Raw genomic sequence first — 56201 nt, forward strand, 5'->3', positions numbered from 1 at the left:
GGGCCTTGTCGAGGCCGGTGTGGTCGCCGTCGGTGAGGTCGGAGTCGGATGCGGTGTAGGTGACCTGGGCGTAGGCGGTGGTGCCGTCCGCGCTGACCGCCTTCGCGGCGAAGGGGTCGCTGACCTGCCCGACACGGGCCGAGGAGTCCTTGATCCCGGCCAGGGTCGCTTCGAGGGCCGCCTTGTTCCCCGAGGCGGTTATCTTCTCGCCGTCGGGTGCGCGCAGCACGACGCGGGCGGTGGCTCCTTCGGCGTTGGCCGCCGGGAACTTCTCCCCCAGCAGGTCGAAGGCGCGCTGGGCCTCCGTGCCGGGCAGGGTGATGCTCGAACTGGCGGGACCCGAGCCGGCGGAGGCGCCGATGCCCACGGCGCCCAGGACGAGCGCCCAGAGAAGGACGACCAGCCAGCGCCGCTCGAACGCGGCCCCGCCGATCTTGTGGAGGAAGGTGGCCATGAGGGAGACGCTCCGGATCGATGGTGTTTTCGGACGTGCGGTGCCCTGAGCCCGGCCGATGGCGGACCGGGCCCGAAGAGGGCGTACGGGAAGGGAACGAGCGGCGTCGGGCCGTCGTCAGGACGTGCGGGGTCGCCGGACGCGCCGGTGGGCGCGGCCGGAAGGCGGTAGGGGCCGGGGTCGTCGGGTCAGGCGGTGGCGGGCCGCGCGGTGAGAGCCGGCAGGAGCACCAACTCGACCACGGTCTCCATCAGTTCCTGGGTCGCCGGGGTCCCGTGGAGGATGTTCTGCGCGAGCCAGGGGCCGAGGAGGATCTGGTCCGCCAGGTCGATGACCGGGTTTCCGGCTTCGATCTCTCCCCTGGCCACCGCGCGTTCGCACAGCTGGGCCAGATCGCGCAGGATCGGGTGGATCAGCATCTCGCGGACGACCTCCATGAGGCCCTCGTCCTGGACGATGGCGGCCGGCATCGAGGTGAAGGTGCCCCTGGCCGGATCGTCGGCCACCAGGTACCGCGCGGCCTCCATCAGGTCGCCGCGCAGCGTCCCGGTGTCGATGCTGGACAGGTCCTTCCTGGTATCCGTGGTGAGGGCCTTCCACGCCGAGATCACCAGGCGCGGCTTGCTCTCCCACTGCCGGTAGAGCGTCGCCGTGCTGCACTTCGCCCGCTGCGCGACCGCGGCCATGGTCACCTGCTCGTACCCGACCTCACCGACGAGCTGAGCCGTCACCAGCAGCAGCTCCCGCTCCCGCTCCGCGGTGAGCTTGCGGCGGCGCGACGCCACAGGTGCCTCGGTCATGGCTGCTCCCCGGTCAGGTCCGTAGTCGACACCAGAACTGTAGCCACCCACTGAAGCGAAAATCAAGTTTTCGAAACTGGCGTTTTCGAAACGAGGGTTTTCGATCGCAGGAGCCTGTCTCCGGCCCTGCGGCCCCGCCCCGGCCGTGGGCCGCCCGACCGGCCGGTCGCACGGCCCCGGCTAACCTGGCCCCATGATCGTGTGGCTCAACGGAACGCATGGCGTCGGCAAGACGACGACCAGCGCGCTGGTACGGGAGTTGATCCCCGGGTCCCGGGTCCTCGACGCCGAGAAGGTCGGCGAGACGCTCATGGACATCGCGCCGTCGCTGCCCTGGACGGGCAACTTCCAGGACTGGCCGCCGTGGCGGCCGCTCGTCGTCGAGACCGCGCGGCACGTCCTCGACTACACCGGCGGCACCCTGGTGATGCCGATGACCGTGCTGGTCGAGCCGCACTGGCGGGAGATCAGCGCGGGCCTCGCCCACCATGGCATCCCGGTACGGCACTTCGTCCTGCACGCCGACCAGGACACCCTGCGCGGACGCATCGACGGGGACCTGGTCATGGGCCCGTCCGACTTCCGGCTGCGGTATCTGGAGCCCTACGCGGAGGCGGCCCGCACCTGGCTGCACACAGCGGCCGAGGTCGTCGACACCACCCGCCTGACGCCCGCCGAGGCCGCCCGGCGGATCGCGGAGTCCGTCGCCGTCACGCCGTGACCATGATCCGGCGGGAGACCAGGAACGTCACCGGGATCGCCGCCAGAGACGCGATCAGCGGGGCGTACCCGCTGCCGACGTGCGCGAGGTCGACGAGGACGTACACGCCCGCCGTCGTGACCACGAGATTCGCCGCGTTCGACAGCGGGAACAGCAGGAATTTCCGCCAGGTGGGACGGATCCGATAGGTGAACCGCGCGTTCAGGAAAAAGGATCCCGTCATGCTCAGCAGAGTGGCCAGAATATGCGCGACGAGATACGGGAACCAGGCCAGGAGCACCAGGTAGGGCCCGTAATAGGTCGCCGTGTTCAATACGCCGATCAGGGCGAAGACAAACATTTGCCGGGACATCAGGGAATGAGGTCCTTCGCCCGGTCGGCGCGGTGCACATTGCTCGCCTTCACCAGGAAGTGCGGGCGCCCCTTCACCTCGTAGTAGATGCGCCCGGTGTACTCCCCGATCACCCCGAGCATCACCATCTGCACCCCGGCGAGGCCCGTGACGGCGGTGACGATCGTGACGTAGCCGGGCGTCTGGACGCCGTTGACGAGCGCGGCGACCACGATCCACCCGGTGTAGACGCCCGCGCACAGCAGCAGCCCCATCCCGAGGTAGAGGGCGGCGCGCAGCGGCCGGTTGTTGAAGGACAGCACGCCGTCCAGGCCGTAGTTGAGCAGGCCGCGGAAGGTCCAGGAGCTGCGGCCGCCCTCGCGGGCCGCGTTCTCGTAGGTGAAGGTGGTGGCGGGGAAACCGACCCAGGCGAACAGGCCCTTGGAGAAGCGGTTGTACTCGGTGAGGGCCAGCACCGCGTCCACCACCCGCCGGGACATCATCCGGAAGTCGCCGACGCCGTCGACGAGTTCGACGTCGGTGAGCCGGTTGACCAGCCGGTAGTAGAGGCGGGCCGCCAGCGTGCGGGCCATGCCGTCGCCGGTCCTGGTGCGTCGCGCGATCACCTGGTCGTAGCCCTGGCCGCGCAGCTCGACCATGCGTTTCACCAGGTCCGGCGGGTGCTGGAGGTCCGCGTCCATGACGACGACGGAGTCCCCCGAGGCGTGTCGCAGGCCGGCGAGCAGGGCGGCCTCCTTGCCGAAGTTGCGGCTGAAGGAGAGGTAGCGCACCCGTGCGTCGAGGGCGGCGAGGCGTTCCAGCACGGCGAGCGTCCGGTCGCGGCTGCCGTCGTCGACGTAGACGAACTCCAGGTCGTGGCCGAGCGGAAGGAGTTCCTCCGCGAGCCTCTGGAGCCGTTCGTGGAAGCGGTCGAGGACGTCTTCCTCGTTGAAGCAGGGTGCGACGATCGAGAGGAGCATGGTTTCCCCCAGGGGCGGGTTCGCGGAGCGCCGGTCATGCGCCCACGCGGTCGGGCGCGGTGGTGGTGGTCGACGGGAGGGGCGTGCGGGCCGCGCGCCGACCCCGTAGGACGGTGAACGCGCAGGTCAGGAGCGTGACGAGGAGCGCGGTCGCGCCGATGGCTGAGCCCAGCCGCAGTCCTGGCGGCCGGAACACGCAGCGGACGGTGGTCGCGGAGCCGTCGAGCGGGACGGCGATCAGGCCGTGGAATCCCCCGGCCGCCACGACGGGCCCGGCGCCGGCCGCGCACCGCCACCCCGCGATGCGCGGCGCCGCGACGACGGCGGTCCCGGCGCTGCCGGGCGGCAGACTGGCCTCGACGGTGGCGCCGGAGACGTGGACGCGGGTGGCGCCGGTGGCCGTCAGCCGCTGGACGGCGCCGCGCAGGCGTGCGGTGTCGAGGCAGCCGACGGCGCCGTCCGGGATCCGGCCGCGCAGGTCGGGGGTGAGGACGATGCGGACGCGCCCGGAGGCGGGGACCGTGCCCAGCGGCCGCATCGCGGCGATCTTGGTGACCCGGGCGTCCGTCCTGAACCATGCCTCGGGGCCGCCGTCCAGGCGCGCGGTGCCCGAGTAGTGCGGGGCCCAGAGGTAGACCTCGGTGCCGGCCCGGCAGCGGGCGGTGACCCTCACTCCGCTCGCGGTGCCCTCGGCGGGCACGCCGACGAACCGGCGGACGGGCGTGCCGTCGGCGGCGCGGACGGTGACGCGGGGCACGGTGTAGACGCGGGTGCCGAGCAGGAGTTCCTGGTTGCGGTACGGGGAGGGGCCGAAGCCCGACCGGGTGTCGGTGCCTGGCGGGCGGACCGTCACCAACGGCGGTACCTGGGCGCGGGTCACGGTCGGGGCGCCGCCCGGCGGGGCGGACCGGCTCTGGTGCGGGTCGGGCGGTGAGTGCACGCGGGCGCCGACGGAGAACAGCGCGTCGGTGACGTCGTTGTCCAGGCTCTGGACGCTGCGGCCCCGGGAGGTCCAGCCGTCGCCGAGGGCGGTGAGGGTGCGGCTGAGGACGTCCGAGGTGAGGCTGCTGTAGTACTGGGCGCCCTGGCCGCCGACGAGCAACGGGTCGTTGCCGACGGTCTGTTCACGCCCGGGTTCGGTGCGGTGGGCGGGCCAGTCGTCCACGCGGGCGATGGCGTCGGCCTGGGCCCGCTGCCTGGCGCCCCAGGGCGCGTAGTCGTCCATGTTCCCGAGCCTGAGCCGGGACGCGACGGCGGAGGTGGCCACCGTCTCCCCGAACTGCCCGCCGAACAGCAGGACGACGGCGAGCGGGACGAGCGGCGCGCGACGCGGACGGCGGGCCACCCGCACGGGCCGGCCGGAGGGGCGGCCGGGGCGACTGAGGCGGCTGAGGCGGCTGAACCTTCGTGTGGCGTCGCCGAGTTCGGCTCGCTCGGATCGTCCGGCTGCTTCGGATCGTCCGGCGGGTCCGGCTCGTCCGGCTGGTTCGGCTGGTTCGGATCGCTCGGCGGGTCCAGCTCGTTCGGCTCGTTCGGCTGGTTCAAATCGCTCGGCGGGCCCGGCTCGTTCGGCTCGGCCGAGGAGGATCAGGCCCCCGAGTGCGCCGGTCACGGCCAGCGGCAGGACCAGCCACATCACCGGGTGCACGACGACGCTGCGGCTCGCCACCGCGGTGATCACGGCGAGCAGTCCGGTCGCCGCGGCCAGCGCCCGCGCGTCGGGCGGTCCGTGGGAGAGCGTCTGCCAGGCGGCCATGACGAGGAGCGCGCAGAGCACGAACGCCTGCCGGTAGGCGCTGCCCTGCGGGGTGGCGAAGGCGTGCCAGAGCAGATGGGTCGGCCCCCACTGGAGGGAGAGCGCGACGGCGACGGCGAGCGCCGTCCAGCCGGTTCTGATCCGGCGCGGGACGCGGCGGTCGAAGGGCAGGGCGAGGGCGAGCAGGAGCGCGGCGGTGCCGACGTACAGGGCGGGGCTCGCGAAGGTGTACGTCGTCGGCAGCAGCCGCGCGAGCAGGTCCCGCGCGGGCACCGGGGCGAAGTCGACGACGCGGCCGGGGTAGGCGTGCCGGGTGCCGGCCCAGACGACGGTCACCAGGGGCGCGGCGAGTCCGACGCCCAGGGCGACGGTCCCGGCCGCGCGCCCCGCGACGGCCACCCGGCGCCTCGGGGCAAGGTCGCCGAGGGCGAGCCGCAGCAGCAGGAGGAGTCCGGCGGCGAGGGTGGCCATGTAGGCGGTGTAGAAGTTGGCGATCCAGCCGAGCGCGACGACGAGCACGCCGAGGAGCGGGCGCCGCCCGGCCAGGGTCCACTCGCCGACCAGGCAGAACAGCGGCAGCGCGAGGAGTCCGTCGAGCCACATCGGGTTGTAGGAGGCGACGGCGACGCTCCAGCCGCACAGCGCGTACGAGGTGCCGAGCAGCCCGGCGGCCCACCAGCGTCCGGGGCGCAGGGCGAGCAGCAGCCACGCCATGGCCGCGCCCGCGCAGGCGGTCTTGAGCCCGGTGATCACGTACACGGCGAGGTCGATCTCGTCGCGCGGGAAGAGGGCGACGAGGAGCGCGAACGGGCTGGAGAGGTAGGTGCCGAGGTCGGGCAGGAAGCTGGAGCCGTAGCCGGACCGCCAGTTGATGAGCAGGTTGCCGTCGGCGCGGCCGTGCAGCAGGTCCCAGAGGTGGGCGTGGAACGGCACGTACTGGTTGCCGAGGTCGTTGACGCTGCGGGTGCGCGGTCCGAACGGATAGCAGCGGGCGACGGCGTCGGCGGCGCAGAACAGAGCGGCGGTGAGCAGCGAGGCGAGGAGCGCCGCGGCCTGGCCCGGCCGTGAAGGGCCGCGCGAAACGGCTTTGCGCAGGGTCGGGCGTTCCATTCCTTATTACTCCCCGAAGATCATTGATTCGCGGAGTTAGACGGTCCGACTTTCCAAAGGGTTGCCCTTCCGCAGGTAATCATCAATACGGATGGCGGGGGCTTTGATCTCAAGGGAAAGTGCGGGTGAACAATCAGGAAACAGGGAATTCCCTGGGTGTTGTCGAGAAGTGAATTCCGTCGGTGTCTGATCCGCGGGAAGGCGACCGGGTCGGCGGGGAAGGCGTACGTGAACCGGTCGGTGACGCCCTTGGCGGTGGAGTGACCGGGGCGACGGCGGTGGCCGTCTCGCTGTGGACGGCGTCCGGCGCGGCGGCCAGGGACCGGTCATGCGCGCGTCAATGGGCTGGGGGTCGGGGACGACGTAGGGTCGGGGCATGGGCGAGTTCTGGCCGGTGGCCGACGTGTTGGGGTTTCTGCGCGGGAGTTGGCGCGTCCGGCGGGAGGTGCGGGACCTCACCAACGGCACGGACGGCCGGTTCGAGGGCGTCACCGTCTTCGGCGACCTGCCGGACGGCGGCGCTCGGGACGGCGGTCCACGGGACAGCGGGCCGCAGGGCGCCGGATCACCTGGCCACGGCCTGCTGCACGAGGAGCGGGGCACGTTCACCTGGCTCGGGGTGGCCCGGCCCGCCGAGCGGACCCTGCGCTTCCTGCCCGGCGCCGATCCCGGCACCGCCGACGTGCGCTTCGCCGACGGACGCCCCTTCCACGACCTGGATCTGCGCACCGGCCGGCACACGGCGGGCCACCCGTGCGCGGCGGACCTCTACCGGGGCGAGTTCACCGTGCCGGACGCGGACCACTGGCGCACCGTGTGGCGGGTCGGCGGCCCCGCCAAGGACCTGCTGCTGACCACGGACTACACCCGCGAGAGCTGAACACGGGCCAGCCCCACGGACCATCCCCGCGGGTCATCCCCACGGGCCATCCTCATGGGCCGGGCGACGGCCGCACCCGCGGGGGCCGCGCACCTTGCCCGCGCCCGCGCCCGCGCCCGCCTGGGCCGCACCCCGCCCGCCCCCGCGCCCCGCGAGAGCCGCGCCCCCGCCCCCGCTAAACCCCCGACGGCTGCGCCCGCACCCCTTCGAAGCGCAGGTTCCAGCGTCCGCCGCTGCCGATGAGCGCGACCGCCGACAGCGGGCGCACGTCGAGGCTCCAGTACGTCGACAGGGGCACCCTGAGGGCGTACACCAGGGCCGCGCGGATCACCGCCGGTTCGGCGACGGCGACGATCAGGCCGCTGTCGTCGACCGGGCGGGTGTCGAGCCAGCCGCCGACCCGGGCGATGAACGCGAGCAGCGACTCCCCGCCGTGCGGGGCGCCCCGCGGGTCGGCGAGCCAGGCGTCCACCGCCGACGGCTCGCGGGCCATCGCCTCGCCCAGAGTCAGCCCCCGCCAGCGGCCCATGTCGCAGTCGCGGAGGGCGAGTTGGACCAGGGGTGCGTAGCCGAGGGCGTCGCCGGTGGCGCGGCTGCGCGGGGTGGGCGCGCAGTAGCGCAGTTCGGCCGCGGCGAGCGGCAGCAGCGCGGGGGACGCGCCCAGCACCTCGTTCCATCCCGCCTGGTCCAGCGGACGGTCGTCCTCGAAGCGCTCCGCGCGCAGCGAGGAACTGCGCGCCGCGGCGACGAACGTGACCCGAAGAGGCATGCGGCGATGGTGAGCCGGGAGGGAGGGCGGGTCAAGAGGGGCAGCCGGGGGGTGACCGAGGGTGGCGGCGGGCTCACGTCGCGGTCAGGGACCGGCTCAGGGTTCCGGCTGGAACAGCAGCGCCATCCACCGCTCGGGCGCGTTGAGCCCGGCGAATCCGGCCTTCTCGTAGACGCCGTGGGCGTCGGCGGTGGCGAGCACCAGCCGCCGTGGCCCGTAGGGGCGCAGGTGTTCGCGCACGGCGACGACGAGCGCGGTGCCGAGGCCCTTGCCGCGGACGGCGCGGTCCACGTAGACGTCGCAGAGCCAGGCGAACGTCGCGAAGTCGGTGACGACCCGCGCGTACGCCACCTGCTGTCCCGAACTCTCCTCGTACACGCTGAAGTTGAGGGAGGACTCGATCGCCTTGTCCTGCTTCTCGCGGGGGCGGCCGAGCGCCCAGTAGGCGTCGGTGGACAGCCACTGGTGGACGCGTTCCGCGTCGACGCGGGCGGGGTCGGTGGAGAGCAGGTAGCCGTCGGGCAGGCTCGGGGTGTCGTTCATGCCGGGAGGCTGCCATCCCGGCCGGTGGACGTCGAACGGTTTTCGCCGCGCACCTCCGCCCAGGCGGCGCCCAGCCGCCGTACGCCTTCGGTGATCTCCGCGGGTCCCGCGACCCCGGCGAAGCTCAACCTCAGGTGCGGGGCGGGGGGTTCGGCGCTGAAGTAGGGGCGGCCCGGGGTGAGGGCGACGCCCGCGCGCAGCGCCGCCGAGGCGAGGGCCGTCTCGTCGGTGCCGTCGGGCAGCCGCAGCCACAGGTGGTAGCCGCCCGAGGGGACGTGCGGCAGGGCGAGTTCGGGCAGGTGCAGCCGCAGGGCTGCGGTCAGGGTGTCGCGGCGGGTCTTCAACTCGGCGGCGATGGACCGCAGATGGCGGGGCCAGGCGGGCGATCCGACGAGTTCGAGCGCGGCCTCCTGGAGCGGCCGGGGGACGAAGAAGGTGTCGACGACCTGGATGGCGCGCAGCCGTTCGAGGACCGGGCCCCTGGCGGTGAGCGCGCACACCCGGAAGCTGGCCGAGGTGGCCTTGGTGAGGGAGCCGACGTGGACGACGACGCCGTCCGGGTCGTCGGCGGCGAGCGGGCTCGGCAGCGGCCCCGCGTCCTCGTGGACGAGGCGTCGCACGACGTCGTCCTCGATGACGAAGGCGCCGGCCGCGCGGGCGATCCGCAGCACCTCGGGGCGGCGCCCGGGGGCGAGGACGGCGCCGGTCGGGTTCTGGAAGAGGGGCTGGCAGACCAGGACCCGGGCGCCGGTGGCGCGGAAGGCGTCGGCGAGCAGGGCGGGGCGGACGCCGTCCGTGTCGACCGGGACGGGCACCGGGCGCAGTCCGGCGGAGCGGGCGATGGCCAGCATGCCGGGGTAGGTGGGCGATTCGACCAGGACCGGGGCGCCGGGCGGGGCGAGGGCGCGCAGCGCGGTGGTGAGCGCGGACTGGCCGCCCGCGGTGACCAGCACCTCGGCCGCGGTGACGGCGCCGCCGATGTCCCGCGCGAACCACTCCCGCAGCTCGGGCAGCCCCTCGACCGGCGGGCGCCCCCAGGCGCCCGGCCTGCGGCCCGCCCTGGCCAGGGCCGCGGCCATCGCCCGCTCCGGCTGCAACGACGGGTGCAGATAGCCGCCGTTGAACTCGACGACGCCCGGCGGTGGCGCGGCCAGGGAGGCCAGCACCCCGGAGGCGTCCACGGTGCGCGGGACGAGGTCGGCGCCGTCGGCACTGAGGGCGACCTCCTGCCATGAGGTGTCGCCGTTGGCGGCGCGGGCGGCGGGCGGCTCGGCGCGGAACGCCCCGGCGCCCGGCCGGGTGACGACGAGCCCCTCGGCGGCGAGCTGGGCGAGGGCCCGGGAGACGGTGACCGGGCTGACCCTGAACCGCTCGACGAGAGCGCGACTCGACGGCAGCTTTCCACCCGGCGAGTAGCGGTCCAGCTCCTTTCGCAGCTGATTCGCCAGTTCACCCACACTGCTACTCTCGTACATGAGTACAGAGAGTAGCGCTACTGCGCCGACCGCGATAGCGGTGACCAGCCCGCTCCCGACACCCGCGACGGGCACCGCGCTGGCCGCCCTGGGCGTCGTCACCTTCTCCCTCACCTTCCCCGCCACCGCCTGGGGTCTGGAGAGCTTCGGCCCCTGGACGCTGGTCGCGCTGCGCTGTGTGCTGGCCGCGCTGATCGCGGGCGGCTGCCTGCTGGCGCTGCGGGTGCCGCTCCCGGCGCGGGCGCACCGGCCGGGGCTGCTGGTGGTGGCCGCCGGCGTCGTCGTCGGTTTCCCGCTGCTCACCACACTCGCCCTCGGCACTTCGACCACCGCCCACGCGGCCGTCGTGGTGGGGCTGCTGCCGCTGACCACCGCCGTCTGCTCCGCCCTGCGGGTGGGCACCCGGCCGTCCCGCGCCTTCTGGGCGGCGGCCGTCACCGGCGCCGCCGCGGTGATCGCCTTCACCGTGCAGCAGAGCGGCGGCGCGGTGACCGGCGCCGACCTCTACCTCTTCGGGGCGCTGCTGGTCTGCGCGGCCGGATACACCGAGGGCGGCCGGCTGGCCCGGGTGATGCCGGGCTGGCACGTCATCGGGTGGGCGCTGGTGCTGTGCCTGCCGCTCGCGGTGGCCGGCGGGGCCGTCGCGCTGGCGTACGAGCCGGTGCGGGTGACCGCGCACGGGGTGGTCGGTCTGGTGTGGGTGGCGGCCGTCTCGCAGTTCCTCGGCCTGGTCGTCTGGTACCGGGGCATGGCCACGATCGGCATCCCCAGGGCGAGCCAGCTCCAACTGGCCCAGCCGCTGCTGACCCTGGTGTGGTCGGTGCTGCTGCTCGGCGAGCACCTGCCGGTGGCGGCCCCGCTGACCGCCGTGGCGGTCCTGGTCTGCATCGCCGTCACCCAGCGGGCGCGGAGCTGACCCGCGGGCCGGGCCGCCGTAGACTGGGGGTGCTCCCGCACTCGTGAGGAGGCCCCGAGATGCATGCGATCGTGGGCGACCGGCTCGTCCAGCACGGCCGGGTGGTCGGCCAGGCGGACCGGGTCGGCGAGATCATCGAGGTGCTGGGCCCGCGCGGCGACCCGCCGTACCGGGTCCGTTTCGCGGACGGCCACGAACACCTCTGTTCCCCCGGGCCCGACACCGAGGTCCGCCACCCCGACTAGCCGTCAGCGCGGTGCCCGCGCCGGTCGTCGGTAGTGGTCGGCGACCACGCGGGCCATCGCGCCCGTCGGGTCCGCCGCGACGTCCTTCGCGGCGAAGTAGACGTGCCCGCGTGCCTGCGGGTACTTCTTCGCCAGGGTGAGGTGGCGGGAGAGTTCCGCCGGGTCCTGCCAGGCGTCGGGCTGGGCGGGGTCGCCCGCCTTGTAGAGCGCCTCGCCGATGTAGAGGCGGGTCGTCGAACCCGACGCGACCTCGGCCCACCAGTCGAGGAGCTTGGCGTAGTCCGCGGCCTGGAAGCCGATGTTCCAGTAGATCTGCGGGACGACGTAGCCGATCCAGCCCTTCTTGACCCAGGTGCGGGTGTCGGCGGCGAGGTCGTCGTAGGTCTGGACGCCCGCCGCGGTGTCCGAACCCCGCGGGTCCGTCGTCGCGTTGCGCCACACCGCGAACGGGCTGACGCCGAAGTCGGTGCCCGGCCGGGTCCGTTCGATCCTGGCCGCCGTCTCGCGCACCAGCCGGTCGATGTTGTCCCGCCGCCAGGCCGCCCGGTTGGGGAAGCCGGCGCCGTGGCGGTCGTAGGCGGCGTCGTCGTCGAAGGTCTGTCCCGCCACCGGGTACGGGTAGAAGTAGTCGTCGAAGTGGACGGCGTCGACCGGGTAGCGGCGCACCGCGTCCATCATGGCGTCCTGCACGAACGCGCGGACCTTCGGCAGCCCGGGGTTGTAGTAGAGCTTGCCGCCGTAGGCGACCACCCAGTCGGGGTGCTTGCGCGCGGGGTGCGAGGCGACCAGCCGGCCCGGGTCGGTGTGGTTGGCGATCCGGTACGGGTTGAACCAGGCGTGCAGTTCCAGGCCACGCGCGTGCGCCTCCCTCACCGCCGTCCCCAGCGGGTCCCAGCCCGGGTCCTTGCCCTGGGTGCCGGTGAGGTACTGCGACCAGGGCTCGTACGGCGAGGGCCAGAGCGCGTCGGCCGTCGGACGCACCTGGAAGATCACGGTGTTGAGCCGGTCACGGACCGCCCTGTCGAGCAGCGCGAGCAGTTCCGAGCGCTGCTGGGCCGCCGTGAGACCGGCCCTGGAGGGCCAGTCCCGGTTGGCCACGGTCGCCACCCACATCCCGCGCATCTCGCCGGTGGCGCGCCGGTGGCCGCGCGGGCCGCTGCCGCCCGCCGTCGCGTCCGGCGTGAACGCGAGCGTCGACAGCGCGGCCGCGGTGAACGCCCTACGGGTCACTCGCCCCATCTGCACACCCCCAGGAACCGTGCGGTTCCGCCCGTCACGGACCGCTTCCGGGCCCAGCATGCCCGACCCAGGCGATCGATCATCGATACTTGGGAGTAACGTGCACGATCGGAGCAGGTGTCGCGCGAGCGGCCCTGCCGCACCGGTGGAATCAGCGAAAGGGACGATGTGACGGACATCCCGGCGGGAGACATCGGGCGCGTCGGCGTGGTCGGCTGCGGCCAGATGGGAGCGGGCATCGCCGAGGTGTGCGCCCGGTCAGGGCTGCATGTGCGGGTCGCCGAGACGACCGGCGAGGCCCTGGAGATCGGCCGCACCCGGCTGCTCAACTCGCTGGCCAAGGCGGCCGAGCGGGGCAAGATCAGCGCGGCGGAGCGGGACGAGACCCTGGCCAGGCTCAGCTTCACCACCGACCTCGGCGAGTTCGCCGACCGGGACCTGGTGATCGAGGCGGTCGTCGAGAACGAGCAGGTGAAGACGGAGATCTTCCAGGTCCTCGACCAGGTGGTGACCCGCCCGGACGCGATCCTCGCCTCCAACACGTCGTCGATCCCGCTGGTGAAGCTCGCGGTCGCCACCTCGCGCCCCGACCAGGTCATCGGCATCCACTTCTTCAACCCGGCGCCCGTGCAGAAGCTCGTCGAGCTGATCCCGGCGCTCACCACCTCCGAGGGCACGATCGGCCGGGCGCAGCTGTTCGCCGAGAAGCTGCTCGGCAAACACGCGATCCGCGCCCAGGACCGCTCGGGGTTCGTGGTCAACGCGCTGCTCGTGCCGTACCTGCTCTCCGCGATCCGGATGTTCGAGTCGGGCATCGCCGGGCGCGACGACATCGACAACGGCATGGAGCTGGGCTGCGCGCACCCGATGGGCCCGCTCAAGCTCGCCGACCTGATCGGTCTCGACACCATCGTGTCGATCGCGCACTCGATGTACGAGGAGTACAAGGAGCCGCTGTACGCCGCTCCCCCGCTGCTGCAGCGGATGGTGGACGCGGGCCGGCTCGGGCGGAAGACCAACTCGGGCTTCTACAGCTACGGCTGACGGTTTCCGGCCACCCTGCGTCACCCCACGGGCCCGGCACCTGGTTCAGGTGCCGGGCCCGTCGTATTCACACGCCGTGTGCGCGCCGGGCTCGCATATGCCCGTCACACACGCTCCCCACGCGCCCACCAGGCGAGTTGACTCATCATGCGCATGCAAGGGATGTGTGACGACTACGGAAAGGAGTGGACCCGTGACCGCCGAACCCGAGCATCCCGTGGTCCATGGAGAACTCGCAGAGTTACGGCGCCGCCTCGATGTCGCGTACGCGCGCGTCGAGGGCGGACTGGCGTTGCTCAACCACCGTACGGAGGAGAGCGACAAGGAGATCGACGATCTGACGGCCAGGATCGGCGCACTGGAGCACGCCCGCTGGCCGCTGCCCGCGGTCGCGGCGCTGACGTCGTTGGGCGCGCTCGTCGTGACGGTCTGGCAGGCCCTGGGCCGCTGAGGCGCCAGGACCCGGTGGGAGGGCTGCGGGGGGTCAGGACACGGTGTCCTGTCCGAGCCTGAGATGGTGCAGGAGCAACAGTGCCGCCGCCATGTTGGCGGCCGGGACCTCGCCGCGGACGATCATGTCGGGGACCAGCTTGAGCGGGACCCACTCCCGACGGTCCGATTCGAAGTCGTCCACCGGGTGCCCGATGTACTCGCCCTCGTCGGCCCAGTAGATGTGGTGCCGGGCGTCGGTGAGCCCGTTGGACGGCTCCACGCTCATCAGGTGGCGCAGGGGTCCCGGCCGCCAGCCGGTCTCCTCCTCCAGTTCCCTGGCCGCCGCGTACGCGATGTCCTCGCCGTCCTCGACGACGCCTGCCGCGAGTTCCCACCCCCAGCTGTCGGTGATGAATCGGTGGCGCCAGAGGAGGAGGACCTCGTTGGCCTGGTTGACCACCGTGGCCACGGCGACGGGCCGCAGCCGGATGACGAAGTGGTCCAGGTGCCGGCCGTCAGGGAGTGCGACGTCCGCGAGATTGACCCTGAACCAGCGGTTTGAGTACACAGTTTGTTCGTTCTCTTTCGTCCACTGCACGGTTCTGCCACCTTCCGCCGAGTAAGTGGCAATATCGCAGCAGGAACGAGAACGCAGCAGGCGCACGAGGAGCCGCGCCCGGCGCAGCGGCGGGCGCAGCCGACCCCTCGGCCGCGCCCGCTACAGCGGCACGCGCAACGCCCCGTCGATCAGCTCGGCGGCCTCGGCGGAGCCCGTGCCACCACTGCGCACCAGATGCTCGCGCACCGCCCGCAGCCGGTCGCGCAGCCGCTGCGACTCCATCCCCCTGGCCTGCTCGGCCATCCGCACCGCCGTCGCCACCGCCTTGTCGGCATGGCCCTGGCGCAGCTCGATGGTGCTGAGCATCGCCAGCCGGTGCACCCGGCCCCGGTCGTGCGCCGGAGTGTCCACGGCGGCCGCCGCGTGCTCCCCGGCCGCCGCCAGCTCCCCCAGGCTCAACAGGGCCTCCGCCACCTGGACGTTGACCAGACCCGGCTGCACATAACCGGTCTCGTCGGGCTCGTACCCGCGCCTGATGCGCTCGGCGGCGACCTCCGCGCGCCTGATGCAGGACAGGGCGCTGGTGCCGTCGCCCAGATGCGCGTACGCCTTCGCCTGCATCGCGTACAGGTCGGAGGCGAGCGCCGGGGTGATGTGCTTGCCCGCGGCCCGCAGCGCGGCCTCCGCGAACGCGACGGACTGCCGGTACTCCCGCATGAACAGCGACTGGTTGACGAGCAGCGCTATCACATAGGCGCCAAGTCCCCTGTCCCCGCTGGCCTTCGCGAGCCGCAGCGCCTGGTGGAAGTAGCGCTGGGCCAGCCCGTGGGCGTCCGAGTCGTAGGCGCAGATCCCGGCGACGGCGACCAACCCGCCGGTGGCGCGGTGGAGTTGGCGTCCGGGGGCGTCGGCGTAGCGGCCCCGCAGCAGCGGCGCCGCCTCGGCGTTGAGGAAGCCGACGATCCGGGTGCGGGTCGCGATGCCGCCGGCCTTGCGGTACATCTGCTCGTAGTGCGCGCGGGCCGCGCGCAGCATCTCCAGGTCGGCGACGGTGACCCGGTGCCGGCCGCCGCGTGAGACGTCCACGTCCTCGGGCGGGTTCTCCCACTCCCACACCGGCATCACCGCGGGCGTGCCGGTGACGGCCGGTGCGCCCAGGACGTGCGGGCGCTGCTGCTCGTCGGAGCGCCACAGCGCGGTGGCCCGTTCGACGAAGCCGGAGAGCGAGGTGCCGTGCGGGGCGGACGGCTCACCGGGCACGCCGAGGCCGATGTCGTCCAGGGTGACCGGCCGTTGCAGCCGGACGGCGAGCACCTCGCAGATCAGGTCGGGCACCTGGCCCCGGGGCCGTTGGCCCTTCAACCAGCGTGCGACGGCGGTGTGTTCGTAGCGGAGGGCGAGCCCGCGCGCGCGGCCCGCCTGGTTCACATGGGCGGCGAGTCCCGCGTGCGAGACGCCCGCCTCGTCGAGGATCGCGTCGAGAAGAGAATTGGGCTGCATGGGTGCCCCCCGGTGCATCGATGCGGTCAGCGTAGTGCGAACGGGTTCACACGGGGTGTGAACGGAGTGCCCGCATCCGCAGGGTGTGCGCGCTGTCGCGGAGAGTTCCCCGCCGGTTGACTTGGCTTCCTCGCAAGAGGCCGGCCGGGCCGCCTGCTCCCCCTCGAACAGCGCGGCGGCCCGATCGCGCGCCGTCCGTCCGGTCGCCTGCCCGGCACTCCGAGGCCGGACGGACGGCCCGCCGGCGGCACCGCTACTTCCCGGACGCGGGCTGCGGGCGCTGACTGCCGGGCCTGGCCGCGGATGAGAGCGGCCGCTGCCGGTCGTTGCGCAGCACCAGCAGCGCCACGTCGTCGGCGGGCGAACCCCCGGTGTGCCGCAGCAGCGCGGTGAAGACCGCCCCGAGGAGGGCCTGCGGCTGTTCCTCGATCGCACCGGCCAGCACCTCGGGCAGCGGGAAGAACCGCCCGTGGGTGTCGCGGGCGTCCTCGGCGCCGTCGGTGTGCAGGAACAGCGTCTCGCCCGGCAGCAGCCGCCCGCAGCCCTCGACGACGAGGTCGGCGGGGAGCGGGAAGAGGCCGAGCGGCGGCAGCGGATCCGCGCGGGCGAGAGCCGTGACGCTCTCGCCGCTGAGCAGATACGGCGACGGATGACCGCAGTTGAGCAGGCGCACCGCGCCGTCCTGACGGATCTCCAGGAGCAGCAGGGTGACGAACTCCTCGGTGACGGGGACATCGGGAGTGACGGGGGTGTCGGGGGCGCCGGGGCCCTCCACCGCCGTGCCGGCCGCCGGGGCCGGCCGCTCGGCGCGGGCCCGCTCCCGCAGCCGCCGGGCCAGGGCCCGCTCCAACCGGCGCATCACGGCGGCGAGTTCGGGTTCGTCGTGGGCGGCCTCGCGGAAACTGCCGAGGACGGCGGCGACCGTGTCGAGACCGCCGAGCCCGTGCCCGCGCACGTCCCCCATGACGACCCGGACGCCGTACTCGGTGCCCACGACGTCGTACAGGTCACCGCCGATGGCCGCGCCCGGCTCAGCGGAGAGCTGGGCGGCGGCGACGTTCAACCCGTCGAGCCGGGCGGGCAGCGGGCGCAGCAGCGCGCTCTGCGCGACCCCCGCGACCCGGCGCACATCCCGCAACTCCCGCAGCAGCGCCCGCCGGACGTGCACGACGAGACCGGTGCCGACGGCGAAGAAGACGGCGCTGGTGACGATGCGCGCGCCCAGGCCGTTCTGCTGGGAGAGCGGGCAGGCCAGCTTGTAGGTGATGGCCATGGCGCCCCACATGGTGGGCAGCCCGAGCGACCGCGCCCGGCGTATCCCGGCCTTGATGCGGACCACATGAACCCCCGTGTCAGGCCCTGACAACACGATCGGACCGGCCCCGAAAGGCCGGTCCGATTGTGTCCACGCCATGACCCGGAAGAACCAGATCATCCCGGGAAGTCACCCCATCGAGTGAGATCGGGAGGGGTCGGGGCTACCCCCGCAGCACCGCTCCCGCCCGCTCCCCCGCGAGGGCCACGGCCGCGTCGCGGGCGGCGGACGCCTCGTCCACGGTGAGGGTCCGGTCACCGGCCCTGAACCGCAGCGCGTACGCCAGCGACTTCTTGCCCTCGCCGAGCTGCGCGCCGTTGTCGTACACGTCGAACAGCCGGATGGACTCCAGGAGTTCACCCGCGCCCTCGCGCAGCGCGGCCTCCACCTCGGCGTGCGGCACGGCCACGTCCACGACCAGCGCCACATCCTGCGTGGCCATCGGGAACGTGGAGATCCGCGGCGCCTGCGGGGTGTCGTTCCCGGCCGCCTGGAGGGCGTCGAGGTCCAGCTCCATCGCGCTGGTGCGGTCCGGCAGCCCGAGCGACTTCAGCACCCGCGGGTGCAGTTCGCCCGCGTGCCCGACGACCCGCTCGGTGCCGTCGACGACGACCGCGAGTTCGGCGGTGCGCCCCGGGTGCCAGGGCCCGTACTGGCCGCCCCTGACGACGAGTTCGGCTCCGGCCTCGCGGGCGACCGCGCGGGCGGCCTCGACCGCGTCGGCCCACTCCGCGGGACGGCCCTTGCCCCACCAGCCGGCCTGCTCGCGGGCGCCCGCGAGGACGACGGCGACGTGCCGGGGCTGGTCGGGGAGGGTGGCGTCGAGCGCGGCGATCTCCTCGGCGGTGGGCCGCCGGTCGACGGGCGGCGCGGCGGCCACCGAGCGGTCCTCGCGCGGGTGGAAGACCAGGCCGGTCTCGAACAGCGCGAGGTCGTGGGTGCCCCGGCCGTCGTTGCGGCGCAGCGCCCCGAGCAGTCCGGGCAGCAGCGACGTGCGGAGCGCGGGCTCCTCGTCGTTGAGCGGGTTGACCAGCTTGACGACCTCGCGGTCGGGGTCGTCGGCGTCGAGGAGCAGTTGGTCGAAGACCTGCTCGCCGACGAACGGGTAGCTCAGCGCCTCGACGTACCCGGCGCCCGCCAGTGCCCGGCCGACCCGCCGGTGCAGCCGCTGGCGCGGGGTCAGGCCGTGGCCGGAGCGGGGGCGGGGCAGCGTGGAGGGCAGGTTCTCGTAGCCCTCCAGCCGGATGACCTCCTCGGCGAGGTCGTTGGCCGCCACCAGGTCGGGCCGCCAGGACGGGACGGTGACGATCAGCTCGTCCTGCCCGTACACGTCGCAGCCGATCTGCTGGAGCCTGCGCACGACGGTCTCGCGCCCGTAGGTGACACCCGCGACCTTGTCCGGGTGGTCGGCGGGCGCGGTGATGGTGTGCGGCGCGGACGGCGCGACGACCTCGGTGACGCCGGCCTCGGCGGTGCCGCCGGCGAGCAGCACCAGCAGGTCGACGGTGCGCTGCGCGGCGGCGGCCGCGGCCTGCGGGTCGACGCCGCGCTCGAAGCGCCGGGACGCCTCGGAGGAGAGCTTGTGGCGGCGGGCGGTGCGCGCGACGGAGACCGCGTCGAAGTGGGCGGCTTCGATGACGACGTCGGCGGTCGCCCGCCCGGCGTCGTCGGCGATCTCGGTGTCGGCGCCGCCCATCACCCCGGCGAGCCCGATGGGGCCGCGGTCGTCGGTGATCACCAGGTCCTCGGCGTGCAGGACGCGCTCGACGCCGTCGAGGGTGGTGAGCTTCTCGCCCTGCTGGGCGCGGCGCACCCCGACGGTGCCCTGGACCTGCGAGCGGTCGTAGGCGTGCAGCGGCTGGCCCAGCTCCATCATCACGTAGTTGGTGACGTCGACGGCGAGCGAGATCGGGCGCATGCCGACCTTCTGGAGCCGGCGCTGGAGCCAGATCGGGGAGCGGGCCTCGGGGCTCAGCCCGGTGACCGTGCGGGCGGTGAAGCGGTCGCAGCCGGCGGGGTCGGAGACCCGCACGGGGTAGCCGTAGGCGTTGGGGCCTGGGACGTCGAGGAGCGCCGGGTCGCGCAGCGGCAGGCCGTAGGCGATGGCGGTCTCGCGGGCGACCCCGCGCAGCGAGAGGCAGTCGCCGCGGTTGGCGGTGACGGCGATGTCGAGGACCTCGTCGACCAGTTCGAGCAGCTCGACGGCGTCCTTGCCGACCTCGGTCTCCGGCGGCAGCACGATGATGCCCTTGGTGCCGTCGTCGCCCATGCCCAGCTCGTCGCTCGAGCAGATCATGCCGTGCGAGGTCTTGCCGTAGGTCTTGCGGGCGGCGATCGCGAAGTCGCCGGGCAGCACGGCGCCCGGCAGCACGACGACGACCTTGTCACCGACGGCGAAGTTGCGGGCGCCGCAGACGATCTCCTGCGGCTCGCCGGTGCCGTTGGCGGCGCCGACGTCCACGGTGCAGAAGCGGATGGGCTTCTTGAAGCCCTCCAGCTCCTCGATGGTCAGCACCTGGCCGACGACCAGGGGGCCCTTGAGTCCGTCGCCGAGCTGCTCGACGGTCTCGACCTCCAGGCCCGCGGACACGAGCTTGGCCTGTACGTCACGGCCGGTTTCCGTCGCCGGCAGGTCGACGTACTCCCGCAGCCAAGAAAGCGGGATCCGCATCAGATCTCCATCCCGAACGGCCGGGTGAAGCGCACGTCACCCTCGACCATGTCTCGCATGTCTTCGACGTTGTGGCGGAACATCAGCATCCGCTCGATGCCGAACCCGAAGGCGAACCCGCTGTACTTCTCCGGGTCGACGCCGCAGGCGGCCAGCACCTTGGGGTTGACCATGCCGCAGCCGCCCAGCTCGATCCAGCCCTCGCTCGAACAGGTGCGGCAGGGCCGGTCGGGGTTGCCGACGGACTCGCCGCGGCAGACGTAGCACACCATGTCCATCTCGGCGGACGGCTCGGTGAACGGGAAGAAGTTGGGCCGCAGCCGCGTCTTCATGCCCACCCCGAACAGCGACTGGACCATGTGGTCGAGGGTGCCCTTGAGGTCGGCCATGGTCAGGCCCTCGTCGACGGCGAGCAGCTCGACCTGGTGGAAGACCGGGGTGTGGGTGGCGTCCAGCTCGTCGGTGCGGTAGACGCGCCCCGGGCAGATCACGTACACCGGCAGCTCCCGCTCCAGCAGGGAGCGGATCTGCACGGGCGAGGTGTGGGTGCGCAGCACGACCCCCGAGTCGGCGGTGCCGTCGGGGCCCTCGACGAAGAAGGTGTCGGCCTCGCCGCGGGCGGGGTGGTCGGGGCCGATGTTCAGGGCGTCGAAGTTGAACCACTCGGCCTCGACCTGCGGTCCCTCGGCGACCTCGTAGCCCATGGCGACGAAGACGTCCTCGATCCGGTCGGACAGGGTGGTCAGCGGGTGGCGGGCGCCGGCCGGGACCCGGTCGTAGGGCAGGGTGACGTCCACCGCCTCCTCGACCAGCACCCGGGCGTCGCGCTCCGCCTCCAGCTCGGCCTGCCGGCCGGCCAGCGCCTTGTTGACGGCGCCCCTGGCCTGCCCGACGAGCTTGCCCGCTGCGGCCTTGGCCTGCGGGGGCAGCGCGCCGATCTCGCGGTTGGCGAGGGCCAGCGGGGAGGTGCCGCCGGTGTGGGCGACCTTGGCCTCCTGGAGCGCGTCGAGGGAGGGCGCGGCGGCGAAGGCGGCGAGCGCCTCGTCCCGCATGCGCTCGATCTCTTGCGGTTTCAAGGCCTCGACCTCGACAGGGTCGTACGACTTATTCGGTGCCGACATCTCTTCCCGTGCTTCCGGTTGGCTGGCTGAGGGTCCCGCTGCGACTCGGGGGGACGCGTCGTCCCTGAACGGGGACGCAAAGGTGCCAAAGGCCGAGTCTAACGGGGTGGGGAGGTGCGTCCGCGCCCGCGGGCCGCTCAGACCAGATAGGCCGGCAGGCTCGCGGGCAACGTAAATCGGAACTGCGCGCCGCCCTCGGGGGCGCGGCCGACGGTGATGGTGCCGCCGTGGGCCTCGACGATGCCCTTGACGATGTACAGGCCGAGACCGGTGCCGCCGCGCTTGCTGCCCCGCCAGAAGCGGGTGAAGACGCGGTTCATGGACTCCTCCGGGATGCCGGCCCCTTCGTCGCTGACGGTCACCGAGGTGGCCGCGTGCGCGTCGGTCTCCCCCTCACGCGGGGACGCCGAGGGCGTGACATCGATGGTGACGGTTCCCTCGCCGTGGCGCACGGCATTTTCCAGCAGGTTGCTGAGCACCTGGTCGATCTTGTCGGGGTCGGCCCACAGGGCGGGCAGCGGCAGTTCGAGGCGGAGCAGGAACTTGTCGGCGGGCTGCCCCGCGGCGACGTACGCCTGGATGTGCCGGCCGACGGCCGCCCCGATGTCGACGGGCTGACGGCGCACCTCCAGGCGCCCCGAGTCGATGCGGGAGATGTCGAGCAGCTCGGCGATGAGCCGGGTGACGCGGTCGGCGTCGGCGTCGACGGTCTCCAGCATCAGCCGCTTCTGGTCGTCGGTGAACCGCTCCCACTTGGCGAGGAGGGTCGCGGTGAAGCCCTTGACGGAGGTGAGCGGGGAGCGCAGTTCGTGGGCGACGGTGGCGATCAGCTCGGCGTGGCTGCGCTCGGTGCGGCGGCGGGCCTCGGTGTCGCGCAGCGAGACCACCACCCGCCGGACCGCTCCGGTGGGTTCGGCGCGCAGGTAGCGGGCGCTGACCAGGACCTCGCGTCCGCCGGGCAGCAGCAGGTTGCGCTCGGGCTGCCTGACCCGGGTGGCGAGGCCGCCGTAGGGGTCGGTCAGCTGCCACCAGCGGCGGCCCTCCAGGTCCTCTAACGGCAGGGCCTTCTCCAGGCGTCTGCCGAGGGCGTCTTCGGCGCGCAGCGCGGTGATGCGTTCGGCGGCGGCGTTGAAGCAGATCACCCGGCCGTGCTCGTCGGCGACCACCAGGCCGTCGGGCAGGTCGTCCGGGTCGATGTCCGGGGTCGTGGCCGCGGTCATGTCCGGGCCCGCCGGGAGGGGCCGCTCCCCGCGTGCCCCCGGTACGCTGCCCGTGCCGACGCTCATCCCCGTACCCCACCCTTCAGACGACGCAGTGGGCCGCCCCCCGAGCTGGTCACCCTACTAGCTCTCGGTGACGGAGCGGCACCCTCCGGAGGCACGCTGTGCACGGGCGGAGGCATAGAGACATACGGCCGCGGCGGTGGCGAGGTTCAGACTTTCCGCCTTCCCGTGGATCGGGACGCGCACGACGGCGTCCGCGAGCGCCCTGGTCTCCTCCGGCAGCCCCCAGGCCTCGTTGCCGAAGACCCAGGCGGTGGGGCCGCCCATGGTGCCCTTGTCCAGCTCGTCGTCGAGGTCGTCGGTGCCGGCCCCGTCGGCGGCGAGGATGCGCACACCGGCGTCCCCCAGCCCGGCGACGGCCCGCTCCACGGGGACGCCGACGGCGACCGGGAGGTGGAAGAGGGAGCCGACGGAGGCGCGGACGGCCTTGGGGTTGTACAGGTCGACGGAGGCGTCGGTGAGGACGACGGCGTCGGCGCCCGCCGCGTCGGCGCAGCGCAGCACGGTGCCGGCGTTGCCGGGGTCGCGGACGTGGGCGAGGACGGCGACCAGCCGGGGCGCGGCGGCGAGGATGTCCTCGAAGGGGGTGTCGACGAACCGGCAGACCCCGACCAGGCCCTGCGGGGTGACGGTGGTGGAGATGTCGGCGATGACCTGCTCGTCGGCGAGGTGCACCCGGGCGCCCGCGTCCCGTGCCTCGGCCACCAGGTCGGCGTACCGCTCGGCGGCCTCGACGGTGGCGAACAGCTCGGTCAGGGTGCCCGCGCCGTGTGCCGCCGCTTCCCGCACGGCCTGCGGCCCCTCGGCGAGGAACAGCCGCTCCTTGCCGCGGACGTTCCGCCGGGCGAGGCGCCGGGCGGCCGCGACGCGGGGGGAACGGGCGGAGAGCAGCTCGGGCATGGCGGGGGGCATGGTCCTCTTTCACCTCGGGTCAGACACAGGAACGGACCCGCGGGCCGAAGTCCACGGGTCCGTACAGTCACGTCCGCCGGCCCTGGGCCGGCGCGGCGTCACGCAGCCTTGGGCGCGTTGACGTCCGACGGCAGCGCCTTCTGCGCGACCTCGACCAGCGCGGCGAACGCGTTGGCGTCGTTGACGGCGAGCTCGGCGAGGATCTTGCGGTCGACCTCGACGTTGGCGGCCTTCAGACCCTGGATGAAGCGGTTGTAGGTCATGCCGTTCGCGCGGGCAGCGGCGTTGATGCGCTGGATCCACAGCTGGCGGAAGTCACCCTTGCGCTTCTTGCGGTCGTTGTAGTTGTAGACCAGCGAGTGGGTGACCTGCTCCTTGGCCTTGCGGTACAGGCGCGAACGCTGACCGCGGTAGCCGGAGGCCTGCTCGAGGATCGCCCGGCGCTTCTTGTGGGCGTTGACTGCCCGCTTGACGCGTGCCACTTTTTAACTCCTTGTAGCGGGGCCGTGGTGGGACTCACACGACCCGGAAACGATTGGGTCCCGGTCGGGGATCAGGCGCGCGGCGCGCGCCCGACGTCACTTGCCGAGAAGCTTCTTGATCTTCTTGGCGTCGCCCGGGGCCATCTCGGCGTTGCCGGTGAGGCGACGCGTCAGACGGGACGACTTGTGCTCGAGCAGGTGGCGCTTGCCGGCGCGCTCGCGCAGCACCTTGCCGGAGCCGGTGATCTTGAAGCGCTTGCTGGCACCGCTGTGCGACTTGTTCTTCGGCATAGCGCCGTTCTCTCCTCGTCGGTGGCGTTCCGGTGCCCGGTCACGAGAACCGGGCACGACGGAACGTCTCTTGTGTCGGAAACTGGGTCCTGGGACTCGCGTCCCGGGATCACGCCTCGGCGGGCTCCTCGGCGGGCGCCTCGGCCTCGACGCCGGTCTCGACGTCGGCGTCCTCGTCGGACGCGTCGGTCTCGGCGGCGTTCTGCGAACGACCGGGGTTGGCCTTCGCGTCGGCCTTGCGGGCCTCCTGCGCCTGGCGGGCCTCGGCCATCGCTTCGGTCTTCTTCTTGTGCGGACCGAGAACCATGATCATGTTTCGGCCGTCCTGCTTCGGGTTCGACTCGATGAACCCGAGGTCCTGGACGTCCTCCGCGAGCCGCTGGAGCAGCCGGTAGCCCAGCTCGGGCCGGGACTGCTCGCGACCACGGAACATGATCGTGATCTTGACCTTGTCGCCCTGCTTGAGGAACCGAACGACGTGACCCTTCTTGGTGTCATAGTCGTGCGGGTCGATCTTCGGCCGGAGCTTCATCTCCTTGATGACCGTGTGCGCCTGGTTCTTGCGCGCCTCACGGGCCTTCATGGCCGACTCGTACTTGAACTTCCCGTAGTCCATGAGCTTGCACACGGGCGGACGGGCGTTCGCCGCCACCTCGACGAGATCGAGGTCGTACTCCTGCGCAAGCTCCAGTGCCTTGGCCAGGGGGACGATGCCCACCTGCTCGCCACTGGGACCGACAAGTCGCACCTCGGGAACGCGAATCCGGTCGTTGATGCGGGGCTCGGCGCTGATGGATCCTCCTCGGTTAGCACCACACGGCGGTCTGGCGGACAGCCGCGTATGTTCTCTTTCGCTGGACCTAACCGCGCCGAGGAACGAAAAATGCCCCGGACGGTCACCTGCGGGGCTCCAAAACAACCGGAGCACCGCCGCGATGCCGCGGGGCGCGCTTTCGGGCGACTCCATCGTCCGTACGGAACGATGGCTGCCGCCTGACCGGGTGACCTGCTGTCCCTGGGGACGGTCAGGTGGGAGATCGGAGCCTCCACTTGTTGGCCGGGCTCGCGTGTTGCTGGGCGTGTCCGGCCGGTCGTCACACAAGGTTAGCAGCTACCCGGGGGTGGTGCTAACCGGCCGCGGACGGGGCCTATCGTGTGGGACATGAGTGACACCCCTGCCGAGTCCGCCGAGGCCCCCGCGGCCCCCGACGCCCTCGATCACCTCGACGGTCCCGACTTCGACGAGATGACCCGCGACATCGCCGAGGTCCCCGCCGTCGAGGTGATCGTCACGGTCGCCGTCAACCTGATGAGCGCGGCCGCCGTGAAGCTCGGGCTGACCGAGGAGGGTGACGCCTACAAGGACCTCGACGAGGCCCGCAAGCTGGTCACCGCGCTGGCCGGGCTGCTGGACGCCAGCACCACCGAGATCAGCTCCTTCCACGCGGCCCCGCTGCGCGACGGTCTGAAGTCGCTCCAGCTGGCCTTCCGCGAGGCGTCGCTCGTCCCGGACGAGCCGGGCCAGGGCCCTGGCGAGAAGTACACGGGCCCGGTCTACGGCTGAGCGGCCCCTTTTCCTCCATCCTCCTTCACGTACAAGGGCTCGCCAGGAGGCGTCGCCCCGGCCGGCAGCAGTGCCAGGTCGAGGCCGCGCACCAGGCGGGCCCTCAGTGTGTCGTCGGCCGCGAGCCGCTCGGCGACGGCCCTGGCGGCCTCGGGCTCGGAGAGGACCAGGGCGAGGGTGCCGTCGGCCCGGCCGGGTCCGAGGTGGGCGCGGAGCACGGCGGGCTCGGCGGCCACGACCGCCCGCACCGCCTCCCGCACGGCGGGGTCGGCGAGCGGGTCGGTGCTGACCCGCCCCTCGGCGAGGGCCAGCAGCACGGGCCCGGTCAGCTCGAACGGCACGGGACCCGCCAGATCGAGGACGACGGTGTCGGCCTTCTCGTGCGCGGCGGCCCGCAGCGCCTGGTGCAGCGGGACGGCGACGGGCCTGGCCCCGGGGTCCCAGCGGGCCAGCGCGTCGGTGCTGGTGAAGGCGGGCAGCGCGGTGCGGGTGCCGGCCTTGAGGGTGGGGACGGCCATGTCGCTGGTCTTCTCGCGGCGCAGCCCGTTCGCGTCCTCCTCGACCTCGCCGAGCACCGCCACCACGGGCACGAGCAGCCGGGCGCCCCCCAGCGCCTCGAGGACGGGTCCGACGGCGTCGTGGTCGGCGGACCAGGCGGCGAGCGCGGCGCTCAGCCGGGGGTCGGCCGAGCCGTCGTCGTCGGAGAAGCCGGGGTCGGGAATGTTCTTGTTCGCCACGGTCACCGAGCCTATCGGGGGCATGCCGCCGGGCCTGTGCGGGTCCGGAAACCCCGCTGTCACCGTATTGACCGGATTCTCAGGAATCCCTGACGCACTTTTCACTTCCGTCTAACGAACCGCACAGTCACCGCGCCGACGATCGGCGGCATGGAGTCTCCCGGAGCCCGCCGACACCGCGCCCGCCCCTCGCGCGCCCGCCCGCTGCTGTACACCGCGCTGGCGGCGCTGACCATCGTGGGCGGGACGGCGGCGGGGACCGTGTACGTGAAGGCGCAGGCGCACTCCGGGGCGGCGCCCGTATCGTCGGCGGGGACGCCGTCGGCCGACGGCGCGGTGACCGCGGACGGGGACGAGTCGATGGAACCGGTGGCACAGCCGACGGTGGACCGTGACGCGCTGCTGGCGAAGGCCATGACGTCGGTGGCGGTGCCCGAGGACGCCGAGGTGTCGGTGGCGGTCCTGGACGTCGCCTCCGGCGCCCGCGCCGGGTACGGGGACGGCGCGTTCGACACGGCGAGCATCGTCAAGGTCGACATCCTGGCGGCGCTGCTGCTCCAGGCGCAGGACGCGGGACGGCAGCTGACGGCGGCGGAGAAGACGTACGCCACCGCGATGATCGAGAACAGCGACAACGCGTCGGCGACCGCGCTGTGGGACGTGATCGGCGAGGCCGACGGTCTCGACGCGGCGAACAAGCGGTTCGGGCTGACGGACACGGCGGGCGGCGACGGCGCCCTGTGGGGCCTGACCCAGACCACCGCGGCCGACCAACTCACCCTGCTCGGCCAGGTGTTCGGGGACGACTCGAAGCTGAGCGCGGCCTCCCGGGCGTATCTCCAGGGGCTGATGGGGCGGATAGCGGCCGATCAGCACTGGGGGGTGTCGGCGGCGGCCGACGGCTCCGCGTGGGCCCTGAAGAACGGCTGGCTGGCCCGGAGCGGCACGGGGCTGTGGGACATCAACAGCGTCGGCCGGGTGACGGCGGGCGGCAGGCAGTACCTGGTCGCGGTGGTGTCGCGGGGCAGCACCACGCAGGCGGAGGGCGTCACGCTGGTGGAGTCGGCGGCGAAGGCCGCGGTGCGGACCCTGACCGAGGAGACGACGTCCACGACGTCCACGGCAGGCACGACAGCCAAGGCATCGGCGAAGGCACCCTCGACCTCGACCTCGTCGGACTGACACCGGACCGACCCGCGACGCGCCCCGGGGGAAGGGCAGGAGGTCAGCCGCCGACCCGCGACGCACCCGGAGGGGTCCGCCGCCGGCCGGCCGCCCGTGCGGCGCCCTCCGCTCAGAAGTCGCCGTCGAGGACGTGCCGCCGGTGGTCGCTCCGGTCGCGCCGGCCGCGCCACAGCACGACGGCCGCCACCAGCAGCACCCCGCCCGCAGCGCCGGCGAGCGGGGCGGCCCAGCCGGCGGTGCCGTCGTCGGACGGCGCGGTGTCGGGTCCCGGTCCGAAGTACTTGTCGCCGTAGGACGCCGCCCGGAGGCCCTCCGGCGTGATCGACCCGGCCGCCGTGATGGCCTCCGCGGGGTCGATGAGGCCGAAGCCGCGGGAGTCGTCGCGCCCGCCGACCGGGGCGTCCCGCGCGGTGTCCTCCAGGAGCTTCTTGATCTGCGCCGGGGTGAGCCCGGGGTGCGCGGCCTTGACGAGGGCGACGGCCCCCGACACGAACGCGGAGGCGGCGCTCGTGCCCCAGCCCTCGTAGTAGCGGTGGTCGGGGTCGGCGATGACGATGTCGACGCCGGGCGCGCTGACGGTGGCGTACCAGCGGCGGGTGGAGAAGGCGGCGCGGGTGCCGTAGCGGTCGACGGCGGTCGCGGCGATCACCCCCGGGTAGGCGGCCGGGTAGGAGACGTGGTCGCCCTTCTCGCCGCCGTTGCCCGCCGAGGCGACGACGGCGACGCCCTTCTTCAGGGCGTACTGGACGGCCGCGTCCTCGGTGGGTTCGGGGTGGGCGGACGCGGAGTCGTCGCCGAGGGAGAGGTTGATGACGTCGGCGCCGTGGTCCGCGGCCCAGCGGATGCCTTCGGCGAGGGCGTTGCCCCGGGTGCTGCGGGCCTTGCCGCGGGCGGTGTCGCCGTCTTCGAGGATGACCCGCACCGGCAGGATCTTCGCCTCGGGCGCGATGCCGAGGACGCCGTCGGCGCGGCCCGGTCCATGGCCGTGCCCCGCGATGATGCCGGCCATGGCGGTGCCGTGCCTGGCCCAGGACCTGTCGCCCTGCCTGGCCCCGAAGCCGATCATGTCCTTGCCGGTGAGGACGTTCCCGGCGAGGTCGGGGTGGTCGGCCTCGACACCGGTGTCGAGGACCGCGACGGTGATGCCGGCGCCCTTGGTGGTCTGCCACGCCTGCTGGGTGTGGAGGGCGTCGAGGGCCCACTGCTGGGCGCGGATGCCGTCGGCGTGCGCGGTGGCGGCGGGCCCGATGACCAGGGCGGCGGCGAGGAGCGCGCCGAGGGCGCCGAGGGCGGGCCGCCTCACGAGGACGCCTCCGGGCCGGCGCTGACGTCCTTGCGCAGAGCGCGTTCGACGCGGTCGGCGAGGCCCTTCGCCTCGTTGCCGAGGCCGGCCTGGGCGGGGGGCGTGGTGGCGCCGGAACGCATGGCTTCCTCGGCGGGCTGCGGGGTGTCGACGCTGCGGCCGTCGGCCCAGCCGGAGACGGAGTAGACGACGACGGGGGCGTCGGTGAGCACCGACACCGTCCAGGAGGCGCGCTGCGGGTCGCCGAAGCGGGCGGCGGCGGTGTCCTTCGCGGCGTAGGGGCGGGGCATCAGGTCGGTGCGGAGCGCGAGCTTCTCGCCGTCGAAACGCTGGGCGAGTGCGCGCATGGCGGGGGCGTCGGCCTTGGTGAACATCAGACCGACGGTGGTGACGAAACTCTGGGTGGCGTCGGTGTAGGTGGCGCGCAGCAGCCGCTCGCAGCCGACGGGCGCGAGGGCCTCGCGCAGCAGCGGGTCGAAGGCGCCCTGGCAGCCGCTGTCGGGCGCGACGGCGACCCGGGTCCAGGTCCGGTCGGAGCCGCCGGGTCCCGCGCCCCGCCCTTCAACGCTCGGCGGGAAGAGTTCGTCGACGGGCACGCTGTGCCAGATCCCGCCGGCGGTCTCGAACGAGCTGCGGCTCTGGTCCGCGCCCGGTTCGCCGGCCAGCCAACTCCCGGTGACGGCACCGCCGATGAGACCGAGCCCCAGCACGAGACAGGCGGCGACGGCACCGAGCCGAGGCCGCAGCCGTCCCCCGAGGGGCCGGGGCCTGGCCAGCGCGTCGTACCCCTCGGGCTCCCCGAACGACACGACGGGCCTGCCCGGAGCGCTCCAGGAGAACGCGGGATCGGGAACCCCTGACCCGCTGTCGCCGCCGGGACGGTCCGGATGCTGCGGAAGGGGAGCCCCGACAGGCCGCGGCGGAACCCCGCGCGCGGGCGCGTAGGGACCGGCGGGAGCGGCCGGTGCGTGCGGGGGAACGGGGGTGCGGGGCGCACCGGGCCGCGGCGAGGACGGCCCGGGAGCGGCACCCCGGAAACCACCGGGGTGCCGGGGCGCGCGCCCGGGAACGGGAGCGTGCGGACCGTCGCCCCGGGAGCCCGGCCGCCCGGCGAGCGGGGTGCGGGAGGAACGGGAGCCACCGTCACGGGCGGGGGCGACGAGCCCACCATCAGGAGCCGGGACGGGGTCAGGGGCGGAGGCATACCCACGACCGGGATCGGGCGGGTAGGCGTCGGCGGAGCGGGCGGGCCTGTGGCCACCGGCGGAACGCTGCCCGGTGCCGGAAGCGGGATCACTGCCCAGGTCGGGGGCGCGCCCGGAACGCGGGTCGTCGCCGCGTCCGCTGTCCGGAATCCGCCGGGTGTCGGGGGCCTCGGCGGACGTGGCGGCCGGTGGGGCCGTGGGCGCCGGACCGGGTCCCCGGGGAGGTTCCGTCGGGGTAGTGGCATCCCAAGGTTCCGCCGGACCCGGGGCGGTCGGGCCGGGCCGGTGCGACGGACGCGGTGGAACGGGCGGACGCCCGGCGTCCGGCCCTGGGCTGCGAGTGGGGTGCGGCGGCGCGGGCGGACGCGGAACGTTTCCGTCACCGGAAGCACCTGCCTCCGCCGACCGCCCGTCGGCGGGGACAGGGCCCGGCTGTCGGACGCTGTCGGACGCCGGGGCCGGCCGTCGGGCACCGTCGGCGGCGGAGCCTGACCATCGGCCGGCATCGGCGGCGGAGCCCGGCTGTCTCACGCCGTCGGCGGCGGAGCCCGGCTGCCTCACACTGTCGGCGGCAGGGCCCGGCGGTCGGCCGGCATCGGCGCCAGAGCCTGACCATCGGCCAGCGTCGGCGGCGGAGCCCGGCTGTCTCACGCTGTCGGCGGCAGGGCCCGGCGGTCGGCCGGCATCGGCGCCAGAGCCTGACCATCGGCCAGCGTCGGCGGCGGAGCCCGGCTGTCTCACGCTGTCGGCGGCGGGGCCCGGCGGTCGGCCGGCATCGGCGCCGGAGCCTGACCATCGGCCAGCGTCGGCGGCGGAGCCCGGCTGTCTCACGCTGTCGGCGGCGGGGCCCGGCGGTCGGCCGGCGGCGTCGGTAGCGGGGAGGGTGGGGGCCGTCTGCGGGTTGCCCGCGGCGGGCGTCCGCTCGGTGGAGGCGGGACGCGGGAAACCGGCCGTCGCGCCGGTGGCCCCGCTCTGGTGGCCGGGGCGGCCGGTCGGGCGCGGGGGCACCGGGCTCGCGGACCGGCTCGGTTCGGGGGCGTCCGGGGTCACGCCCCCGGGATCCTGGTCGCCGGACGGCCGGTGCCCGGACCCGGGCGGGCCGGAGGCGGACAGGCCGGACACATCCTGGCCGGAAGCGTCGCGATGATCGGAGGCGTTTCGGCCGAAGGCGTTTGCGTCGAAGGCATCGAGGTCGGACACATCACGGCCGGAGGCAGCGCGATCGGAGGCGTCGCGTTCGGCGCGAGGCTCACTCAGACCGCCGGGCCGCCGGTCCGGCCGAGGCACACCCCGCCCACCGTCATCGGCCCGAGCCACACCCCGCCCGCCGTCACGCCCGTCCGCACCAGACCCGCGCGGGCCCTGCCCGTCGTCGCCCCCAGACGTGCCCCCTGTTGGCGCTCCCCCGCTCCCCCCGTCCGGCGACGGAGCGGCCCCCCGTGTCCACGTCCACGGCAGGTCCGTCCGGCGGACGCTCGGAGCGTCGCCCTCGGTCCGCCCCTCGGCGCCCGTCGCCCGGGGCACCGCGCCGCCCACGCGAGGGGGCGCGTCGGGGAAGCGGGCCGACGCCTGGGGCGGGGCGGGGTTGTCGAAGGGGCGGCGGAGGTAGGGGAAGTGGGGGCGGGTGGGCGGGCGTTCGGGCGGGACAGGGCGCGCGGCACCACCGTCGCCCGACGTCCGAGCCGACCCGTCGCCACCGCCATCGCCACCGGACACACCGCCGTCGAAGGCCCCGCCACCAGACGCCCCGCCACCGAAGGCCCCGCCACCGGCAATCCCGTCACCGGACGCCCCGCCACCAGACGCCCCGCCGTCAGCCATACCGCCCTCGACGCCCCCGCCCTCGGCACGCCCGCCCATGAGGCTCCCGTCGGTGACGGTCCCGTTCACGCCCTGGCCCTCGCCGCGCGCCTGTTCGCCGCGTACCCCCTCGCCGCGCGTCCCCGCCTCGGGGCGTCTCCCCTGTCGGGTTCCGAACGCGTCGAAGGGGTCGTTCGCCGCGGGCCAGGGGGACCAGACGCCGGTCGAGGGGGCCGGGGGCCGCGGCGGCTCCTCGGCGGGCGGGGTGGGGGGCGTCGGTGGGTGCGGTGGGCGTGGCGGTACCGGAGCGTGCCGCGCTTCCGTACCCATGCACCCCCCGTTTCCTCGCGCCCCCGGGCCCGTCCATCTGTACGCGGGCCGTCGTCCTGGCGCTCAACGCCGGTCCGGGCGATGCGGTCAGCGCCGTCCCGGGCACGCATACCCGTACGCGCGGTGCGCCATCCCGGCGCGGCTGGGCGACCGGATCGTTTCCGCCGTACGTTCGCGTCACTCTACGGGTTGCCCCCGGCCGAACGGGAACCAGTCGGCGCACCCCGGGGCATCTGCCCGGAACGTCCCCCTACCCTGCGGTAATCCTGTCTGGCAGGCTTCGTTCATGACTGCGCTCGCCGCCGACAGGGCCCGTTACGACCGGGCCACCGCCCACCTCGACGCCCCTGTGGCCATCGTGGATCTCGACGCGTTCGACGCGAACGCGGCTGATCTGCGGCGCCGGGCCGCCGGGAAACCGATCCGGGTCGCCAGCAAGTCGGTCCGCTGCCGTGCCCTGTTGGAACGGGTGCTGGCGATGGACGGCTTCGCGGGGATCATGTCGTTCACGCTGGCCGAGTCGCTGTGGCTGGCGCGCTCCGGGTTCGAGGACGTGCTGCTGGCCTATCCGTCCGCGGACCGCACGGGTTTCGCCGAGTTGACCGCCGATCCGAAGCTGGCCGCCGCGGTGACGGTGATGATCGACGACCCGGCGCAGTTGCGGCTGATCGACGAGGCGCGCGGCGGCGGCCGTGAAGTGGTGCGGGTCTGCCTGGAGTTGGACACCGCGCTGAAGCTGTTCGGTGGCCGGGTGCGGGTCGGCGCCCGGCGTTCCCCGCTGTACTCGCCCGCCCAACTCGCCGATCTGGCGCGGGTGGTGGCCCGCAGGCCGGGGTTCGAGGTGGTGGGCATCATGGGCTACGAGGGCCATGTGGCGGGTGTCGGTGACGCGGTGGCGGGTCGGCCGCTGCGGTCGCGTGCGGTGCGGTTGATGCAGGCGGCGGCGCGGCGGGAGTTGGCGCAGCGGCGCGCGGAGGCGGTGCGCGCGGTGCGGGCGGTGGTGCCGGGCCTTGAGTTCGTCAACGGCGGTGGCACGGGCAGTGTGCAGCACACGGCGGCGGAGGACGCGGTCACGGAGATCGCGGCCGGTTCGGGGCTGTATGTGCCGCGGTTGTTCGACAACTACACGTCGTTCAGGGGCCGTCCGGCCGCTCTGTTCGCGCAGCCGGTGGTGCGCAGGCCGGGGGTGGGGGTGGTGACGGTGCTGGGCGGTGGCTACCCGGCGTCCGGTGCGGCGGGTGCCGACCGGCTGCCGGTGCCGTATCTGCCCGCGGGGCTGCGCTACGACCCCCAGGAGGGTCCGGGCGAGGTGCAGACGCCGTTGCTCGGTGCTCCGGCCGATGACCTGCTGATCGGCGACAAGGTGTGGTTCCGGCACGCGAAGGCCGGTGAACTGTGCGAGCGGTTCGACGCGTTGCACCTCGTCGAGGGCGACCGGGTGACGGCGACGGTGCCGACGTACCGGGGCGAGGGGCACACGTTCCTCTGAGGCGCGGGGAGTTGGGGCGGTTGCCGCGCCCGGGGTCCGTCAGCGGGCGGTGTCGGGCTGGTCGGGGACGGTGGAGCCGTCCGGGCGCAGCAAGGAGGTCAGGCGGCCGTCGGGGGCGTTGTAGGCGGCCGTGGCGCACGGGTAGGGGTCGGTCCTGCGGGGCAGCGGGTCGATGAACATGGGCTGGATCAGCCACCGTCCGTCGGTGTCGTCGAGGGCCCGGCACATCAGCTCGGGCTTGTGGCGGTCGATGACGAGGTGGACGCCGGTCGCGTCGGCGACGAACGTGGCGTCGGTGTCGGCGTCGCCCGCGGCGAGGGCGGGCCGCAGCGGCCAGGGCGCCTGCCGCCAGGCGTCCTGGCCGTGGACGCCGTTGATCTCCTGGTTGATCCAGCAGCGTTTGCCGTCGAGGTAGGGGATCGCGGTGCCGGGTCCCGCGGGGACGCCGCCGCAGCCTTCCGTGCGGGGGGTGATGCGGCCGTGGCGGTCGAGGACGGAGCGGATGGCGAGGGTGTGGGCGGCGTCGAGGCCGAGGGAGCGGGACCAGACCTGGGTGATGGGTTCGGCGCCCGCGGAGACGACGTGGACGTCGAACCCGGCGCGGCGCAGGGTGCGGATCAGGTCGCGCTGCTGGTCGTAGTAGCGGACGTAGCCGGGGACGGTGCGGGTGCCGAGGGTGCGGACGGCGCCGACCGGGGCGGCGAGGGCCTCGCGGCGGGCGGCGCGGGCGTATCCGGAGAGTTCGGCGGGGGTGCGGCCGGCGAAGAGGGCGGGCACCCAGGCGTACTGCGGGACCGTGCGGCGGTGGTTCCAGGTGCCGGCGAAGGCGGCGGCGCCGCCGGTGGTGGTGCCGCTCTCGCGGATCTCGGCGATCTCGTCGGTGCAGCGGGCGTTGCGGGAGGTCGGCAGGGGGGTGCCCGCGGGTGTGCCGGTGCCGCAGGCGGCGGTGAGGGCGTGGTCGGCGGTGTCGGTGAGCCAGGCGCTGGTGTCCTTCCAGCGGGCGGGGCGCAGGATGCGGTCGTGGCGCAGGGCCCAGGAGAGGGTGGCGTCGGTGACGTCGTTCTTGGTGACGGTGTTGTCCCAGTCGAAGGCGGCGACCGGGCGGGGTCCGCCGGGGTGTGCGCAGGTGCCGCGTTCGTCGATGAGCCGCTGGAGGTGGGTGCGGGCGTCGCCGTGCCAGCGGCCGGTCAGGCGGGGGCAGTCGGCGGTGGCGGCGGCGGGTACGGGGGCGGTGGCGGTGGCCGCGAGGGCGGCGGCCACGGCCAGGGTCCGGGCGATGAGGTGTCGCATACGCCCGGACCGTACCGGTTCGTACCTACAGAGGGGTGACGTACGCGCCCGCGATGCCGCCGTCCACGAGGAAGTCGGTGGCGTTGACGAAGGACGAGTCGTCGCTCGCCAGGAAGGCGACGGCGGCGGCGATCTCGTCGGCCTCGGCGAACCGTCCGACGGGGATGTGGACCAGGCGGCGGGCGGCCCGCTCGGGGTCCTTCGCGAACAGTTCCTGGAGCAGCGGGGTGTTGACCGGTCCCGGGCAGAGGGCGTTGACGCGGATGCCCTCGCGGGCGAACTGGACGCCGAGTTCGCGGGACATGGCGAGGACGCCGCCCTTGGACGCGGTGTAGGAGATCTGGGAGGTCGCCGCGCCCATCCGGGCCACGAAGGACGCCGTGTTGATGATGGAGCCCTTGCCCTGGCGGCGCATGTAGGGGATGGCGGCCTTGCAGCAGAGGTAGACGGAGGTGAGGTTGACCTCCTGGACGCGCTTCCAGGCGTCGAGGCCCGTCTCCAGGATGGAGTCGTCGTCGGGCGGTGAGATGCCGGCGTTGTTGAAGGCGATGTCGACGCTGCCGTAGGTGTCGAAGGCGGTCTTGAACAGCGCCTCGACCTGGTCGGCGTCGGTGACGTCGACCTTGACGAAGGTTCCGCCCACCTCGTCGGCCGCGGCCTTGCCGCGCGTCTCGTCGACGTCGCCGCACACCACGTGGGCGCCTTCGGAGGCGAGCCTGCGGGCGGTGGCGAGGCCGATGCCGCTGCCTGCGCCGGTGATGACGGCGGTGCGGCCGACGAGTCGTCGGCAGGTGTTCTCTGCGCTCACTGTGCGGGGCCTTCCGTGCTGATGAAGACGTTCTTGGTCTCGGTGAATGCGGTCAGGGCGTCCGGGCCGAGTTCGCGGCCGATGCCGGACTGCTTGAACCCGCCGAAGGGGGTCCAGTAGCGGACGCTGGAGTGGGAGTTGACGGAGAGGTTGCCGGCCCGCACGGCCTGCGAGACGCGCAGCGCCCGGCCGACGTCGCGGGTCCAGACGGAGCCGGCGAGGCCGTAGTCGGTGGCGTTGGCGAGGGCCACCGCGTCGGCCTCGTCGTCGAAGGGCAGGACGACGGCGACGGGTCCGAAGACCTCCTCGACGGCGACCCTGGCGTGCGGGTCGACGCCGGTGAGGACGGTGGGCGGGAACCAGAAGCCCGGACCTTCGGGGGCCTTGCCGCGGATGCCGGGGGCGTCCGGGTCGATGTAGGCGCGGACGCGGTCGAGTTGGGCCCTGGAGATGAGCGGGCCCATCTGGGTCTCGGAGTCGGAGGGGTCGCCGACCCGGACCGACTCGACGGCGGGGGCGAGGAGTTCGAGGAAGCGGTCGTGGACCGAGCGCTGGACGAGGATGCGGGTGCGGGCGCAGCAGTCCTGTCCCGCGTTGTCGAGGAAGGACATGGGGGCGGCCGCGGCGGCCGCTTCCAGGTCGGCGTCGGCGAAGACGATGTTGGGGCTCTTGCCGCCGAGTTCGAGGGTGACCCGCTTGAGGCGGGCCGCGCCCTTGGCGAGCACCTGGCGGCCGACGGACGTCGAACCGGTGAAGACGATCTTCGCGACGCTGGGGTGTTCGACGAGGGCGTCGCCCGCGACCGGGCCGTGTCCGGGGAGCACCTGGAAGAGGTGCTCGGGTAGCCCTGCCGTCAGGGCGAGTTCGGCCAGCCGCAGGGCGGTGAGCGGGGTGGTCTCGGCGGGCTTGAGGAGGACGGCGTTGCCGGCCGCGAGCGCCGGGACCGCGCCCCAGGCGGCGATCGGCATGGGGAAGTTCCAGGGCGCGATGACGCCGACCACGCCTAGCGGTTCGAGGATGGTCACGTCGAGGCCGCCGGGGACCGGGATCTGACGTCCTGTCAGGCGTTCCACCCCGCCGGCCGCGTAGTCGAGCAGGTCGCGGACGTTGCCCGCCTCCCAGCGGGCGTTGCCGAGGGTGTGGCCGGCCTCCCTGACCTCCAACCGGGCCAGTTCCTCCAGGTGTTCGTCGACGGTGAGGGCGAACCGGCGCAGCAGCCGGGCCCGGTCGGCGGGGGCCAGGGCGGCCCACCGGGCCTGCGCGGCCGTGGCGCGGACGACGGCCGCGTCCACGTCGGCCGCGGTGGCGGCGGGGACGGTGGCGACGACCTCTTCGGTGGCGGGATCGAGGACCCGCAGATCGGGGTGGTCGGACACGGGGGAGCCTCTCAACTGGTGCGGTGGATCAGTGGCGTTCGAAGGAGCGGCGCAGTTCCCAGTCGGTGACCGCGGCGTCGAAGGCCGCGAGTTCGACGCGGGCCATGTTGCGGTAGTGGGCGACGACCTCGTCGCCGAAGGCGGCCCGCGCGACCGGGCTGCTCTCCCACACCTCGGCGGCCTCCCGGAGGGTGGCGGGGACGTGGTCGTAGCCGCCGTCGTAGGCGTTGCCCGCGCACGGCTCGGGCAGTTCCAACTTCTGTTCGACGCCGTGCAGTCCCGCGGCGATCAGTCCGGCCACCGCGAGGTAGGGGTTGACGTCGCCGCCGGGCAGCCGGTTCTCGAAGCGCAGCGAGCGGCCGTGGCCGACGACCCGCAGCGCGCAGGTGCGGTTGTCGTACCCCCAGGCGACGGCGGTCGGGGCGAAGGAGCCGGGCTGGAACCGCTTGTAGGAGTTGATGTTGGGGGCGTACAGGAGGGAGAAGTCGCGCAGCGCGGCGAGCTGTCCGGCGAGGAAGTGGCGCATCAGGTCGGACATGCCGTCGGGTCCGGCCATCGCGTTGGCGCCGTCGGCGTCGGTGAGCGAGAGGTGGATGTGGCAGGAGTTGCCCTCCCGCTCGTTGTACTTGGCCATGAAGGTGATCGACACGCCCTCCTGGGAGGCGATCTCCTTGGTGCCGGTCTTGTAGACGGCGTGCTGGTCGCAGGTGACGAGGGCCTCGTCGTAGCGGAAGGCGATCTCGTGCTGGCCGGGGTTGCACTCGCCCTTGGCGGACTCGACGGTGAGGCCCGCGGCCGCCATCTCGTTGCGGATGCGGCGCAGCAGGGGTTCGATGCGGCCGGTGCCGAGGACCGAGTAGTCGATGTTGTACTGGTTGGCCGGGGTCAGCTCCCGGTAGCCGCGGTCCCAGGCCTGCTCGTAGGTGTCCTTGAACACGATGAACTCCAGCTCCGTACCGACCTGTGCGGTGAGGCCGAGTGCGGCGAGGCGTTCGATTTGGCGGCGGAGGATCTGACGAGGTGCGGCGACGACGGGTGTGCCGTCGTTCCAGGCGAGGTCGGCGAGGAGCAGGGCCGTGCCGTCGTTCCAGGGGACGCGGCGCAGGGTGCCCAGATCGGGGCGCATCGCGAAGTCGCCGTAGCCGCTCTCCCAGGAGGACATGGCGTAGCCGTCGACGGTGTTCATCTCGGTGTCGACGGCCAGCAGGTAGTTGCAGCCTTCGGTGCCGTTCTCCAGGACCTCGTCGAGGAAGAAACGGGCGGCGAACCGCTTGCCCTGGAGCCGCCCTTGCATGTCGGGGAAGGCCAGGACAACAGTGTCGATCTCACCGCTGTCGACGAGGGCGACGAGCGTCTCGACGTCGAGCGGGGGTGTGCGGTCTGCCACGGGTGAGCCTCCTCTGGCTTCTTCTGTCAGCCCGGAGTCATAAGGTATTGCGGAGAACCATTGCTTGGGAAGGGGGTGCGCCGGGATGTCGGTGGATCCGGACGGCGAGCTGCGGGACCGGCTGACTCCGGTCCTGCGTCCGGTGCGGGCGGGGAACGGCTTCGAGGAAGCCCTGGAGCAGATCCTCCAGGTGGTGCGGCTCGGCCTGGTGCCGGGCGGCGAACGGCTGCCCGCCGAGCGGGAGTTGGCGGAGCGGCTGGGGATCAGCCGGGTGACGCTGCGCGAGGTGCTGAAGGTGCTCCAGGACCAGGGGCTCGTGGAGTCCAGGCGCGGCCGCTACGGCGGCACGTTCGTGCTGGCCAGGGACGCGGGCGGGGAGGCCGAACTGCGCCGCCGGGTCAGCTCCGTCGACATCGAGGACCTGCTGCGCTTCCGGGAGGTGCTCGAGGTCGGGGCGGCCGGGCTGTGCGCCGCGCACGGTCTGGACGCGGCCGGTGCGGCACGGCTGCGCGAGGCGCTGGCCCGCACCCACGACGCCCCGCTCACCGAGTACCGGCGGCTGGACACGCTGCTCCACCTGACCCTCGCCGAGCTGTGCGGCTCCCCGAGCCTGACCGGCCAGTACGCGGCGGTCCGGGCCACCGTGAACGACCTGCTCGACTGCATCCCGCTGCTGGTGCGCAACCTGGAGCACTCGCAGCGCCAGCACACCGCGCTGGTCGAGGCGGTCCTCGACGGCGACGCGGACGGCGCGCGGGAGATGATGCGGGAGCACTGCGGGGGCACGGCGGCCCTGCTGCGCGGCTTCCTCGCCTGACGCCACAGGGACGGCCCGACCGCCACATGGACGGCCCGACCGCCGCAGGACGGACGGGCCCCCGGCGGCGACCGACAGCCGGGACCGACCGGACCCACCGGCCGGGACCGACCGGGACCGGCGGCCGGCACCCGGCCCGGACCGGGGGCGTCGAACACACCCGACGGCATCGGCGCCCGCCCGACCGCATCCGCGACGGCCTCCCGGCCCGAAGATCTCGAACCGCCTCCCGGCCGGGAGGTCTTGCGGAGACCCCACCCCGCCAGTTAAAGGTATGTGACTACACCTTTGAGGGAGGCGCGGTGACCCGACGGCCGCTGATCGGCGTGAGCACCTATCTGGAGTCCGGCGCGCGCTGGGGCATCTGGGAGCTGGACGCGGCCCTGCTGCCGGCCGGCTACCCGCGGCTGGTGCAGCGCTCGGGCGGGCTCGCCGCGATGCTCCCGCCGGACGCGCCCGCGCACGCGGCGGCGGCCGTGGCCCGCCTCGACGGGCTGGTGATCGCGGGCGGCCCCGACGTCGAGCCCGCCCGCTACGGCGCCGAGCGCCAGCCCCGCACGGGACCGCCCGCCCTCGCCAGGGACGCCTGGGAACTCGCCCTGATCGACGCGGCCCTCGCCGCCGGGCTCCCGCTGCTGGGCATCTGCCGCGGCATGCAGCTGCTGAACGTCGCCCTCGGCGGGACCCTGGTCCAGCACATCGACGGCCACGCGCGGGTACCGGGAGCCTTCGGCCGGCACCCGGTGCGGCCCGTGCCGGGCACCCGGTACGCGGCGGCGGCGCCCGAGGAGACGTCCGTACCCACCTACCACCACCAGGCCGTCGACCGCCTCGGCGACGGCCTGCTCCCGTCCGCCCACGCACTCGACGGCACGGTGGAGGCGATCGAACCGTCCCTGTCGGCGCCCTGGACCCTCGGCGTCCAGTGGCACCCCGAGATGGGCGACGACCTGCGCGTGATGCGGGCCCTGATCAACGCGGCGACCTGACCCGGGCCACCGCCCTGCGCGCGACGACGGGAATCGCCAGACACCCCCTACCCCCGCGTCAGCGACAGCAGCTCCCTGGCCGGACCCACCGGACGGTGGCCCGTCGGCCAGACCGCCCGCAGGTCACGGGCGAGCGTCACGCCCTCGACCGGGATCAGGACCAGCCTGCGCGTCGCCAGTTCCTCGCCGACCGCGAGTTCGCTCAGCACGGCGGGGCCCGCCCCGCTGACCGCCGCCGCCTTCACCGCCGTCGTGGAGGACAGCTCGATCAGCGGGCGGGCCAGACCGCCGAGCGCCGCGTCCAGGACCTGCCGGGTGCCCGAGCCCTCCTCGCGCAGGATCAGCGGGGTCGCGGCGAGTTCCGCGGACTTCAGCGGGCGGGAGCGGCGGGCCCAGGGGTGAGCGGGCGCGGTGACGACGATCAGACGGTCGTGGGCGATGACCGCGGAGTCGAGCCCCGCCGGGACGCTCACCCCCTCCACGAAGCCGAGGTCGGCCTGGTCGGCGAGGAGCCGCTCGGCGACCACCGTCGAGTTGCCCGCGTGCAGCGAGACCGCCGTGTCGGGCCGCTGAGCGCGCAGCGCGAGCAGCCACCCGGGCAGCAGGTACTCGGCGATGGTCATGCTCGCCGTCACCCGCAGCCGCGAGTCCCGCCGGTCCCGCAGCGCCTGCGCCCCCACGTCGAACGCCTCGGCCGCCTCGACGATCCGCCGGGCCCAGTCCGTCACCAGTGCCCCGGCGTCGGTGAGCCGCGATCCGCGCGGCGACCGGTCGACGAGGGCCACCCCCAGCTGCCGTTCCATGGACCGGACGCGGCTGCTCGCGGCCGGCTGGGTGATGCCCAGCTCCCTGGCCGCCGCCCCCAGACTGCCCAGCCGCGCCACCGCCAGCAGCAGTTCGAGCGCGCCCAGGTCGGGCACCCGGTGCGCGAGCGCACCGCCGGGCGGGACACGCCCCTCCTTCTCACTCATAAACCCAGCTTATGCCCTCATAGGACGGTGCTCCCTGGTCCCCCTCCCCCGGCGGCGGGACCGTGGAGCCATGGTCACCGTCGCCCCCGCCCTCCCCCGCGCCACCGCACGCCCACCGCACGTCCCCGCGGTCCGTCACCTCGGACCGAACTGGTACGCCACCGTCATGGGCACCGCCATCGTCGCGGGAGCGGGCGCCGCCCTCCCCGCCCCGCTGTCGGCGCTGCCGGGCCTGCGCACCGCCTGCGCCGCCGTCTGGACCCTGTCCGCGCTGCTGCTCGCCGCCCTGCTGGTGGCCCGCGCCCTGCACTGGACCCACCACCGCGACCAGGCCCGCGCCCACCTCCTCGACCCCGCGACCGCGCCGTTCTACGGCTGCCTCGCGATGGCCCTCCTCTCGGTCGGCGGCGGCGCGCTCACCGTCGGCGCCGACTGGATCGGCGCCCGCGCCGCCGTCGCCCTCGCCGCCGCGCTGTTCTCCGCGGGCACCGTGATCGGGCTCGCCGCCGCCGTCGCCGTCCCGTATCTGATGGCCGTGCGGCACCGGATCGAGCCCGGGTCCGCGACCCCGGTGTGGCTGCTGCCGCTGGTGGCGCCCATGGTGTCCGCGGCGTTCGGCCCGTCCCTGGTGCCCCACCTGCCCGCGGGGCAGCCCCGGCAGACACTGCTGCTCGCCTGCTTCGCCCTGTTCGGGCTCAGCCTGCTGGCGGTCCTCGTCACGCTGCCCGTGGTGTTCGCGCGGCTGCTCACCGGCGGGCCGCTGCCGCTCGCGCTGACACCGACCCTGTTCCTGGTCCTCGGCCCGCTCGGGCAGTCCACCACCGCCGTCGGCCGGTTCGCGGAGCTGGCACCCGGTGTCGTCGCCGCGCCGTACAGCACGGGCTTCCAGGCGCTCGCGGTGCTCTACGGGGTGCCGGTCATGGGGTTCGCGCTGCTGTGGCTCGCGCTGGCCTGCGCGCATGTGGTGCGGGCCGGCCGCGAGGGCATGCGGTTCACGATGACCTGGTGGGCGTTCACCTTCCCGGTCGGCACCTGTGTGACCGGCGCCGCGTCCCTCGCCCGGCACACCGGGCTCGACTGCTACGCCTGGCTCGCGACCGGCCTGTACGTCCTGCTGGTCGCCGCCTGGGCCGTCGCCGCCGCGCACACGGCCCGCGGCCTGGTCAGCGGCGCGCTGCTCGCAGCGCCCCGGCCAGCACCCGCGGCGCCTCGGCCAGCGACGGCCCGTACCACGTGAGGTGCCGCCCGCCCACGAACGCGCAGGGCAGCCCGGGGAAGGCGTCCGGCCCGTCGTCGGGCGTGAAGCGGTACGGCTCGTCGGGCAGCACCACCAGATCGGGGGCGGCCGCCACCAGCTCGGCCAGCGCCACCCGGGGGTAGCGCTCGGCATGGCCCGCCCAGAGGTGGTCGACCCCCAGCCGGGCGAGGACGTCACCGGCGAAGGTGTCCCGGCCGAGCACCATCCAGGGCCGCCGCCACACCGGGACCACCGCGGTCCGCCGGACACCGGGGACGGGCAGCTCCGCCCAGACCCGCTCGGCCTCCACCAGCCACGCGGGCCGGGACCCGGCACCGCACGCCGTGAGCGTCCTCGCGAGTTCGGCGAAGCCCTGCTCCACGCTCCGCACCTCGGTCACCAGCACCTCGACGCCCGCGGCGCGCAGGGCGGCGAGATCGGGGGCGCGGTTCTCCTCCTCGTTGGCGACCACCAGGTCGGGGGCGAGCGCGAGGATCCGCTCGACGTCCGGGTTCTTGGTGCCGCCGACCCGCGCCACGTCGAGACCGGCCGGGTGCGTGCACCAGTCGGTGGCGCCGACCAGCGCGCCGGGCACCGACACGGCGACCGCCTCGGTGAGCGACGGCACCAGGGACACCACCCGCGGCGCCACTACCGCGTCCGGTCCCCGACCGCCTCGATGTGCTCGGAGACGGCGACGACGACCACCCGGGTGTCCGAGACCGTCGCCCGCCACCTGTGCCGCACCCCGCCGGTCAGATACAGGGTGTCGCCCCGGCCGAGCCGGTAGGCGCGGCCCTCCGCCTCGACCTCCACCGCGCCGTCCGCGACGTACATCAACTGGTCGTTGCGGTACTGGAATTCGCGGCCCGCGTCCTGGTCGCCCGTGAACTCCGAGGCGTGCATCTGGTGATGGCCGCGCACCAGTGAACGCGCCCTGGGCGCGGCGGACTCGACGGGCTCGGCCCGCACCACGTCCACGCTGCACGCCGGATCGGCCGCGGCCAGCAGTTCCACGGCGGTGGTCCGCAGGGCGTCGGCGACCTTCTCGAGGGAGGTACGGCTGGGCCGCGCGCGGTCGTTCTCGATCTGACTGAGGAACGGCACCGACAGTCCGCTGCGCTCCGCGACGACGGCGAGGGTGAGCTGCAGCGAACGGCGCCGCCGTCGCACGGCCGCGCCCACGCGCAGCGGCTGGTCCTTGTGATCGCCCATGGCTCCGGCTCCCTCCTTCACCCGTCGGTCCGTACGGCACGCACCGTCGTGCGGTGCGCGGAACTCCTGTGGAGTTCTCTGCACCTTACGCAGGTTCGGCAAACTGTTTCATGCGGGCGTCACATACCCGTAAACACGGTGTGCCGTCAATTCGCCACCTCCCGCCCGCGGATGGGTTCCGGGCACGTGCCTCGCCCTGCTCCCGCCATCGGGACGAACCCGCTGACCAGAGCGTCGGGAAGGCCCTTCGGGCCACTGTGGGCCGCCGTCGGCGCTCGCGCCACCGGGCGCCCGCCTCCCGAGGGCGCGCGGGGCCCGTCGAACGGCCCGGCACCGGCCGGTGCGACGGGCGGGACGGCGCCGGCTCCCGATGCCGTCGCGCCGCGCCTGCCCCCGGCGAGGAGCGGACGTCGACCCTTCACTTCAATGCGCGGCCGGTCCCCTGTGTTCCCTCCCGCACCGCCCGTCCCGGCAGCCCCGGCAGGGCGGTGATCAGGCACGGAGTGCCACGTGCCGCAGCGGGTCGGCGCGTGGCCCGGTCGCCCCGCGCCCGCACGGCGCCCCGGCGCACCGCCGGTGCGTGCGCGGCCGTCGCCGCCCACCTCGTCGCGGCCCTCAGTGCCTCGGCGCGGCGGCGCGGCGTACCCGGCGCGGCACGCTCGCGCCCGCCGGGGCCGGCCCCGCACCCCCGAGGTCTGGGCAGGGATGTAGCGCTATGTGGTTGGCCGGATCCTTGTGGTGCCCGAGGGGGTGCGCCGTCCCGGCACGCCGGAGGGGTGGGCCCGGCCCCACGCGGTCAGGACGCGTGGGGCCGGGCCCACCCCTCGGGTGGTACCGCTGTCGTACGGCGGGTTACCGCGGAGTCATGCGCTCGGCGACGTCCGGGTGCTCCTCGACCCAGGCGGCGACCGCTTCCTCCACCTTGCCCTGACCCTTCGCGTTGATCTCGCTCTCCAGGCTGCCGAGTTCGTCCTCGCTCATCCTGAACTTCTTGATCCACTCGGTGAGTCGGGGGTACTGCTCGGGGAACTTCTCGTTGGAGATGGTGCGGATCGTGTTGCCCTCGCCGAAGAGTTTCTTGTCGTCCTTCAGCTTGGTCAGCTCGTAGCGGCTGTAGGCCCAGTGCGGCGACCACAGCACGACCGCGACCGGCTCCTTCTTGGCGACGGCCCGCTTCAGCTCGGCCAGCATCGCCGGCGTGGAGCCGTCGACGACCTTGTACTCCTTGTCCAGGCCGTAGCCGGGCAGCACCTTCGTCTTCAGCAGGTTCATCTCACCGGTGCCGGGCTCGATCCCGATGATCTTCCCGTCGAAGGTCGACGCCTTGCCCTTGAGGTCCTCCAGGGAGTCGACGCCCTTCACATAGGACGGGACGGCGACCTCGAGGGACGTCGGCTCGTACCAGGTGCCGAGATCCTTGAGCTTGTCCTTGCTCTTGTCCCAGTAGTTCTGCTGCGCGTACGGCAGCCAGGCGTCGAAGTTGAGATCGAGGTCACCGGCGGCCAGCCCCGTGTAGACGGGACCGACGTCCATCTGCTTCAGGTTCAGCTTGTAACCGCGCTTCTCCAGCACGTTCTTCCACAGATACGTGACGGCGACGTCCTCGTCCCACGGGAACCAGGCGACGTTCACGGTCCGCTTGGTCTCGGCGCCCGCCTTGGCGTCCGCCACCGGGGCGAGCTTGTCGACAAGGCCCGGGTTCTTCTTCAGCCAGGTGCGCACGGCGTCCTGCTGCTTGCCCTTGCCGACCTTGTTGATCTCGGCCTCAAGACTGGTCAGCTGCTTCTCGTCCAGCTTGAAGTCCTTGAGCCAGCCGCCGAGGACCGGGTTCTCGTCCGCGAGCCCCTTGCGGGACAGCGTGTGCACGCCGTCACCCTCGCCCCAGGCGCCCTTCGGGTCCTTGAGCTTCTTCAGGTCGTAGTCGTTGTACGCCCAGTGCGGCGACCACAGCGGAACCACGATGGGCTCCTTCTTGCTGATCGCGCGCTTCAGCTCGGCCAGCATCGCCGGCGTGGAGCTGTCGACGACCTTGTACTCCTTGTCGAGGCCGTACTCCTTGAGGATCTTGCTCTTGAGCAGACCCGTCTCACCGGCGCTCGCCTCGATACCGGTGATCTTCCCGCCGAAGGTGGCGCCCTTGCCCTTGAGGTCGGCGAGGGAGTTGATGTCCTTCATGTACGCGGGGACGGTCAGCTCCAGGGACGTCTGGTCGTACCAGGCGCCCAGGTCGTCGAGCTTGCTCCCGTACTTCTTCCAGTACTCCGCGTGCGTCGTCGGCAGCCAGGAGTCCGTCTCGAAGTCCACGCTGCCCTGCGCGAGCGCGGTGTACAGCGGACCGGCGTCGAACTGCTTGGCGTCCACCTGGTAGCCGCGCTGCTCCAGGATCTCCTTCCACAGGAACGTGGAGGCGACGCCCTCGTCCCAGGGGATGTAGCCGATGGTCAGCTTCTTGCCCTGGCCGACGTTCTTGCCGTCGGCGACCTCCGAGGAGTCGCCCGAGCCGCCGAACATCCCCATGCCGCCGGCCACCAGCGCCAGCACCACGACACCGATCACGGCGATCTGCGGGCTCGGCCGGTACGACCAGAGCTTCACGCCCTTGGCGGCACGGGCCCGCGCCGCGGCACGCCGGCCGAGCGGGGAGACCTGGGTGCCGAGCGCGCCCGTCATCCGGTCGAGGTAGATCGCCAGGATCACGATGGCGACACCGGCCTCGGAACCGAGGCCGACGTCCAGCTGGCCGATGGCCTGGTTGACGTCGCCGCCGAGGCCGCCGGTGCCGACCATGCCGGCGATGGCGGCCATCGAGAGGCCGAGCATGATGACCTGGTTGACGCCGGCCATCACGGTCGGCAGCGCCAGCGGGAGCTGGACCCGCAGCAGGGTGTCACGGGGCGAGGTGCCGAACGCCTCGGCGGCCTCGACCAGTTCCTTGTCGACCTGCCGGATGCCCAGCTCCGTCATGCGCACGCCGGGGGCGAGCGCGAAGATCAGGGTCGCGACGATGCCCGCGGAGGCGCCGGTCCCGAAGAACAGGATCGCCGGGATGAGGTAGATCATCGCGGGCAGGGTCTGCATGAAGTCGAGGACCGGCCTGACCAGGCCGGAGACCCGGTCGGAGCGCGCGGCCCAGATGCCCACCGGCACCGAGACCACCAGCGCGATGATCGTCGCCACCAGGACGAGCGACAGGGTCACCATCGCGTCGTCCCACAGTTCGAGGGAGTCGATGAAGGCGAATCCGACGAAGGTGAGGACACCGGCCAGGGTGCCGCGCAGCCAGAACGCGAGGACCGCGAAGATGCCCGCGAGCAGCAGCGGTTCGGGCGCCTGGAGGACGGCGTTGATGCCGTCGTAGGTGCCCGTGCAGATGGTCTTGAAGAACTCGAACAGCCAGTTCACATGGGCGAGCAGCCAGTCGACGGTGTCGTTGACCCAGTCGCCGAGCGGAATCCTAGGCACGGGCCACCACCTTGCCGCCGCCGCGCGGGGAGTCGCAGGCGGCGGGACCGGCCTGTTCGTCGCCGATGAAACCGACCAGCCGCTGCCTCGGGACGACGCCCACGACGTGGTGCTCCTCGTCGAGGACGGCGACCGCGTGGGTCAGCCGGGCGCTGATCGCGCAGAGTTCGGTGAACGGCGTGTCGGGCGTCGCCGTCTCGCAGTCGCAGTCGGCCTCGTCGCCGCGCAGCTCCGTCTCCATCACGGCGCCCGCGGTGAGCACCCGGGAGCGGTCGACGTCCTGGATGAACGAGGCGACGTAGTCGTTGGCCGGGCGGATCAGGATGTCCTCGGCGCTGCCGGTCTGCACGATCCGGCCGTCCCGCATGACGGCGATGCGGTCACCGAGCCGCATGGCCTCGTTGAGGTCATGGGTGATGAACACGATCGTCTTCTTCAGGCTCTGCTGGAGCTGGAGGAGCTGGTCCTGCATGTCACGGCGGATCAGCGGGTCGAGCGCGCTGAACGACTCGTCCATGAGCAGCAGGTCGGCGTCGGTGGCCAGCGCCCTGGCCAGGCCGACGCGCTGCTGCATGCCGCCGGACAGCTCGTCGGGCCAGGACTGCTCCCAGCCTTCGAGTCCGCACAGGGCCAGCGCCTCGCCGGCGCGACGCTCGCGCTCGGCGCGGGGCACGCCCTGCACGGCCAGGCCGTAGGCGGCGTTCTCCAGCACACTGCGGTGCGGGAAGAGCGCGAAGTGCTGGAAGACCATGCTGATCTTCTTGGCGCGGACCTCGCGCAGGGCGCGGTCGTCGAGCCCGGTGAGGTCGTCCCCGTCGAAGCGGACCTGCCCGGAGGTGGGCTCCAGCAGGCCGTTGAGCATGCGCAGGAGCGTGGACTTGCCGGACCCGGACAGCCCCATCACGACGAATATCTGGCCCGGTTCGACCGTGAAGGAGGCGTCGATCACGGCGGCGGTGGTGCCGTCGGAGCGCAACTCCTCGCGATCCGCTCCTTTCTGGAGCCGTTCTACTGCTTCGTCGGGACGTCTGCCGAACACCTTGTACAGGTGCTGGGCCTCAAGTCTGGAGGACACGCGAACCTCTCGTCTCGGCGGCAAGGAAGGGAGACGACAGCGCCGCGCACCACTGGTCAGTTGAATGAGCAACCGGTATCGCTCCGAGGCGGCGCCTGCCCTGACCGGTCCGGACCAAACACATGAGTGATTCAGGTCACATTGCAGGGGAACGGAGCACGTCACACGCCGTCCGTCGCCGGGGGCGGTGACTGTCAGTGGTGTGCGGCATGATGCGGGACGTGACCGGACGATTGATGCTCCTCGACACCGCCTCGCTCTACTTCCGCGCCTACTTCGGCGTCCCGGAGTCCGTGAAGGCCCCCGACGGCACCCCCGTGAACGCCGTGCGCGGACTCCTCGAATTCATCGACCGCCTGGTCAAGGACCACCGGCCGGACTCCCTCGTGGCCTGCATGGACGCCGACTGGCGCCCCCAGTGGCGGGTCGACCTGATCCCCTCCTACAAGGCGCACCGGGTCGCCGAGGAACAGCCGTCGGGCCCGGACACCGAGGAGGTCCCCGACACCCTCTCCCCGCAGGTCCCGATCATCGAGTCGGTCCTCGACGCGCTGGGCATCGCCCGGGTGGGCGTCGCCGCCTACGAGGCCGACGACGTGATCGGCACCTTCACCGCGCGGGCCACGGGACCGGTCGACATCGTCACCGGCGACCGCGACCTCTACCAGCTGGTCGACGACGCCCGCGGGGTACGGGTCCTGTATCCCCTCAAGGGCGTCGGCAGCCTCCAGCTCACCGACGAGTCGACCCTGCGCGAGAAGTACGGCGTGGACGGCCGCGGCTACGCGGCCCTCGCGACCCTCCGCGGCGACCCCAGCGACGGCCTGCCCGGCGTCCCCGGCATCGGCGAGAAGACGGCCGCGAAACTGCTCGCCGAGTTCGGTGACCTGGCCGGGATCATCGCCGCGATCGACGACCCGAAGGCGAAGCTGACACCGTCGCAGCGCAAGCGCCTCGACGAGTCCCGCCCCTACCTCGCGGTGGCGCCGAAGGTCGTCAAGGTCGCCGACGACGTCCCGCTCCCGGACGTCGACCCGGCGCTCCCGCACACCCCGCGCGACCCGGCGGCGGTGGCGGAGCTGGGCACCCGCTGGGGCCTGGGCGGCTCACTGCACCGCCTGCTCACCACCCTCGACGCGTAGCAGCGGCGCGGTCGAAGCGGAGGGGCGGCACGGACCACACGCAGGGGCGGCACGTTCGTCGCGGAGCGACGCAGTCGGCACGGAGCGTGTCTCCCCAGCCCCCGGCGGGGGCGCGTGCCTCCCCCGCCCCGGCAAGGGCGCGCGCCTCCCCCGCTCCCGACCGGAGAATGGCATTCTCATCAGCCGGAAAAGGGCCTCTTCCCCCGGTAGGGATTCATCTCCCGCACCGAGGGGGACTCGGCCGGAGAGTAGGGGAAGATGCTAACTTAGGTTTACCTAAGCAAGGCAACAGGGAGGCCGCCATGGCAGAACGCCCGGCACGCAAGCCGCGCACACCCCACTCCGCGCAGGTCGTCCGCACCGAACGGCTGACACCCCACATGCAGCGCGTGGTGCTCGGCGGCGAGAGTCTGGGCGGGTTCGCGGCGGACACCTGCACGGACCACTACGTCAAACTCCTGTTCCCGGCCGGGGGCGCCGTCTACCCCGAGCCCTTCGACATGGAGCGCATCCGCGCCGAGTTCCCCCGCGACCAGTGGCCGGTGACCCGCACCTACACCGTCCGGGACTGGAACGCCGAGCAGCGCGAGATGACCCTCGACTTCGTCATCCACGGCGACGAGGGCCTCGCCGGACCGTGGGCGCAGCGCGTCAAGCCCGGCGAAACGGTCCTGTTCATGGGCCCCGGCGGCGCCTACACCCCCGCACCCGACGCCGACTGGCACCTCCTCGTCGGCGACGAGAGCGCCCTGCCCGCCATCGCCCGCTCCCTCGAAGCGCTGCCCGCCGGCGCACGGGCCCACGCGTTCGTCGAGGTCTCAGGACCCGAGGAGGAGCAGAAGATCGACTCCGACGTCGAGGTCACCTGGCTGCACCGCGGCGACCGCCCGGTCGGCGAGCCGCTCCTCGACGCCGTGCGGGCACTGGAATTCCCCGAGGGCCGGGTGCACGCGTTCGTGCACGGCGAGGCCCACTTCGTCAAAGAACTCCGCCACCTGCTGCGCGTCGAGAAGGCGTTGCCGCGCGAGGACCTGTCGATCTCCGGCTACTGGCGGCTCGGCCACAACGAGGACGGCTGGCAGGCCTCCAAGCGGGAGTGGAACGCGCGCATCGAGGTGGAGCAGGAGGGCGCGGCGCCCGCCGCGTGACCCGTCGAGAGCGGCGGCGCCCCGACCGGCCCGCCGCCGCCTCCGCAGGCCGGGGGTGCGCGGGCCGCGGCACGGACGCCTGACGCCGTCTGAGCCCGCCCCGCACCTCGTACGCTGACCGCCATGACCCGCAGCCGCCGTGTGCCGCCCGCTCCCCTGCCCCAGCGCGAGGGCGTCGACCCGGTACGGGTGCGCCTGCCGGGCGACGGCGCCTGGGCCACCGTCCGGGAGCACCTGACCCATCGGCTGTCGGCGGATGCGGCCGTCATCGCGGAGATGTTCGAGCAGGGGCGGATCGTCGCGGCGGACGGGCGGCCCGTGGCCTCCGACGCCCCCTATGTGCCCGGCATGTTCGTGTGGTTCCACCGCGATCTGCCCACCGAGGTGCCCGTCCCCTTCGCCATCGAGATCGTCCACCGCGACGACCACCTCGTCGTCGCCGACAAACCGCACTTCCTGGCCACCGTCCCGCGCGGCAGCCATGTCACCGAGACCGCCCTGGCCCGGCTGCGCCGCGACCTCGGCCTGCCGGCGCTGGGCGCCGCGCACCGCCTCGACCGGCTCACCGCGGGACTGGTCCTGTTCACGGTTCGGCCCGAGGAACGCGGCGCGTACCAGTCGCTCTTCGCCGACCGGCGGGTGCGCAAGGAGTACGAGGCGATCGCACCCCACGATCCGGGGCTCGCGCTGCCCAGGACCGTGCGCAGCAGGATCGTGAAGGAGCGCGGGGTGCTCGCCGCCTACGAGACGGACGGCGAGCCCAACGCGGTGACCCGGGTCGAACTCGCCGAGCACCGGCGGGCGGACGGGCTCGGCCGCTACCGCCTGACCCCGACGACCGGCCAGACCCACCAGCTGCGCGTCCATATGAACGCCCTCGGTGTGCCCCTCCTCGGTGACCCGCTGTACCCCGTGGTCACCGGCCCCGTACCGCCCGGCGACTTCCGGCGTCCGCTCCAACTGCTGGCACGGACACTGGAGTTCACCGACCCCATCACCCGGACCGAGCACCGCTTCCGCAGCACCCGCACGCTCGACGCCTGGTCGTCGTACCCGCGCTGGGCCGGTCAGTAGCCGCGCCACCAGCCCACGAGCCGCTGCCAGAGCCCGAGTCGCGGCTGCGGCTCGGGCGCCGGCTCCCGCGGCGGGACGACGGGCTCGGGCGGTTCGGCCGGCGGGCGGGGCCGCGCGGCGGCAGGCACCCCGACCTGCCAGGTGGCGCGCGGCGCGGGCAGCGGCTTCTGGCTCGGCCTGGCCAGGACGTCCTGCTCCGGTTTCGGCGCGAAGAACACCGGCAGCTCCACCAGGTGCCGGGAGGCGATCGACTGCGTCCACCGCAACTCGTCCTCCGGGACGGCGAGTTGCACATCGGGCAGCCGCATCAGCAGCGCGTCCACCCCGGTGCCGGCGATCCCGCGGGCGATGTCCTGCCCCGGGCACTCGTGCGCCCCGCCACCGAACGCGAGATGCGAACGGTTGCCCTGCATACCGGCGTCGAGGTCGGGCCTGACCCGCGGATCGACGTTGCCGGGAGCGATCCCCAGGAGCAGCCCGTCACCCTTGCTGATCCGCTGACCGCCCAACTCGGTGTCGTGCTTGGCGAAGTAGGCGAAGATCGTGCTGAACGGCGGCTCGTCCCACAGCGACTGCTCGACCGCCTCGGGCACCGTCATCTGGCCGCCGCTGAGCTGCGCGCGGAACCCGGGCTCGGTGAGGACCACCCGCAGGACGTTCGCGAGCAGGTTGACGGTGGCCTCGTAGGCGGCCATCAGCACCAGCCAGAGGTGCTTGGTGACCTCGTCGTCGGTGAGGGCCGCCGGGTCGGTGACGAGCCGGCTCGCGAAGTCCTCCTCGGGGTGCGCACGGCGCCGGGCGGTGAGCCGTTGCAGGGCGTCCAGCACATAGCCCTGGCTGGCGATCGCCGTCTCGGTGCCCTTGAGCATGTCGCGGGCGGCCTCCACGATCCGGTCGTTGTACTCCTCGGGCATGCCGAGGATCTCGCACAGCACGGCCATCGGCAGATGCTCGGCGAACTCACCGACCAGATCGGCGGTGCCCCGCTTGCAGAACGCGTTGACCAGGCGCTGGGTGGCGCGGTTGATGTACCGGCGGATACCGCGGTGGTCGATGGTCGCGATGGCACCGGTGACCGCGCCCCGCAGCCGCAGATGCTCGTCGCCCTCGGCGTGCGAGCAGATGGGCTCCCACGCGATGTGCGGCATCAGCGGGTGGTCGGGCTTGACCGTGCCGTCGAGGAGCGGACCCCAGATCCGGCTGTCGCGGGTGAACTGCGAGGGCGTGCGCACCATGTGGAGGTTCTCGGCGTGACCGAGGACCACCCAGGCCGGCACATCGTCGTGGAGCAGCGCGGGCGCCACCGGGCCGTGCTCCTCGCGCAGCCGCTCGTACAGGGCGTCCAGGTCCTCCGCCTCGGGCCCGTAGAGCCGGTGCAGCCCGCCGGGGCCCGTGCCGTGGGCGGGGCAGCCGGGCGGCGGGGCGAGCGCGAGGTCGTCCGTTCCGGTCGGGGAGGTGTGTTCAGACGTCACGGGGGTCACTCCGAGGAAGATCCGGTGGGGCGGTGGTCAGGTGAGCGCGCCGGTCAGGGCGAGCGAGTGCAGGAACCGCGTCAGGGTCAGCAGGACGTCCCGGCTCGATGCCCGGCGGCGCGCGTCGCACTCCACGATCGGGATCTCCTCGGCCAGGTCGAGCGCCCTGCGCAGATCCTCGACGGGGTAACGGGGCGCGTCGGGGAAGGAGTTGACGGCGACGACGAACGGCACCCCGCGTTCCTCCAGGCGCCCCATGACGTCGAAGCTGACTTCGAGACGCCGGGTGTCGATCAGCACGACCGCGCCGAGGGCGCCCTCGAACAGGCCGTTCCACAGGAACCAGAAGCGCTCCTGGCCCGGGGTGCCGAAGAGGTAGAGGACGAGTTGCTCGGTGATGCTGATGCGGCCGAAGTCCATGGCCACGGTGGTGGCGGTCTTCGTCTCCGAGCCGTAGTCGTCGTCGATGCCGAGACCGGCCTGCGTCATGGTCTCCTCGGTGGTCAGCGGCCTGATCTCGCTGACCGCGCCGACCATGGTGGTCTTGCCCACGCCGAACCCGCCCACGATGACGATCTTCGCGGCGGCCTCCGCGGTGTGCGGCAGCCGGTCCGGGGTGCGCGGTCCGTGGAGGGTGTCAGAGCCGTTGAAGTCCATGCATCACCGCTTCGAGGAGGGAACGGTCGGGGAGCGCCTGCCGGACGATCGGGGAGCGCGCCTGCACCAGTTCGGCCATGAGCAGCTCGGTCAGCAGGACGGTCACCGAGCTGTACGGCAGGCTGAGGTACGCGGAGAGCTCCGCCACCGAGAGGGGAGCCGCGCAGAGCCGTATCACCGTGGACTCCTCCGGGGTGGCCGAGGGCGACGGCCTGCCGTTGGCCACGATCAGGGTGACCAGGTCGAGGTCGGCGCGGTCACCCGCAGGGCCCGCCACCACGTACAGCCGCTCCGGGATCTTCCCCTCGCCCTCCGCGGCGGCCGAGGGCGGCGGCTTCGGCACCGGGTGTCGCCGCTGGCGTCGCGGAGGAGTCATACGGTCTGCCCGTTGCGCCTGGGCGGGCTGGTCAGATGGGCCCCGATCCGGATGACGAGGTCACGCATGCGGTTGCTCATCAGACCGGGCTCGGCGACCATGTCGGACAGGACCGCGAGGTAGGCGTTGGCGCCCGCGGCCATCAGGTAGAAGTAGCCGCCGTTGATCTCGATGACGACCATCTTCATCCGGCCGTCGCTGCCCGGGATCTCCTGGGCGACGGCTCCCGCGAGGCTCTGCAGGCCCGCGCAGGCCGCGGCGACCCGGTCGGCGGCGTCGGGGTCGCCGCCGAAGCGGGCGATCCGCAGGCCGTCGGCGGAGAGCACCACGATCATCTCGATGCCCGGTACGCCATCGGCGAGATCCTTGAGCATCCAGTCGAAGTTGGCTCGCTGCTGGATCACGTGCGGTCCCTCTCGTCGTCGGCCTCGGCACGGGCCGGCTCGGTCTTCGGCTGGGTGAGAACGGCGGGGTCCTGGTCGCCCTTGAGACCGCTCATGAACGAGTCGACCCAGAGGCCGGGTTGCGGCTCGTCGGCGCCGGGCGCGGCGGGCGGCGGCGATCCCCAGGCGGACCGGGAGTGCGCCTCCAGGACCTCCCGCTCGGCCTGGTCCATCGCGGCCTGCTCGGCGAGCCGCCTGCTGAGCGGCGTCTTGACCCGGCTGCGGCGCTGCGGCAGCCCGCCCGCCGTCCACTCGGTGACCTCCGGGACCTCGTCCACCATCGAGACGCCGGCCGGGATCCGCGGGCTGGTCGGGCGCCGCTTCTTCGGGGGCCGCTTGGGGCCTTCGAGCGCGCCGAGTTCGGCCTTGGGCAGCGCGGTGACCCCCACCCCGTGGGCGACGCCGGGCGCGGGACCGTCGGTCATCATCGCGCGCGGCACGATCAGCACCGCCCGGACCCCGCCGTACGCGGAGGTGCGCAGCGAGATCTGCATGTCGTACGTCTTGCACAACCGGCCCACGACGGCGAGGCCCAGGCGCGGCGACTCACCGAGGTCCTGGAGGTCGCCGCCGGCCATGGCACGCTCCAGCATGCCTTCGGCGCGGGCGCGGGCCTCGTCGCTGAGGCTGACACCGGCGTCCTCGATCTCGATGGCGACGCCGGTCTGCACCTCGGTGGCGGTGACATGCACCTTGGTCTGCGGGGGCGAGTAGCGGGTGGCGTTGTCGAGGAGTTCGGCGCAGGCGTGGATGACGGGCTCGACGGAGACGCCGTCGATGTTGACCTTGGCGATGACGTCGAGCGAGATGCGCCGGTACTCCAGGATGCGGGACATCGCACCGCGCAACACGCTGTACAGGGGGACGGGCTGCGGCCACTGGCGTCCTGGGCGCCCGCCGCCGAGGACGGAGATGGAGTCGGCGAGACGGCCGATCAGGGCGGTGCCGTGGTCGAGGCGGAGCAGGTCGTCGAAGACCTCGGGGTTGCGCCCGTGGTCCTCCTCCATCTCCCGCAGCTCCTTGGCCTGTTGGTGGACGATCGCCTGGACGCGGCGGGCGATGTCGACGAAGGAGCGCTGCGAGGAGTCCCGCAGGGCCTCCTCCCGGTCGATGGTGACGAGGACGGTCCTCAGCAGCCGCAACTGCGCCTCGGGGAGGTCCCGGTAGGACGGGTCGATCTCACCGATGCGGCGGATCACCTCTGCGGGGGAATCTCCGCAGTGCAGCCGGTCGAGCGCGGCGGGCGTGATCTCGCGGGCGAAGCGGAGCATGTCCTCCTCGTGGGAGGCGATCCGCCGTTCCAGTCGCGCGGTGTGACGGTCGCTCTCGGCACGCCACGCGCGCTGGGCCCGGCCGCGGCGTACCGCCTCGGCGGCGGTGGCGATCACCAGAAGGGTGGCGACGGCGCCGCACCAGCCGACGGCCGCCCTGGCCGGTTCCGCCACCGCGGCGACGGCGCCTCCGGTCGCCGCGGCCATCAGTATGGCGGGCAGCAGCAGCACGCGCGCATAAGGGAGTTCGCGGTGCACGGGAGGGGTTTGAACACTCACCATGTGGGCCTTCTGGGACGAATCGGCTGGAAGTCGATGAGGGGTGGGGTGCTGAGGGGGCGATGGGCGGGGCGAGAGGGGCGGGGCAGGGACGGCGGAGGGCCGCCGGGGGTCGGACACCTCGGAGTCGAATCTCGGGGTGGAATGTCGGGTTTTCCGGATAGTCCGGAGACTTCGGGAACAAGCGCCCGATTCCACCTCAACTCGGTGCGCTGCGGGCGAGCTTAGTCCGACCGGATCATCGCCGTGTCATATTCAGCAAGTGCCTGA

General features: G+C 73.2%; 50 protein-coding genes and 1 pseudogene (1 of these 51 only partly in view). 15 read left to right on the top strand and 36 right to left on the bottom strand.

Going from position 1 to position 56201, the window contains the following annotated elements:
- Both DDJ31_RS07340 and DDJ31_RS07345 read right to left on the bottom strand, forming a co-directional pair.
- Positions 1-454, bottom strand: partial view of an MMPL family transporter gene (locus tag DDJ31_RS07340; RefSeq protein ID WP_127181102.1) — the 5' portion only. It extends 1751 nt beyond the left edge of the window; 454 of the gene's 2205 nt are visible here — the first part of the coding sequence; it begins with the start codon at positions 452-454; its stop codon lies off the left edge, out of view.
- Positions 455-642: 188 nt separating this feature from the next.
- Positions 643-1254, bottom strand: coding sequence for a TetR/AcrR family transcriptional regulator (locus DDJ31_RS07345; protein WP_127181101.1), 612 nt, complete (start codon positions 1252-1254; stop codon positions 643-645).
- A gap of 193 nt (positions 1255-1447) precedes the next feature.
- On the opposite strand from DDJ31_RS07345, the gene DDJ31_RS07350 reads away from it, so the two are divergent.
- Positions 1448-1975, top strand: a complete 528-nt coding sequence (locus tag DDJ31_RS07350) for an AAA family ATPase (protein WP_127181100.1) — start codon at positions 1448-1450, stop codon at positions 1973-1975.
- Here the strand turns inward: DDJ31_RS07350 and DDJ31_RS07355 are convergent.
- From DDJ31_RS07355 to DDJ31_RS07365, 3 genes are read right to left on the bottom strand one after another with little or no spacing between them, the layout of a single operon-like run.
- Positions 1965-2327 carry a GtrA family protein gene (locus DDJ31_RS07355; protein WP_240678258.1) on the bottom strand — a complete coding sequence of 121 codons (363 nt, stop codon included), beginning with the start codon at positions 2325-2327 and terminating at the stop codon, positions 1965-1967. The two genes, DDJ31_RS07350 and DDJ31_RS07355, sit on opposite strands and share 11 nt — an antisense overlap.
- The gene (locus DDJ31_RS07360; protein WP_127181099.1) at positions 2327-3286 is read right to left on the bottom strand and encodes a glycosyltransferase family 2 protein; all 960 of its coding nucleotides are present in this window, start codon (positions 3284-3286) and stop codon (positions 2327-2329) included. The genes DDJ31_RS07355 and DDJ31_RS07360 overlap by 1 nt, the downstream gene beginning before the upstream one ends.
- A 34-nt stretch (positions 3287-3320) precedes the next feature.
- Entirely contained in the window at positions 3321-6152 is a 2832-nt protein-coding gene (locus DDJ31_RS07365) for a YfhO family protein (protein WP_127181098.1), read from the bottom strand.
- 376 nt (positions 6153-6528) lie between these two features.
- Between DDJ31_RS07365 and DDJ31_RS07370 the strand changes: the two genes are divergently transcribed.
- Positions 6529-7032, top strand: a complete 504-nt coding sequence (locus DDJ31_RS07370; RefSeq protein ID WP_127181097.1) for a DUF6314 family protein — start codon at positions 6529-6531, stop codon at positions 7030-7032.
- A gap of 175 nt (positions 7033-7207) precedes the next feature.
- Here DDJ31_RS07370 and DDJ31_RS07375 read toward each other — a convergent pair whose 3' ends face one another.
- The 3 genes from DDJ31_RS07375 to DDJ31_RS07385 all read right to left on the bottom strand — a co-directional run bounded on the left by DDJ31_RS07375 (position 7208) and on the right by DDJ31_RS07385 (position 9819).
- Entirely contained in the window at positions 7208-7801 is a 594-nt protein-coding gene (locus DDJ31_RS07375) for a histidine phosphatase family protein (RefSeq protein WP_127181096.1), read from the bottom strand.
- A 96-nt stretch (positions 7802-7897) separates the two neighbouring features.
- Positions 7898-8344 (bottom strand): GNAT family N-acetyltransferase, encoded by a 447-nt coding sequence (locus DDJ31_RS07380; protein WP_127181095.1) that lies wholly within the window; start codon positions 8342-8344, stop codon positions 7898-7900.
- Entirely contained in the window at positions 8341-9819 is a 1479-nt protein-coding gene (locus DDJ31_RS07385; RefSeq protein ID WP_127181094.1) for a PLP-dependent aminotransferase family protein, read from the bottom strand. The genes DDJ31_RS07380 and DDJ31_RS07385 overlap by 4 nt, the downstream gene beginning before the upstream one ends.
- Between DDJ31_RS07385 and DDJ31_RS07390 the strand changes: the two genes are divergently transcribed.
- Together DDJ31_RS07390 and DDJ31_RS07395 are read left to right on the top strand one after the other, a co-directional pair.
- The gene (locus tag DDJ31_RS07390; protein ID WP_127181093.1) at positions 9818-10735 is read left to right on the top strand and encodes a DMT family transporter; all 918 of its coding nucleotides are present in this window, start codon (positions 9818-9820) and stop codon (positions 10733-10735) included. The genes DDJ31_RS07385 and DDJ31_RS07390 overlap by 2 nt on opposite strands.
- Positions 10736-10794: 59 nt before the next feature.
- Positions 10795-10980, top strand: coding sequence for a DUF1918 domain-containing protein (locus tag DDJ31_RS07395; protein WP_127181092.1), 186 nt, complete (start codon positions 10795-10797; stop codon positions 10978-10980).
- Positions 10981-10983: 3 nt separating this feature from the next.
- On the opposite strand, the gene DDJ31_RS07400 is transcribed toward DDJ31_RS07395, so the two are convergent.
- A complete protein-coding gene (locus tag DDJ31_RS07400; RefSeq protein ID WP_171480783.1) occupies positions 10984-12219 on the bottom strand; it encodes a glycoside hydrolase family 10 protein in 1236 nt (411 codons plus the stop codon).
- A gap of 168 nt (positions 12220-12387) precedes the next feature.
- Here DDJ31_RS07400 and DDJ31_RS07405 point away from each other — a divergent pair, with 168 nt between their 5' ends.
- Both DDJ31_RS07405 and DDJ31_RS07410 read left to right on the top strand, forming a co-directional pair.
- Positions 12388-13263, top strand: a complete 876-nt coding sequence (locus DDJ31_RS07405) for a 3-hydroxybutyryl-CoA dehydrogenase (protein WP_127181090.1) — start codon at positions 12388-12390, stop codon at positions 13261-13263.
- A gap of 193 nt (positions 13264-13456) precedes the next feature.
- Positions 13457-13714, top strand: coding sequence for a hypothetical protein (locus DDJ31_RS07410; RefSeq protein WP_127181089.1), 258 nt, complete (start codon positions 13457-13459; stop codon positions 13712-13714).
- A 33-nt stretch (positions 13715-13747) separates the two neighbouring features.
- Here the strand turns inward: DDJ31_RS07410 and DDJ31_RS07415 are convergent, their stop codons facing one another.
- The 10 genes and pseudogenes from DDJ31_RS07415 to infC form a co-directional block, all read right to left on the bottom strand.
- Positions 13748-14293 carry an NUDIX hydrolase gene (locus DDJ31_RS07415; RefSeq protein WP_127181088.1) on the bottom strand — a complete coding sequence of 182 codons (546 nt, stop codon included), beginning with the start codon at positions 14291-14293 and terminating at the stop codon, positions 13748-13750.
- A gap of 120 nt (positions 14294-14413) precedes the next feature.
- Positions 14414-15754: a transcriptional regulator gene (locus DDJ31_RS07420; protein WP_127181087.1), complete on the bottom strand. Its 1341-nt coding sequence runs from the start codon at positions 15752-15754 to the stop codon at positions 14414-14416.
- A gap of 253 nt (positions 15755-16007) precedes the next feature.
- Positions 16008-17093, bottom strand: coding sequence for a PP2C family protein-serine/threonine phosphatase (locus DDJ31_RS07425; RefSeq protein WP_346656292.1), 1086 nt, complete (start codon positions 17091-17093; stop codon positions 16008-16010).
- Between the two features lie 139 nt (positions 17094-17232).
- Positions 17233-19740 carry a phenylalanine--tRNA ligase subunit beta gene (pheT, locus tag DDJ31_RS07430; RefSeq protein ID WP_127181086.1) on the bottom strand — a complete coding sequence of 836 codons (2508 nt, stop codon included), beginning with the start codon at positions 19738-19740 and terminating at the stop codon, positions 17233-17235.
- On the bottom strand, positions 19740-20861 hold the full coding sequence (gene pheS, locus DDJ31_RS07435; RefSeq protein ID WP_127181085.1) for a phenylalanine--tRNA ligase subunit alpha: 1122 nt from the start codon (positions 20859-20861) through the stop codon (positions 19740-19742). Before pheS ends, pheT begins: the two co-directional genes overlap by 1 nt.
- A gap of 137 nt (positions 20862-20998) precedes the next feature.
- Positions 20999-22147: a sensor histidine kinase gene (locus DDJ31_RS07440; protein ID WP_127181084.1), complete on the bottom strand. Its 1149-nt coding sequence runs from the start codon at positions 22145-22147 to the stop codon at positions 20999-21001.
- 57 nt (positions 22148-22204) lie between these two features.
- On the bottom strand, positions 22205-23056 hold the full coding sequence (locus DDJ31_RS07445; RefSeq protein ID WP_127181083.1) for a TrmH family RNA methyltransferase: 852 nt from the start codon (positions 23054-23056) through the stop codon (positions 22205-22207).
- A 98-nt stretch (positions 23057-23154) separates the two neighbouring features.
- The gene (gene rplT / locus DDJ31_RS07450; RefSeq protein ID WP_030381833.1) at positions 23155-23538 is read right to left on the bottom strand and encodes a 50S ribosomal protein L20; all 384 of its coding nucleotides are present in this window, start codon (positions 23536-23538) and stop codon (positions 23155-23157) included.
- Between the two features lie 96 nt (positions 23539-23634).
- Positions 23635-23829: a 50S ribosomal protein L35 gene (rpmI, locus tag DDJ31_RS07455; protein ID WP_003947156.1), complete on the bottom strand. Its 195-nt coding sequence runs from the start codon at positions 23827-23829 to the stop codon at positions 23635-23637.
- A gap of 109 nt (positions 23830-23938) precedes the next feature.
- Positions 23939-24647: pseudogene (infC, locus tag DDJ31_RS07460) on the bottom strand (translation initiation factor IF-3).
- A 344-nt stretch (positions 24648-24991) separates the two neighbouring features.
- Here infC and DDJ31_RS07465 point away from each other — a divergent pair.
- On the top strand, positions 24992-25393 hold the full coding sequence (locus DDJ31_RS07465; RefSeq protein WP_127181081.1) for a DUF1844 domain-containing protein: 402 nt from the start codon (positions 24992-24994) through the stop codon (positions 25391-25393).
- Here the strand turns inward: DDJ31_RS07465 and DDJ31_RS07470 are convergent.
- Positions 25384-26130: an SseB family protein gene (locus DDJ31_RS07470; RefSeq protein ID WP_127181080.1), complete on the bottom strand. Its 747-nt coding sequence runs from the start codon at positions 26128-26130 to the stop codon at positions 25384-25386. The genes DDJ31_RS07465 and DDJ31_RS07470 overlap by 10 nt on opposite strands.
- Before the next feature lie 150 nt (positions 26131-26280).
- Between DDJ31_RS07470 and DDJ31_RS07475 the strand changes: the two genes are divergently transcribed.
- Positions 26281-27312 carry a serine hydrolase gene (locus DDJ31_RS07475; RefSeq protein WP_127181079.1) on the top strand — a complete coding sequence of 344 codons (1032 nt, stop codon included), beginning with the start codon at positions 26281-26283 and terminating at the stop codon, positions 27310-27312.
- Between the two features lie 112 nt (positions 27313-27424).
- On the opposite strand, the gene mycP is transcribed toward DDJ31_RS07475, so the two are convergent.
- Both mycP and DDJ31_RS07485 read right to left on the bottom strand, forming a co-directional pair.
- Positions 27425-28618: a type VII secretion-associated serine protease mycosin gene (mycP, locus tag DDJ31_RS07480; protein WP_127181078.1), complete on the bottom strand. Its 1194-nt coding sequence runs from the start codon at positions 28616-28618 to the stop codon at positions 27425-27427.
- Positions 28615-29427: a hypothetical protein gene (locus DDJ31_RS07485; RefSeq protein WP_127181077.1), complete on the bottom strand. Its 813-nt coding sequence runs from the start codon at positions 29425-29427 to the stop codon at positions 28615-28617. The genes mycP and DDJ31_RS07485 overlap by 4 nt, the downstream gene beginning before the upstream one ends.
- 2812 nt (positions 29428-32239) lie before the next feature.
- Here DDJ31_RS07485 and DDJ31_RS07490 point away from each other — a divergent pair.
- Positions 32240-33442 (top strand): amino acid deaminase/aldolase, encoded by a 1203-nt coding sequence (locus tag DDJ31_RS07490; RefSeq protein WP_127181076.1) that lies wholly within the window; start codon positions 32240-32242, stop codon positions 33440-33442.
- 39 nt (positions 33443-33481) lie between these two features.
- On the opposite strand, the gene DDJ31_RS07495 is transcribed toward DDJ31_RS07490, so the two are convergent.
- The 4 genes from DDJ31_RS07495 to DDJ31_RS07510 are packed head-to-tail and all read right to left on the bottom strand — an operon-like array spanning position 33482 to position 38303.
- Positions 33482-34732, bottom strand: a complete 1251-nt coding sequence (locus tag DDJ31_RS07495; RefSeq protein WP_127181075.1) for a haloacid dehalogenase-like hydrolase — start codon at positions 34730-34732, stop codon at positions 33482-33484.
- 25 nt (positions 34733-34757) lie between these two features.
- Entirely contained in the window at positions 34758-35540 is a 783-nt protein-coding gene (locus DDJ31_RS07500; RefSeq protein WP_127181074.1) for a 3-oxoacyl-ACP reductase, read from the bottom strand.
- Complete coding sequence (locus DDJ31_RS07505; RefSeq protein WP_127181073.1) at positions 35537-36916, bottom strand: aldehyde dehydrogenase family protein; 1380 nt, start codon at positions 36914-36916, stop codon at positions 35537-35539. Before DDJ31_RS07505 ends, DDJ31_RS07500 begins: the two co-directional genes overlap by 4 nt.
- Before the next feature lie 28 nt (positions 36917-36944).
- Positions 36945-38303, bottom strand: coding sequence for a glutamine synthetase family protein (locus DDJ31_RS07510; protein WP_127181072.1), 1359 nt, complete (start codon positions 38301-38303; stop codon positions 36945-36947).
- A gap of 85 nt (positions 38304-38388) precedes the next feature.
- Between DDJ31_RS07510 and DDJ31_RS07515 the strand changes: the two genes are divergently transcribed.
- Together DDJ31_RS07515 and DDJ31_RS07520 are read left to right on the top strand one after the other, a co-directional pair.
- Entirely contained in the window at positions 38389-39120 is a 732-nt protein-coding gene (locus DDJ31_RS07515; protein ID WP_127181071.1) for a FadR/GntR family transcriptional regulator, read from the top strand.
- A 302-nt stretch (positions 39121-39422) separates the two neighbouring features.
- A complete protein-coding gene (locus DDJ31_RS07520; protein WP_127181070.1) occupies positions 39423-40109 on the top strand; it encodes a gamma-glutamyl-gamma-aminobutyrate hydrolase family protein in 687 nt (228 codons plus the stop codon).
- A 47-nt stretch (positions 40110-40156) separates the two neighbouring features.
- On the opposite strand, the gene DDJ31_RS07525 is transcribed toward DDJ31_RS07520, so the two are convergent.
- Positions 40157-41080, bottom strand: a complete 924-nt coding sequence (locus DDJ31_RS07525) for a LysR family transcriptional regulator (protein ID WP_127181069.1) — start codon at positions 41078-41080, stop codon at positions 40157-40159.
- A 70-nt stretch (positions 41081-41150) separates the two neighbouring features.
- Here DDJ31_RS07525 and DDJ31_RS07530 point away from each other — a divergent pair, with 70 nt between their 5' ends.
- The gene (locus tag DDJ31_RS07530) at positions 41151-42317 is read left to right on the top strand and encodes a TDT family transporter (protein ID WP_127181068.1); all 1167 of its coding nucleotides are present in this window, start codon (positions 41151-41153) and stop codon (positions 42315-42317) included.
- On the opposite strand, the gene DDJ31_RS07535 is transcribed toward DDJ31_RS07530, so the two are convergent.
- The 4 genes from DDJ31_RS07535 to DDJ31_RS07550 form a co-directional block, all read right to left on the bottom strand.
- A complete protein-coding gene (locus DDJ31_RS07535; RefSeq protein ID WP_127181067.1) occupies positions 42244-42969 on the bottom strand; it encodes a helical backbone metal receptor in 726 nt (241 codons plus the stop codon). The two genes, DDJ31_RS07530 and DDJ31_RS07535, sit on opposite strands and share 74 nt — an antisense overlap.
- On the bottom strand, positions 42969-43532 hold the full coding sequence (locus DDJ31_RS07540) for a helix-turn-helix domain-containing protein (RefSeq protein ID WP_127181066.1): 564 nt from the start codon (positions 43530-43532) through the stop codon (positions 42969-42971). Before DDJ31_RS07540 ends, DDJ31_RS07535 begins: the two co-directional genes overlap by 1 nt.
- 852 nt (positions 43533-44384) lie before the next feature.
- Positions 44385-46994, bottom strand: a complete 2610-nt coding sequence (locus DDJ31_RS07545) for an ABC transporter permease/substrate binding protein (protein WP_127181065.1) — start codon at positions 46992-46994, stop codon at positions 44385-44387.
- Complete coding sequence (locus DDJ31_RS07550; protein ID WP_127181064.1) at positions 46987-48069, bottom strand: quaternary amine ABC transporter ATP-binding protein; 1083 nt, start codon at positions 48067-48069, stop codon at positions 46987-46989. The genes DDJ31_RS07545 and DDJ31_RS07550 overlap by 8 nt, the downstream gene beginning before the upstream one ends.
- Before the next feature lie 212 nt (positions 48070-48281).
- Here DDJ31_RS07550 and DDJ31_RS07555 point away from each other — a divergent pair, with 212 nt between their 5' ends.
- The 3 genes from DDJ31_RS07555 (at position 48282) to DDJ31_RS07565 (ending at position 51433) form a co-directional block, all read left to right on the top strand.
- Positions 48282-49211 (top strand): 5'-3' exonuclease, encoded by a 930-nt coding sequence (locus DDJ31_RS07555; protein ID WP_240678453.1) that lies wholly within the window; start codon positions 48282-48284, stop codon positions 49209-49211.
- Positions 49212-49513: 302 nt separating this feature from the next.
- Complete coding sequence (locus DDJ31_RS07560; protein WP_127181062.1) at positions 49514-50359, top strand: siderophore-interacting protein; 846 nt, start codon at positions 49514-49516, stop codon at positions 50357-50359.
- Between the two features lie 123 nt (positions 50360-50482).
- Positions 50483-51433: an RluA family pseudouridine synthase gene (locus tag DDJ31_RS07565; RefSeq protein ID WP_127181061.1), complete on the top strand. Its 951-nt coding sequence runs from the start codon at positions 50483-50485 to the stop codon at positions 51431-51433.
- Here DDJ31_RS07565 and DDJ31_RS07570 read toward each other — a convergent pair.
- The 5 genes from DDJ31_RS07570 to DDJ31_RS07590 are packed head-to-tail and all read right to left on the bottom strand — an operon-like array spanning position 51427 to position 55934.
- A complete protein-coding gene (locus DDJ31_RS07570) occupies positions 51427-52905 on the bottom strand; it encodes a cytochrome P450 (protein WP_127181060.1) in 1479 nt (492 codons plus the stop codon). The two genes, DDJ31_RS07565 and DDJ31_RS07570, sit on opposite strands and share 7 nt — an antisense overlap.
- A 36-nt stretch (positions 52906-52941) precedes the next feature.
- Complete coding sequence (locus DDJ31_RS07575) at positions 52942-53562, bottom strand: GTP-binding protein (RefSeq protein ID WP_127181059.1); 621 nt, start codon at positions 53560-53562, stop codon at positions 52942-52944.
- Positions 53543-53938 carry a DUF742 domain-containing protein gene (locus DDJ31_RS07580; RefSeq protein WP_127181058.1) on the bottom strand — a complete coding sequence of 132 codons (396 nt, stop codon included), beginning with the start codon at positions 53936-53938 and terminating at the stop codon, positions 53543-53545. The genes DDJ31_RS07575 and DDJ31_RS07580 overlap by 20 nt, the downstream gene beginning before the upstream one ends.
- A complete protein-coding gene (locus DDJ31_RS07585; protein ID WP_127181057.1) occupies positions 53935-54342 on the bottom strand; it encodes a roadblock/LC7 domain-containing protein in 408 nt (135 codons plus the stop codon). The genes DDJ31_RS07580 and DDJ31_RS07585 overlap by 4 nt, the downstream gene beginning before the upstream one ends.
- Positions 54339-55934, bottom strand: coding sequence for a sensor histidine kinase (locus DDJ31_RS07590; RefSeq protein WP_127181056.1), 1596 nt, complete (start codon positions 55932-55934; stop codon positions 54339-54341). The genes DDJ31_RS07585 and DDJ31_RS07590 overlap by 4 nt, the downstream gene beginning before the upstream one ends.
- Positions 55935-56201 lie beyond the last annotated feature (267 nt).

This window comes from Streptomyces griseoviridis (assembly GCF_005222485.1).
In the GTDB taxonomy this organism is placed as follows: domain Bacteria; phylum Actinomycetota; class Actinomycetes; order Streptomycetales; family Streptomycetaceae; genus Streptomyces; species Streptomyces hintoniae.

What these genes read in the sequence shown, in the direction of transcription:
- DDJ31_RS07345 (WP_127181101.1), bottom strand. Translation starts at nt 1,254, where the DNA reads ATGACCGAGGCACCTGTGGCGTCGCGCCGCCGCAAGCTCACCGCGGAG.
- DDJ31_RS07350 (WP_127181100.1), top strand. Translation starts at nt 1,448, where the DNA reads ATGATCGTGTGGCTCAACGGAACGCATGGCGTCGGCAAGACGACGACC.
- DDJ31_RS07355 (WP_240678258.1), bottom strand. Translation starts at nt 2,327, where the DNA reads ATGTCCCGGCAAATGTTTGTCTTCGCCCTGATCGGCGTATTGAACACG.
- DDJ31_RS07360 (WP_127181099.1), bottom strand. Translation starts at nt 3,286, where the DNA reads ATGCTCCTCTCGATCGTCGCACCCTGCTTCAACGAGGAAGACGTCCTC.
- DDJ31_RS07365 (WP_127181098.1), bottom strand. Translation starts at nt 6,152, where the DNA reads ATGGAACGCCCGACCCTGCGCAAAGCCGTTTCGCGCGGCCCTTCACGG.
- DDJ31_RS07370 (WP_127181097.1), top strand. Translation starts at nt 6,529, where the DNA reads ATGGGCGAGTTCTGGCCGGTGGCCGACGTGTTGGGGTTTCTGCGCGGG.
- DDJ31_RS07375 (WP_127181096.1), bottom strand. Translation starts at nt 7,801, where the DNA reads ATGCCTCTTCGGGTCACGTTCGTCGCCGCGGCGCGCAGTTCCTCGCTG.
- DDJ31_RS07380 (WP_127181095.1), bottom strand. Translation starts at nt 8,344, where the DNA reads ATGAACGACACCCCGAGCCTGCCCGACGGCTACCTGCTCTCCACCGAC.
- DDJ31_RS07390 (WP_127181093.1), top strand. Translation starts at nt 9,818, where the DNA reads ATGAGTACAGAGAGTAGCGCTACTGCGCCGACCGCGATAGCGGTGACC.
- DDJ31_RS07385 (WP_127181094.1), bottom strand. Translation starts at nt 9,819, where the DNA reads ATGTACGAGAGTAGCAGTGTGGGTGAACTGGCGAATCAGCTGCGAAAG.
- DDJ31_RS07395 (WP_127181092.1), top strand. Translation starts at nt 10,795, where the DNA reads ATGCATGCGATCGTGGGCGACCGGCTCGTCCAGCACGGCCGGGTGGTC.
- DDJ31_RS07400 (WP_171480783.1), bottom strand. Translation starts at nt 12,219, where the DNA reads ATGGGGCGAGTGACCCGTAGGGCGTTCACCGCGGCCGCGCTGTCGACG.
- DDJ31_RS07420 (WP_127181087.1), bottom strand. Translation starts at nt 15,754, where the DNA reads ATGCAGCCCAATTCTCTTCTCGACGCGATCCTCGACGAGGCGGGCGTC.
- pheT (WP_127181086.1), bottom strand. Translation starts at nt 19,740, where the DNA reads ATGCGGATCCCGCTTTCTTGGCTGCGGGAGTACGTCGACCTGCCGGCG.
- pheS (WP_127181085.1), bottom strand. Translation starts at nt 20,861, where the DNA reads ATGTCGGCACCGAATAAGTCGTACGACCCTGTCGAGGTCGAGGCCTTG.
- DDJ31_RS07440 (WP_127181084.1), bottom strand. Translation starts at nt 22,147, where the DNA reads ATGAGCGTCGGCACGGGCAGCGTACCGGGGGCACGCGGGGAGCGGCCC.
- DDJ31_RS07445 (WP_127181083.1), bottom strand. Translation starts at nt 23,056, where the DNA reads ATGCCCCCCGCCATGCCCGAGCTGCTCTCCGCCCGTTCCCCCCGCGTC.
- rpmI (WP_003947156.1), bottom strand. Translation starts at nt 23,829, where the DNA reads ATGCCGAAGAACAAGTCGCACAGCGGTGCCAGCAAGCGCTTCAAGATC.
- DDJ31_RS07465 (WP_127181081.1), top strand. Translation starts at nt 24,992, where the DNA reads ATGAGTGACACCCCTGCCGAGTCCGCCGAGGCCCCCGCGGCCCCCGAC.
- DDJ31_RS07475 (WP_127181079.1), top strand. Translation starts at nt 26,281, where the DNA reads ATGGAGTCTCCCGGAGCCCGCCGACACCGCGCCCGCCCCTCGCGCGCC.
- DDJ31_RS07490 (WP_127181076.1), top strand. Translation starts at nt 32,240, where the DNA reads ATGACTGCGCTCGCCGCCGACAGGGCCCGTTACGACCGGGCCACCGCC.
- DDJ31_RS07495 (WP_127181075.1), bottom strand. Translation starts at nt 34,732, where the DNA reads ATGCGACACCTCATCGCCCGGACCCTGGCCGTGGCCGCCGCCCTCGCG.
- DDJ31_RS07515 (WP_127181071.1), top strand. Translation starts at nt 38,389, where the DNA reads ATGTCGGTGGATCCGGACGGCGAGCTGCGGGACCGGCTGACTCCGGTC.
- DDJ31_RS07525 (WP_127181069.1), bottom strand. Translation starts at nt 41,080, where the DNA reads ATGAGTGAGAAGGAGGGGCGTGTCCCGCCCGGCGGTGCGCTCGCGCAC.
- DDJ31_RS07530 (WP_127181068.1), top strand. Translation starts at nt 41,151, where the DNA reads ATGGTCACCGTCGCCCCCGCCCTCCCCCGCGCCACCGCACGCCCACCG.
- DDJ31_RS07540 (WP_127181066.1), bottom strand. Translation starts at nt 43,532, where the DNA reads ATGGGCGATCACAAGGACCAGCCGCTGCGCGTGGGCGCGGCCGTGCGA.
- DDJ31_RS07555 (WP_240678453.1), top strand. Translation starts at nt 48,282, where the DNA reads ATGCGGGACGTGACCGGACGATTGATGCTCCTCGACACCGCCTCGCTC.
- DDJ31_RS07560 (WP_127181062.1), top strand. Translation starts at nt 49,514, where the DNA reads ATGGCAGAACGCCCGGCACGCAAGCCGCGCACACCCCACTCCGCGCAG.
- DDJ31_RS07565 (WP_127181061.1), top strand. Translation starts at nt 50,483, where the DNA reads ATGACCCGCAGCCGCCGTGTGCCGCCCGCTCCCCTGCCCCAGCGCGAG.
- DDJ31_RS07575 (WP_127181059.1), bottom strand. Translation starts at nt 53,562, where the DNA reads ATGGACTTCAACGGCTCTGACACCCTCCACGGACCGCGCACCCCGGAC.
- DDJ31_RS07580 (WP_127181058.1), bottom strand. Translation starts at nt 53,938, where the DNA reads ATGACTCCTCCGCGACGCCAGCGGCGACACCCGGTGCCGAAGCCGCCG.
- DDJ31_RS07590 (WP_127181056.1), bottom strand. Translation starts at nt 55,934, where the DNA reads ATGGTGAGTGTTCAAACCCCTCCCGTGCACCGCGAACTCCCTTATGCG.